The sequence below is a fragment of the Bacillus salacetis genome, assembly GCF_003581585.1.
Classification (GTDB): Bacteria; Bacillota; Bacilli; order Bacillales; family Bacillaceae_B; genus Rossellomorea; species Rossellomorea salacetis.
In genome coordinates this window covers 1-56,190 of sequence record NZ_QXIR01000010.1, presented here as the reverse complement: position 1 = coordinate 56,190, position 56,190 = coordinate 1, and the positions used below count along the sequence as shown (strand labels likewise).

Annotated in this window: 61 protein-coding genes and 2 pseudogenes (1 of these 63 only partly in view); 23 read left to right on the top strand and 40 right to left on the bottom strand. The window is 41.9% G+C overall.

Going from position 1 to position 56,190, the window contains the following annotated elements; genetic code table 11:
- From D3H55_RS09165 to D3H55_RS09155, 4 genes are all read right to left on the bottom strand, one after another.
- Positions 1–184 carry the start of a cation diffusion facilitator family transporter gene (locus tag D3H55_RS09165; protein ID WP_119546610.1) on the bottom strand. The gene continues 686 nt to the left of window position 1, outside the view, so only the first 184 of its 870 coding nucleotides appear in the window; the start codon lies at positions 182–184; its stop codon lies off the left edge, out of view.
- A gap of 122 nt (positions 185–306) precedes the next feature.
- Positions 307–441, bottom strand: coding sequence for a hypothetical protein (locus D3H55_RS25210; protein ID WP_276310220.1), 135 nt, complete (start codon positions 439–441; stop codon positions 307–309).
- Positions 438–1,004, bottom strand: coding sequence for a P-loop nucleotide/nucleoside kinase family protein (locus D3H55_RS09160; protein WP_119546609.1), 567 nt, complete (start codon positions 1,002–1,004; stop codon positions 438–440). The genes D3H55_RS25210 and D3H55_RS09160 overlap by 4 nt, the downstream gene beginning before the upstream one ends.
- Before the next feature lie 36 nt (positions 1,005–1,040).
- A complete protein-coding gene (locus D3H55_RS09155) occupies positions 1,041–1,457 on the bottom strand; it encodes a hypothetical protein (protein ID WP_119546608.1) in 417 nt (138 codons plus the stop codon).
- A gap of 377 nt (positions 1,458–1,834) precedes the next feature.
- On the opposite strand from D3H55_RS09155, the gene D3H55_RS09150 reads away from it, so the two are divergent.
- The 3 genes and pseudogenes from D3H55_RS09150 to D3H55_RS09135 all read left to right on the top strand — a co-directional run bounded on the left by D3H55_RS09150 (position 1,835) and on the right by D3H55_RS09135 (position 5,498).
- Positions 1,835–3,304: a spore germination protein gene (locus tag D3H55_RS09150; RefSeq protein WP_119546607.1), complete on the top strand. Its 1,470-nt coding sequence runs from the start codon at positions 1,835–1,837 to the stop codon at positions 3,302–3,304.
- A pseudogene (locus D3H55_RS25485) lies at positions 3,234–4,402 on the top strand (GerAB/ArcD/ProY family transporter). The gene D3H55_RS09150 and the pseudogene D3H55_RS25485 overlap by 71 nt, the downstream one beginning before the upstream one ends.
- A complete protein-coding gene (locus D3H55_RS09135) occupies positions 4,386–5,498 on the top strand; it encodes a Ger(x)C family spore germination protein (protein WP_119546604.1) in 1,113 nt (370 codons plus the stop codon). Before D3H55_RS25485 ends, D3H55_RS09135 begins: the two are co-directional and overlap by 17 nt.
- 37 nt (positions 5,499–5,535) lie before the next feature.
- Here D3H55_RS09135 and D3H55_RS09130 read toward each other — a convergent pair whose 3' ends face one another.
- The 5 genes from D3H55_RS09130 to nagA form a co-directional block, all read right to left on the bottom strand.
- Positions 5,536–6,138 (bottom strand): histidine phosphatase family protein, encoded by a 603-nt coding sequence (locus tag D3H55_RS09130; RefSeq protein WP_119546603.1) that lies wholly within the window; start codon positions 6,136–6,138, stop codon positions 5,536–5,538.
- Between the two features lie 124 nt (positions 6,139–6,262).
- Positions 6,263–7,000, bottom strand: coding sequence for an SIS domain-containing protein (locus D3H55_RS09125; protein WP_119546602.1), 738 nt, complete (start codon positions 6,998–7,000; stop codon positions 6,263–6,265).
- A 17-nt stretch (positions 7,001–7,017) separates the two neighbouring features.
- Entirely contained in the window at positions 7,018–7,746 is a 729-nt protein-coding gene (locus tag D3H55_RS09120) for a GntR family transcriptional regulator (protein ID WP_119546601.1), read from the bottom strand.
- Between the two features lie 52 nt (positions 7,747–7,798).
- Positions 7,799–8,533 carry a glucosamine-6-phosphate deaminase gene (gene nagB / locus D3H55_RS09115; RefSeq protein ID WP_119546600.1) on the bottom strand — a complete coding sequence of 245 codons (735 nt, stop codon included), beginning with the start codon at positions 8,531–8,533 and terminating at the stop codon, positions 7,799–7,801.
- A gap of 4 nt (positions 8,534–8,537) precedes the next feature.
- Positions 8,538–9,731: an N-acetylglucosamine-6-phosphate deacetylase gene (gene nagA / locus D3H55_RS09110; RefSeq protein ID WP_119546599.1), complete on the bottom strand. Its 1,194-nt coding sequence runs from the start codon at positions 9,729–9,731 to the stop codon at positions 8,538–8,540.
- A 458-nt stretch (positions 9,732–10,189) separates the two neighbouring features.
- On the opposite strand from nagA, the pseudogene nagE reads away from it, so the two are divergent.
- Positions 10,190–11,553: pseudogene (gene nagE / locus D3H55_RS09105) on the top strand (N-acetylglucosamine-specific PTS transporter subunit IIBC); the annotation flags it as partial.
- Complete coding sequence (locus tag D3H55_RS24890; protein ID WP_240628534.1) at positions 11,542–12,075, top strand: PTS sugar transporter subunit IIA; 534 nt, start codon at positions 11,542–11,544, stop codon at positions 12,073–12,075. The pseudogene nagE and the gene D3H55_RS24890, both read left to right, overlap by 12 nt.
- A gap of 321 nt (positions 12,076–12,396) precedes the next feature.
- On the opposite strand, the gene D3H55_RS09100 is transcribed toward D3H55_RS24890, so the two are convergent.
- The 4 genes from D3H55_RS09100 to D3H55_RS09085 all read right to left on the bottom strand — a co-directional run bounded on the left by D3H55_RS09100 (position 12,397) and on the right by D3H55_RS09085 (position 16,549).
- Positions 12,397–12,849: a GyrI-like domain-containing protein gene (locus D3H55_RS09100; protein ID WP_240628533.1), complete on the bottom strand. Its 453-nt coding sequence runs from the start codon at positions 12,847–12,849 to the stop codon at positions 12,397–12,399.
- A 48-nt stretch (positions 12,850–12,897) separates the two neighbouring features.
- Entirely contained in the window at positions 12,898–13,422 is a 525-nt protein-coding gene (locus tag D3H55_RS09095; RefSeq protein ID WP_119546597.1) for a cysteine hydrolase family protein, read from the bottom strand.
- A gap of 124 nt (positions 13,423–13,546) precedes the next feature.
- Entirely contained in the window at positions 13,547–14,803 is a 1,257-nt protein-coding gene (locus tag D3H55_RS09090) for a YeeE/YedE family protein (protein ID WP_119546596.1), read from the bottom strand.
- A gap of 609 nt (positions 14,804–15,412) precedes the next feature.
- Positions 15,413–16,549 carry an alpha-hydroxy acid oxidase gene (locus D3H55_RS09085; protein ID WP_240628529.1) on the bottom strand — a complete coding sequence of 379 codons (1,137 nt, stop codon included), beginning with the start codon at positions 16,547–16,549 and terminating at the stop codon, positions 15,413–15,415.
- Positions 16,550–16,844: 295 nt separating this feature from the next.
- Between D3H55_RS09085 and D3H55_RS09080 the strand changes: the two genes are divergently transcribed.
- Positions 16,845–17,507, top strand: a complete 663-nt coding sequence (locus tag D3H55_RS09080; RefSeq protein WP_119546594.1) for a hypothetical protein — start codon at positions 16,845–16,847, stop codon at positions 17,505–17,507.
- Between the two features lie 314 nt (positions 17,508–17,821).
- Positions 17,822–18,580 (top strand): DUF3891 family protein, encoded by a 759-nt coding sequence (locus D3H55_RS09075; protein ID WP_119546593.1) that lies wholly within the window; start codon positions 17,822–17,824, stop codon positions 18,578–18,580.
- 11 nt (positions 18,581–18,591) lie between these two features.
- Here the strand turns inward: D3H55_RS09075 and D3H55_RS09070 are convergent, their stop codons facing one another.
- The 3 genes from D3H55_RS09070 to D3H55_RS09050 all read right to left on the bottom strand — a co-directional run bounded on the left by D3H55_RS09070 (position 18,592) and on the right by D3H55_RS09050 (position 22,333).
- On the bottom strand, positions 18,592–19,353 hold the full coding sequence (locus D3H55_RS09070; RefSeq protein WP_119546592.1) for a class I SAM-dependent methyltransferase: 762 nt from the start codon (positions 19,351–19,353) through the stop codon (positions 18,592–18,594).
- A gap of 1,734 nt (positions 19,354–21,087) precedes the next feature.
- Positions 21,088–21,570, bottom strand: coding sequence for a DUF2975 domain-containing protein (locus D3H55_RS09055; RefSeq protein ID WP_205685448.1), 483 nt, complete (start codon positions 21,568–21,570; stop codon positions 21,088–21,090).
- A 118-nt stretch (positions 21,571–21,688) separates the two neighbouring features.
- The gene (locus D3H55_RS09050) at positions 21,689–22,333 is read right to left on the bottom strand and encodes a 2OG-Fe(II) oxygenase (protein ID WP_119546588.1); all 645 of its coding nucleotides are present in this window, start codon (positions 22,331–22,333) and stop codon (positions 21,689–21,691) included.
- Between the two features lie 237 nt (positions 22,334–22,570).
- Here D3H55_RS09050 and D3H55_RS25205 point away from each other — a divergent pair, with 237 nt between their 5' ends.
- Positions 22,571–22,696, top strand: a complete 126-nt coding sequence (locus D3H55_RS25205; RefSeq protein ID WP_276310219.1) for a hypothetical protein — start codon at positions 22,571–22,573, stop codon at positions 22,694–22,696.
- Between the two features lie 137 nt (positions 22,697–22,833).
- Here the strand turns inward: D3H55_RS25205 and D3H55_RS09045 are convergent, their stop codons facing one another.
- Positions 22,834–23,397: a hypothetical protein gene (locus D3H55_RS09045; RefSeq protein ID WP_119546587.1), complete on the bottom strand. Its 564-nt coding sequence runs from the start codon at positions 23,395–23,397 to the stop codon at positions 22,834–22,836.
- A gap of 176 nt (positions 23,398–23,573) precedes the next feature.
- Here D3H55_RS09045 and D3H55_RS09040 point away from each other — a divergent pair, with 176 nt between their 5' ends.
- Positions 23,574–23,840, top strand: a complete 267-nt coding sequence (locus D3H55_RS09040) for a hypothetical protein (RefSeq protein ID WP_119546586.1) — start codon at positions 23,574–23,576, stop codon at positions 23,838–23,840.
- A gap of 376 nt (positions 23,841–24,216) precedes the next feature.
- Here the strand turns inward: D3H55_RS09040 and D3H55_RS09035 are convergent, their stop codons facing one another.
- Genes D3H55_RS09035 through D3H55_RS09025 form a run of 3 tightly spaced genes read right to left on the bottom strand, consistent with a single transcriptional unit; the run spans position 24,217 to position 26,528 of the window.
- Positions 24,217–24,981, bottom strand: a complete 765-nt coding sequence (locus tag D3H55_RS09035) for a class I SAM-dependent methyltransferase (protein ID WP_420808738.1) — start codon at positions 24,979–24,981, stop codon at positions 24,217–24,219.
- A gap of 11 nt (positions 24,982–24,992) precedes the next feature.
- Complete coding sequence (locus D3H55_RS09030) at positions 24,993–25,364, bottom strand: nuclear transport factor 2 family protein (RefSeq protein ID WP_119546584.1); 372 nt, start codon at positions 25,362–25,364, stop codon at positions 24,993–24,995.
- A gap of 18 nt (positions 25,365–25,382) precedes the next feature.
- On the bottom strand, positions 25,383–26,528 hold the full coding sequence (locus D3H55_RS09025) for a DUF1835 domain-containing protein (RefSeq protein ID WP_136035664.1): 1,146 nt from the start codon (positions 26,526–26,528) through the stop codon (positions 25,383–25,385).
- 244 nt (positions 26,529–26,772) lie between these two features.
- On the opposite strand from D3H55_RS09025, the gene D3H55_RS09020 reads away from it, so the two are divergent.
- Positions 26,773–27,048 carry a hypothetical protein gene (locus D3H55_RS09020; RefSeq protein ID WP_119546582.1) on the top strand — a complete coding sequence of 92 codons (276 nt, stop codon included), beginning with the start codon at positions 26,773–26,775 and terminating at the stop codon, positions 27,046–27,048.
- Between the two features lie 79 nt (positions 27,049–27,127).
- Here the strand turns inward: D3H55_RS09020 and D3H55_RS09015 are convergent, their stop codons facing one another.
- A complete protein-coding gene (locus D3H55_RS09015) occupies positions 27,128–28,054 on the bottom strand; it encodes a GNAT family N-acetyltransferase (protein ID WP_119546581.1) in 927 nt (308 codons plus the stop codon).
- A gap of 157 nt (positions 28,055–28,211) precedes the next feature.
- Between D3H55_RS09015 and D3H55_RS09010 the strand changes: the two genes are divergently transcribed.
- Positions 28,212–28,793 (top strand): cupin domain-containing protein, encoded by a 582-nt coding sequence (locus D3H55_RS09010; protein WP_119546580.1) that lies wholly within the window; start codon positions 28,212–28,214, stop codon positions 28,791–28,793.
- 248 nt (positions 28,794–29,041) lie between these two features.
- Here D3H55_RS09010 and D3H55_RS09005 read toward each other — a convergent pair whose 3' ends face one another.
- The 4 genes from D3H55_RS09005 to D3H55_RS08990 form a co-directional block, all read right to left on the bottom strand.
- Entirely contained in the window at positions 29,042–29,353 is a 312-nt protein-coding gene (locus tag D3H55_RS09005) for a hypothetical protein (protein WP_240628527.1), read from the bottom strand.
- A gap of 481 nt (positions 29,354–29,834) precedes the next feature.
- Positions 29,835–30,839 (bottom strand): LLM class flavin-dependent oxidoreductase, encoded by a 1,005-nt coding sequence (locus D3H55_RS09000; protein WP_119546578.1) that lies wholly within the window; start codon positions 30,837–30,839, stop codon positions 29,835–29,837.
- A gap of 207 nt (positions 30,840–31,046) precedes the next feature.
- Positions 31,047–31,613 (bottom strand): sugar O-acetyltransferase, encoded by a 567-nt coding sequence (locus D3H55_RS08995; protein WP_119546577.1) that lies wholly within the window; start codon positions 31,611–31,613, stop codon positions 31,047–31,049.
- A 133-nt stretch (positions 31,614–31,746) separates the two neighbouring features.
- A complete protein-coding gene (locus D3H55_RS08990; RefSeq protein ID WP_119546576.1) occupies positions 31,747–32,121 on the bottom strand; it encodes a nucleotide excision repair endonuclease in 375 nt (124 codons plus the stop codon).
- A gap of 177 nt (positions 32,122–32,298) precedes the next feature.
- On the opposite strand from D3H55_RS08990, the gene D3H55_RS08985 reads away from it, so the two are divergent.
- Positions 32,299–32,595, top strand: coding sequence for a hypothetical protein (locus D3H55_RS08985; RefSeq protein ID WP_119546575.1), 297 nt, complete (start codon positions 32,299–32,301; stop codon positions 32,593–32,595).
- A 165-nt stretch (positions 32,596–32,760) separates the two neighbouring features.
- On the opposite strand, the gene D3H55_RS08980 is transcribed toward D3H55_RS08985, so the two are convergent.
- From D3H55_RS08980 to D3H55_RS08960, 5 genes are all read right to left on the bottom strand, one after another.
- Complete coding sequence (locus D3H55_RS08980; RefSeq protein WP_119546574.1) at positions 32,761–32,940, bottom strand: SE1832 family protein; 180 nt, start codon at positions 32,938–32,940, stop codon at positions 32,761–32,763.
- Between the two features lie 436 nt (positions 32,941–33,376).
- Positions 33,377–33,634: a hypothetical protein gene (locus D3H55_RS08975; RefSeq protein WP_119546573.1), complete on the bottom strand. Its 258-nt coding sequence runs from the start codon at positions 33,632–33,634 to the stop codon at positions 33,377–33,379.
- 32 nt (positions 33,635–33,666) lie between these two features.
- On the bottom strand, positions 33,667–33,966 hold the full coding sequence (locus tag D3H55_RS08970; RefSeq protein ID WP_119546572.1) for a hypothetical protein: 300 nt from the start codon (positions 33,964–33,966) through the stop codon (positions 33,667–33,669).
- A gap of 191 nt (positions 33,967–34,157) precedes the next feature.
- On the bottom strand, positions 34,158–34,487 hold the full coding sequence (locus D3H55_RS08965; RefSeq protein ID WP_168413015.1) for a hypothetical protein: 330 nt from the start codon (positions 34,485–34,487) through the stop codon (positions 34,158–34,160).
- Positions 34,488–34,674: 187 nt separating this feature from the next.
- Positions 34,675–35,424 carry a GTP pyrophosphokinase gene (locus tag D3H55_RS08960; RefSeq protein ID WP_119546570.1) on the bottom strand — a complete coding sequence of 250 codons (750 nt, stop codon included), beginning with the start codon at positions 35,422–35,424 and terminating at the stop codon, positions 34,675–34,677.
- Positions 35,425–35,629: 205 nt separating this feature from the next.
- Between D3H55_RS08960 and D3H55_RS08955 the strand changes: the two genes are divergently transcribed.
- The 4 genes from D3H55_RS08955 (at position 35,630) to D3H55_RS24150 (ending at position 38,412) form a co-directional block, all read left to right on the top strand.
- Entirely contained in the window at positions 35,630–36,742 is a 1,113-nt protein-coding gene (locus D3H55_RS08955) for an AI-2E family transporter (RefSeq protein WP_119546569.1), read from the top strand.
- Between the two features lie 190 nt (positions 36,743–36,932).
- Positions 36,933–37,127 (top strand): Fur-regulated basic protein FbpA, encoded by a 195-nt coding sequence (locus D3H55_RS08950; RefSeq protein WP_119546568.1) that lies wholly within the window; start codon positions 36,933–36,935, stop codon positions 37,125–37,127.
- A gap of 160 nt (positions 37,128–37,287) precedes the next feature.
- Positions 37,288–38,049: an SDR family oxidoreductase gene (locus D3H55_RS08945; RefSeq protein WP_119546567.1), complete on the top strand. Its 762-nt coding sequence runs from the start codon at positions 37,288–37,290 to the stop codon at positions 38,047–38,049.
- 162 nt (positions 38,050–38,211) lie between these two features.
- Positions 38,212–38,412 carry a hypothetical protein gene (locus tag D3H55_RS24150; protein ID WP_119546566.1) on the top strand — a complete coding sequence of 67 codons (201 nt, stop codon included), beginning with the start codon at positions 38,212–38,214 and terminating at the stop codon, positions 38,410–38,412.
- Between the two features lie 203 nt (positions 38,413–38,615).
- On the opposite strand, the gene D3H55_RS08935 is transcribed toward D3H55_RS24150, so the two are convergent.
- The 4 genes from D3H55_RS08935 to D3H55_RS08920 form a co-directional block, all read right to left on the bottom strand.
- On the bottom strand, positions 38,616–39,098 hold the full coding sequence (locus D3H55_RS08935) for a methylated-DNA--[protein]-cysteine S-methyltransferase (protein ID WP_119546565.1): 483 nt from the start codon (positions 39,096–39,098) through the stop codon (positions 38,616–38,618).
- Complete coding sequence (locus D3H55_RS08930; protein WP_119546564.1) at positions 39,091–39,999, bottom strand: DNA-3-methyladenine glycosylase family protein; 909 nt, start codon at positions 39,997–39,999, stop codon at positions 39,091–39,093. The genes D3H55_RS08935 and D3H55_RS08930 overlap by 8 nt, the downstream gene beginning before the upstream one ends.
- Complete coding sequence (locus D3H55_RS08925) at positions 39,996–40,571, bottom strand: bifunctional transcriptional activator/DNA repair enzyme AdaA (protein ID WP_119546563.1); 576 nt, start codon at positions 40,569–40,571, stop codon at positions 39,996–39,998. The genes D3H55_RS08930 and D3H55_RS08925 overlap by 4 nt, the downstream gene beginning before the upstream one ends.
- A gap of 354 nt (positions 40,572–40,925) precedes the next feature.
- Positions 40,926–42,176 (bottom strand): MDR family MFS transporter, encoded by a 1,251-nt coding sequence (locus tag D3H55_RS08920; RefSeq protein WP_119546562.1) that lies wholly within the window; start codon positions 42,174–42,176, stop codon positions 40,926–40,928.
- Between the two features lie 102 nt (positions 42,177–42,278).
- Between D3H55_RS08920 and D3H55_RS08915 the strand changes: the two genes are divergently transcribed.
- Positions 42,279–43,949 (top strand): ABC transporter substrate-binding protein, encoded by a 1,671-nt coding sequence (locus D3H55_RS08915; protein ID WP_119546561.1) that lies wholly within the window; start codon positions 42,279–42,281, stop codon positions 43,947–43,949.
- Between the two features lie 129 nt (positions 43,950–44,078).
- Here D3H55_RS08915 and D3H55_RS08910 read toward each other — a convergent pair whose 3' ends face one another.
- Together D3H55_RS08910 and D3H55_RS25200 are read right to left on the bottom strand one after the other, a co-directional pair.
- Positions 44,079–44,993, bottom strand: coding sequence for a GNAT family N-acetyltransferase (locus D3H55_RS08910; protein WP_119546560.1), 915 nt, complete (start codon positions 44,991–44,993; stop codon positions 44,079–44,081).
- 129 nt (positions 44,994–45,122) lie between these two features.
- Entirely contained in the window at positions 45,123–45,257 is a 135-nt protein-coding gene (locus D3H55_RS25200) for a hypothetical protein (protein WP_276310218.1), read from the bottom strand.
- Between the two features lie 370 nt (positions 45,258–45,627).
- Between D3H55_RS25200 and D3H55_RS08900 the strand changes: the two genes are divergently transcribed.
- Positions 45,628–46,113, top strand: a complete 486-nt coding sequence (locus tag D3H55_RS08900) for a DUF4825 domain-containing protein (protein WP_119546558.1) — start codon at positions 45,628–45,630, stop codon at positions 46,111–46,113.
- A 171-nt stretch (positions 46,114–46,284) separates the two neighbouring features.
- Here D3H55_RS08900 and D3H55_RS08895 read toward each other — a convergent pair whose 3' ends face one another.
- Complete coding sequence (locus D3H55_RS08895; protein WP_119546557.1) at positions 46,285–49,347, bottom strand: efflux RND transporter permease subunit; 3,063 nt, start codon at positions 49,345–49,347, stop codon at positions 46,285–46,287.
- A 288-nt stretch (positions 49,348–49,635) separates the two neighbouring features.
- Here D3H55_RS08895 and D3H55_RS08890 point away from each other — a divergent pair, with 288 nt between their 5' ends.
- The 4 genes from D3H55_RS08890 to D3H55_RS08880 all read left to right on the top strand — a co-directional run bounded on the left by D3H55_RS08890 (position 49,636) and on the right by D3H55_RS08880 (position 53,651).
- The gene (locus tag D3H55_RS08890) at positions 49,636–50,508 is read left to right on the top strand and encodes a TetR/AcrR family transcriptional regulator (RefSeq protein ID WP_119546556.1); all 873 of its coding nucleotides are present in this window, start codon (positions 49,636–49,638) and stop codon (positions 50,506–50,508) included.
- Positions 50,509–50,930: 422 nt separating this feature from the next.
- Positions 50,931–51,080, top strand: coding sequence for a hypothetical protein (locus D3H55_RS24145; RefSeq protein WP_168413014.1), 150 nt, complete (start codon positions 50,931–50,933; stop codon positions 51,078–51,080).
- Positions 51,081–51,781: 701 nt separating this feature from the next.
- Positions 51,782–53,158, top strand: coding sequence for a PepSY-associated TM helix domain-containing protein (locus tag D3H55_RS08885; protein WP_119546555.1), 1,377 nt, complete (start codon positions 51,782–51,784; stop codon positions 53,156–53,158).
- A 22-nt stretch (positions 53,159–53,180) separates the two neighbouring features.
- A complete protein-coding gene (locus tag D3H55_RS08880) occupies positions 53,181–53,651 on the top strand; it encodes a FixH family protein (RefSeq protein ID WP_119546688.1) in 471 nt (156 codons plus the stop codon).
- 29 nt (positions 53,652–53,680) lie between these two features.
- Here D3H55_RS08880 and D3H55_RS08875 read toward each other — a convergent pair whose 3' ends face one another.
- Both D3H55_RS08875 and D3H55_RS08870 read right to left on the bottom strand, forming a co-directional pair.
- Entirely contained in the window at positions 53,681–54,145 is a 465-nt protein-coding gene (locus tag D3H55_RS08875) for a hypothetical protein (RefSeq protein WP_119546687.1), read from the bottom strand.
- 2 nt (positions 54,146–54,147) lie between these two features.
- Positions 54,148–54,936 (bottom strand): hypothetical protein, encoded by a 789-nt coding sequence (locus D3H55_RS08870; RefSeq protein WP_119546554.1) that lies wholly within the window; start codon positions 54,934–54,936, stop codon positions 54,148–54,150.
- Between the two features lie 157 nt (positions 54,937–55,093).
- Between D3H55_RS08870 and D3H55_RS08865 the strand changes: the two genes are divergently transcribed.
- Positions 55,094–55,387 carry a hypothetical protein gene (locus tag D3H55_RS08865; protein ID WP_119546553.1) on the top strand — a complete coding sequence of 98 codons (294 nt, stop codon included), beginning with the start codon at positions 55,094–55,096 and terminating at the stop codon, positions 55,385–55,387.
- A gap of 44 nt (positions 55,388–55,431) precedes the next feature.
- Here D3H55_RS08865 and D3H55_RS08860 read toward each other — a convergent pair whose 3' ends face one another.
- Positions 55,432–55,626 carry a hypothetical protein gene (locus D3H55_RS08860; protein ID WP_119546552.1) on the bottom strand — a complete coding sequence of 65 codons (195 nt, stop codon included), beginning with the start codon at positions 55,624–55,626 and terminating at the stop codon, positions 55,432–55,434.
- Positions 55,627–56,190: the final 564 nt, after the last annotated feature.

Here is a 56,190-nt window from a genome sequence, read left to right as displayed (position 1 = left end):
CGATCAAAACAGCAGCGGAAGCAATGATATCTGTGGTATTGTTCAAGCCATCCGCTTTAAGTGCTTCGGAATTTGCTGTATATCCAATGAATAGCTTAATGATCGATAATATAATATAGGCGATGATGCTGACAATTGCCGCTCTCTCTCCTATTTTCAGGTCTGCATATTTTTGTTTTTCCATTTGAGCTTTCCTCCACTTCAGTAACCACTATTTATACTACCAAGCCTTTACTGAGTGGGTCTATAGCAACGTTCTTTCCTTTTCCTTACTTAATCGGGAGAACGAAACAAAGTTTCGCTGTGTCAACTTTTCATGTTTCTGCGATCCGGCTTTTCATTATTTTTTTCATAATCCTCAGCGGCTTTGGACCAATAACCGATGGCTAACCAGGAAATGATCGTCAAAATAGGGATCGACAAAATAGCAGCAAGCTTCATCTCCTGTCCATTCCTCCCCCTCTTTCATGTATTTGAAGAATTTCATTTATCACCTGTTCCGTGTCTTGAGGTTCACTGATGACAAAGAAATGATCCGCTTCTTCCCTGCCCGGCTTTTCTACCGAATCCTCATTTTGGCGTTTCAGAACCTCAGCAAAAGTGGAGGCACTTCTGAAAATCCTTGTATTCCGATTGCTTTGTTCTATACGCTTTAAGAGGGTTTCATCGGGAATCTCGAAGTTTACAAGGATTGAGGTGAATCCCCGCTGGTGAAAATAATCGAGCATTCTACTACGACCCCGAGGATGCCGGTTGGAATTACAAAGTATCATATGATAGTCTGTCCGGTCTGCAGCAAAGTCGAGTATGGTCTGTGAGATTTCATACTTAAAGGTGTTTGGTCCTTCAGGGGGAAGCAATTTTGGATAAAAAGTATTAATGAATTCAGCTTGATGATCCTGATCGATGACCACGGAATGATCAAGCTTTTCCTCCAGCTTTCTCGCAAAAGTGGATTTTCCGCTGTGTGTTTTACCTGCTGTCAGGATGATCAGTCTTTCCATAACTGCACCCCTTCCTGTGATATTGGAATTGAATTATTATGATCCTGCACCGATTGATTCAAAATGCGTTTCTTTTTCATTTTTGATAACGTTCAGATACTCATATTTTCTGTCCAATTGAATGAGGTATACTCTTCCGATGGTTCCTGGCTGTGAATCCTTCAAAGGTTTATCACTGAGTAAAATAGTTAACTGATCACCTTCTCCTTTAACCTCTGCTGCTCCAAAACCTCTTCCTTCACCAAGGAATTCTTCGCTGAGAAAAAGATATTTTCTGTTCTTTTGTTCGAAGATATAAATCCCGCTTCCAGTCCCCTCTTCAGCGACAGCCACTTCTTCCATAAAGCTTTCCACTTGTGCAGGTACCTCCTCGAGATCCAATTCAGAAATGGAAAGGTCTCTAGTAAAGGTTCCGCGGCATCCCATAAGAAAAATTAATAATAAGATAAACACTGATATTCTCCTCACAGTTCCACCCCTTCGTTTAGAAATTTGAAGCTTAAATTACAGACGAATAGAACATGGATAAAGTTTCAAAATGTGCATCTCTTTCAGGGATTACCATTAATCGTATTTCGCGATTCCGAGTTCTGCTGAATCGGTCTCAGCAGGAATGAGTCCTCTTAATATTGCCTGACAGGACAATTGCTTAAGGTTTTTAGAGAGAATTGTAAAGCCTATTTTCGGTTTGGCTTCCTCAATCCGGCCATTGTTCAATTCTTACTATGTTTTTCCCTGGAGGTACAATTTCCCTACTATATTAAATATTATTAATAAATCCTGCTTTTTTGGAAAAATAAGTAACAAACACTAAAAGGGTGATCATCCACGTGAAAAAGCAGAAGAAAGAGTTTATGAACCCTGCCCTGACCGATATGATTCAAGTCATTGAGCAAAGTGATGATTTCAGGACCTTCGAAACAAAGGTATGTGACCAATCAGCCACTATCCTCTACCTGGAAACCCTAGTGGACCGAAGCGCTCTATTTCATCATATTCTTGATGTATTTAATCAATCCCCTAAATCAATCGAGGAACTCTTGGAAACATTGGCACCTGATTTGCTTGCCACTCCCTCAGAATTGACCAACGCACTTTTGAAAGGCAGGTTCGGTATTTTCCTAAAAGATCTTGAAAAGATTTATGCCATCAATCTGCCCAATTCAGCCGACCAAAGCAGACCGGTTGGAGAACCAGATAATGAAGTCATCATCCGGGGGGCACACGACGGTTTTGTTGAAAATTTTGATGTCAATATTTCAATTTTGCGGCGCAGGATTCAATCAGAGGATTTGCGTGTTAAATATGTGGAACTTGGCAATGTTACCAAAACAAAAACAGCCATCATTTATTTGGAAGGACTTGCAAACCAGGATATTGTGAAGGAAATTGAGAGAAGATTGTCTTACATTGATATTGATATGGTAATAAGCCCTGGATATATTGAGGAATTCATTGAGGATAGTGCATTTTCCATTTTCCCGCAAATGTTGAATACTGAGCGTCCGGACAGGACAATGGCCGCTGTAAATGAAGGGAAAATAGCCTTGATGGCAGAAGCTTCTCCTACCTGCTTGATTTTGCCTTCTACATTTGTTTCCTTTTTTCAATCACCAGATGACTATAACAGCCGCTGGGTGCCAGCGACATTTATACGATTCATCCGTTTCTTCAGTGTCATAATCGCCCTGACACTTCCTTCTATTTATATCGCGGTCATAGGCTTTCATTTTGAAATCACTCCGCATGAACTGGTTTTGCCTCTGAAGGCATCTGTAGAAGGAATTCCCTTCCCTCCGCTCATGGAAGCGTTCATTATGGAGGTAACGTTTGAATTAGTCAGGGAAGCAGGGGTACGGCTGCCCAAGGCAATCGGACAAACCATCGGGATTGTAGGAGGACTTGTAATCGGCGATGCAGTAGTCAGTGCAGGATTGATTTCCAATATCATGATTGTCGTTGTTGCCATAACAGCAATTTCTTCATTTGTAGTACCAAATAATGAGATGCGTTCCACCATCAGGCTGCTCAGATTCCCATTGATGGTTATTTCATCACTTTTTGGTTTAGTCGGTTTGGTGTTTGGACTCATATTCATCCTGATTTCCCTTGTTAAGCTGGAGTCTTTCGGTGAACCATACTTTGCACCCTTTGCTCCATTCCGTGTCACTGAACTTAAAGATACCGTAATCCGCGTTCCCTTATGGATGATGAATAAACGACCGAAGAATGGGAGGCCGCTCAGGCTCAGAAGACAAGGGACCGTCAGAGGGTGGAAAAAGACTAATGAATTCAAATAAAGTTACCAAGGGCCAGCTGTTCATGCTGCTTCTTCAAACACAAATAGGCATTGGCATTCTTTCGCTTCCTTACGATGTATCCCAAAAAGCGGAATCAGATGGCTGGATTTCCATCCTCATTTCCGGAGCAGTGATTGAAATTCTGATGATCATGTACCTTTTTCTTTTCATTAAAGGGAAAGTGGACAGCTTCCATTCTCTTATTCAATCTTTGCTTGGCAAATGGATGGGCTCTCTCATTAACAGCCTATATTTTCTGTACTTCCTCACAATTGCAATGCTGATTTTGACTCTTTTCAATGAGATCATCGACATTTGGGTACTTCCCAGGACACCTAATTGGATCATCGCATTCATGTTTGTAATCCTGGGATTTTACTTGGGAAGAGAAACTCTTCAAATTCTTGCACGTTTTAATGTGTTGGCAGCACCTGTGCTGGTCATCATGTTCTTCCTGGTCAGTTATGCATTAAAAGATGCTGAATTCCTATACATGTTTCCTTTAGGTGCAGCAGGTATAAAAATATTGCAGCCGCCAGTAAAGAGGCACTTTTAGCAATGCTTGGATTTGAAATCCTGCTGATCATGCTGCCTTTAACCGATGCAAAAAACAGTGAAAAGTTTAAAATGTTCACCCTGTCAAATCTTGTACTGACACTGTTCTATTGTTATGTGGCGATAATCAATTTCATGTTCTACAGCCCTGAAGAATTGAAAATCGTTCCGCAGCCGATGATCTACATCCTGAAGTCATTCTCTTTTGAAATAATAGAACGGACCGATCTCATATTTGTCAGCATTTGGGTTGTGACGGTCTTTACTTCGTTTGTCAATTACTATTTTATGGCTGTTGTCACTGGCAAGAACCTGATCAAATCAGTAAAAATCAAAAAAAAGCTTCCGCTTATGATTACTATTTTAATAATGACAGTGAACCTTTTCATTAACGAAAGTGACAGTTACCTGGTCGATAAAATCAGTATGTACATCACTGCTTCAAGTTTCGTATTTATCATAGGGATTCCTGTCATGTTGTTATTCGTTGCATTAGCCAGGAATTTCTTAGGAATGAGGAAAACAAATGAAGAAAGTCGTTGAATTATTCGTGATTTTCTGTACCCTCTTTCTATTAACCGGATGCTGGGACCAGATCCTTTTGAAGAATACCCGATTGATACTCGCTGCAAGTTTTGATAAATCCAGTGGAGGAAGAGTTGTTGATGGTGTGACGACGCCGATTATCTCTTCTGCAGGACCTGAAAACCGAAAAGAATCGGTTGAATTATTGGTAGCTGAAGGCCTCTCTCCGAGGGATGCCAGGTTGGAGATAGACAACAAGACATCTCAAAAACTAGATGCATCCAAACTTCTGGTCCTGCTGATAGGATCGGAAATGGCCAGTGAAGATATTTATTCCGTTATGGATGTTTTCTACAGGGATCCCAAAAGTGCGTTGAGTGCAAAAGTTGCAATAGTGGACGGAAAAGGTCTGGATGTACTGGAAAGCACCACGCAATCAAGCCAGCGACCTGGTAATGTCCTGACAGATCTTATTAACAGTGCTGAGAGTATTTCATCAGTATCTAAGGAAGATATACAAAGTATATGTGCTGAGATGTTTGATACAGGTGTGGATTTTTTGGTTCCCTACCTCAAAATATTACCCGGTGAGGAAGTGAAGGTCGATGGGATGGCAATGTTCCATAATAAGTCCTTCTCCGGGATGGTCCTTACTCCGGAAGAATCCAGGTTGTTTCTCCTATTGAAAAACAAAACCGGAAAATCCATCCCTTTCACATACAAGCTGGAATATAAAGGGAAGGAAACCTTTGTTTCGTTTAAAGTAAAATCTTACAAATCAAAGGTAAAAGTGATTGCTTCAGATAATAAGATTAAAGTTCCTCTCCGTTTGGAGGTTGATGTGAAAATAGATGAATTCCCTGAGGATGCACTTTTGGAGACAGCAACAGTCAAGGAATTGACCAAGTTGATTACAGACCACTTCAATGAAGATGTCACAAGGGTGATCAAGAAATTACAGGAAGCTAATTGTGACGGGCTGGGAATCGAAAATCGGCTTCAGGCTTTCCACCCGGATGTATGGAAAAAGGCAGATTGGAATAAAGAATATAAGAACGTCTCATTCCAACCTGAAATAAAAGTGAAAGTAGTCCAGCATGGAGTCATAGATTAAGAATCTTTAACACACTAAAGCGGTGAGGGACAGTCCCTCACCGCTTTAAAGTGCTGAAGGAGTCAGGGCATTCCATTTCAATCCACCCTGTTTCTTTAAGGAAATCGTCTCTTGTAAAGGTGGTCCCGCTTAATAACTGCCTGTATGAGGTGATTGTGCCATCATGTGAGACAATGAAAACCCGTTTCTTCCCCTGGTCTCTGCACCACTCCATGAATCCAATCGCCAATTTTCGGAACTCCTCCTCTTCCATTGTATTAATCCCTTCTTCCCACAATTCATTGGACTGTTCCATATCGAAGCTGAATGAAGGAAAGTCGTCCCGAATCTGACATTTTGTCAGTAGTGTATCACAGGGGAGGGTGTTCCATTCTGGTTTCTGCGGAAACATCCTCGGTGAAACAAGAGGGCTGGCCACCTTGCTGCACCTTACTTCATTACTAAAGATTGATGCGGTCTCAAGAGTACGTCTTACCGGACTGGCGATTATTATATCCTCTTCCGTTACGTTAAATTTCTTTCGTAATTCAGCTGCCTGTGACTGCCCGTGAAGTGTCAATCCAGGGTCATTAAGCTGCAGGCTGCCGGGTAAGTCCAATGTATGCTCACCCTGCCCATGCCTTATAAAAATCAATTTCATCTAACGTCCTCCCGTTTCATCAGTTATATCTTTAGTTTAACGCAAAATGAACGGAAAAACCTTCTGTCAAGAAACCAAAAAGGCACCCTCTATATAACAAGGATACCCTTTGATTTATTCGGTATTACAGGACCAGCATCGGAATCCTGTCTTTGTACTGCTCAATCAATAATCGGTTATGTTCTTCAGCTCCATCAACATTCCCGCTCTTGAATATAGGAGGCCGGAAACCACTCTTGATCATCTCATCCACCGCTTCGGCCATCATCCCATTGGCAATGGCCGTGCCGATGACCGTAGAGCCCGTCCCAAAAGGAGTCTCGAGTTCATCAGCTTTCATGAGTGCATCTCCGACCTCCACATGGTTGTCTATTACAAGATCAACAGAATCAGATAAAAAATGGCCGGAATGATGCCGGGATGACTGAGTCTTTGAATAGCGCAGGGAAGTAATCCCGATTACGAATGCGCCACCCGACTTTGCCATTTCCGCTACATCTATCGGGACAGGATTTCTTCCGGATGTTGAGACAACAATGACTACATCATTTGAACGTATATCGACGTGTGACATGATTTTCTCAGCAAATTGCTCATCTTTCTCCAACTGGGAAGAACGGACAGCTCCTTTATGAAGCATTACATCTTCTACTAAAATAGGGCTTATCGGGACCAGTCCACCCGCCCGATAAAATAATTCTTCTCCGATTATATGTGAATGTCCGCATCCGAACACGTGGACAATCCCGTTTCCCTGAATACATCCTGCAATTTTGCAGGCAGCCTTCTTTATGGATTCTTTTTCGTTTTCTTCCACTTTATTCAATAAAGCCTTAAGTTCACGGAAGTATGAATGTAACAACCAACGTCCTCCTTCCTTTACCTGCTCATTTGTATCTTGAATTTATAACGGTCCGCACGATAAGAAGATTTTACATATTCAACAGGGGTTCCATCAGCAAGATAAGTGTTTCGCTGGATTCGCATGACCGGAGATCCCTCCTGCACCCCGAGGAAGGCTGCTTCCATTTCATCAGCCGCCGAAGATTCAATCACTTGGGATGCATGGTTGATTTTAAGGTTCAGTGTTTCCTCAATATATGCATATAAAGATTGATTGACGATTTTCTCTGTCAATCCTTTTATAAAGTTGGCGGAAATATAGTTCGTTTCTACAGCCATCGGCATTTCATCTGCCAAACGTATCCTTTGTATTTCATATACAGGTGCATACTCTTGTAAGCCAAGTTCGCCAGCAATCTCCATTGCTGCAGGTTTGATCTCGAAGCTCACTAATTCACTGCCTGGTTTCATGCCCCTTGATTCCATATCTTCGGTAAAACTTGTCAATCCCTGCAGTGCTTGTTCAATCTTTGGCTTCCTTTCAGCAACAAACGTCCCTCTGCCCTGTACACGATATAGGTATCCATCATTAACAAGTTGTGTGAAAGCCTGTCTAACTGTCATCCTGCTGATTTCAAATTTCTCTGCATACTCTCTCTCGGCTGGGAGAGAATCACCCGCTTTAAGCTCACCTTTATCGATAAGCTCCTTTATTAGTTCTCCAAGCTGGTAATAGATCGGGATGGGGGAATTTTTCTTGACCATCTTCCGTTACCCTTCCTTTCTGCCTGGCGGTTCCAGTCACGTTAAATGTTTGCTAATTTCGTACCTTTTCAGGAATCGCAGCTTCATCTGCAATAATTGTAACACATGGATGATTCTTCAAGACAGATGCAGGAAAACGTTCATCGACTTCCCCCTCAAAAAGCTTAACCAATGCCTCCTGTTTTCTTTCACCGGAAACCAATAGCAGGATTTCTTTGCTTTTTAATATAGTAGAGATCCCCATGGTGATTGCTTTAGAAGGAACTTCCTCCTGGCTGGCGAAATATCTTGCATTAGCTTCTCTAGTGGAAGGTGCGAGATCGACGATATGCGTACCGGTATTAAATGAAGTACCCGGTTCATTGAAACCGATATGTCCGTTGCTTCCAATCCCCAGAACTTGAAGGTCGATTCCGCCGTGCCTTTCAATTTCCTGTTCATAAAAAATACATTCTTTTTCCAAGTCTTCAGCATTCCCTTGAGGGATGTGAGTATGTGAAGCGTCAATATCGATATGGTTAAACAGGTTCTCATTCATATAATAGCGGTAGCTGTTCGGGTTTTTCCCGGAAAGGCCGACATACTCATCAAGATTGAAAGTTGTTACATTTTTATAAGAAGTAAGGTTCTTCTTGTGGTCTTCAACCAAACATTGATACGTCCCTACTGGTGTTCCACCTGTGGCGAGACCGAGATTAATAGCGTGTGCATTGCGGACTTTTTCAATAATGAACTCCGCGGCCCTTCTGCTCATTTCCTGATAGTCTTTTACTTCTATTAATTTCATGGGTCTATTCCTCCTTCTTATATGCGAGCCTTCCTCTGCAAAACGTCATGACCACTTCCATTTCTTCATCCAGGATGACAATATCTGCATCTTTTCCATTGTGTATGCTGCCTTTGCGGTCAAACAGGTTCAATTGCTTTGCCGGATTGGCGGAGGCCATTTGGATAACGTCATGTAGTGAACAGCCTGTATAATCCATCATATTCTTAACAGCACTCCCCAATCTTAAAATGCTCCCTGCAAGGGTTCCATCTTCAAGGACTGCTCTGCCGTCTTTTACCGTGACAGACTGCCCTCCCAAATCATATTCCCCATTTTTCAAGCATTTGGCACGCATGGAATCGGTAATCAGAATGACCCCTTCACTGCCCTTTTGATTGTATGCCAGCTTGATAACCTCGGGGCGGACATGGACACCGTCTGCAATCAGTTCCGTCTTTAATTCTTCATATAAAAAAGCTGCTCCCACTACACCGGGTTCGCGATGATGCAGTCCACTCATTTGATTGAATAAATGAGTTACATGGGCAGCGCCTGCCAGAACAGCTTCCCTTGTTTGTTCAAAGGTTGCATCAGAATGACCGATCGATGGAATGATTCCATTTTCTTTTAAATGACGAATCAGTTCCAGACCCCCAGGTTGTTCGGGTGCCAGTGTCACAAGTTTAATCGTATGATTGGAAACCGTCTGCCATTTAGAAAATAATTCAGCATTCGGTTCAGTGATATGTTCGGATGGCTGGGCACCCGCACGTTTAGGATTGACAAAAGGTCCTTCTAAATGAATTCCGACTGCTTCTGATTTTCCTGCGCGCTCTTGGTTCTTGATATAGTCACCGGCATTCTTCAATGCTTTTTCAATTTCATTGCTGCTTTGTGTAATGGTTGTTGCCAGAAAGCTTGTTGTCCCCTCACCAGGGAGAGAATCAGCAATTTTTTCCAAAGCCTCAGGAGTGGCATCCATGACATCGGCTCCATTTACACCATGAATATGGACATCAATAAAGCCCGGGATGGCTTTACAGCCTGAAGGGAATTCGACCGATTTCTCCTGTCCATCTTCTATAAGATCTTTTATATCTCCGTATTCGATGATACCTTTGCCCTCTATTTTTATATATCCTTTGTCCACTACCCCATTTTCGGAATAGATTTGAAGGCCCTTAAGCAAAATAACATCAGTATCTTTTGGACTCATATTCATTCATCCTTTCAGTTGGGTGGTGGCCGGTTCAATTATGCATCTATATCTTATCATCACCAAAATATAGTTGTCTATACCAATTTAAGTGGATTTTTAAAAAAAACGGTTGGTATTCACGGTTACTAGTTATTACAAGGTGTTACTGTTTTATTATTTTAAAATAATGGTATAGACAACTGTATTTCATGGTGGTAAGATATCCATTGTTAGAAAAACGCTTTCAAAAAGGCTCTTTTCGTTAACTTTGTTGCTATTCAATATAAATTTCAATAAATACCGTGGTATATCGTCGTAAATACCCCTGTGAGAAGGAAAGAAAAGAGCTGCTCGTTTTTTTTCGAGAGTAAAACCTTTATATACAGGGGGAAAATCCGGTACCTGGGATTTTTCCGTAAGCAACAATATATGCGAAAACAGCCTTCAAAAAAAGCAAAGTAAAAGGAGAGTGTATCATGTTAGGTTTTCTACAACGCATTGGTAAATCGCTGATGCTCCCAATCGCTGTTCTGCCGGCTGCAGGACTGCTCCTTCGGTTCGGACAGCCTGATTTACTGGATATCCCGTTCATTGCGAATGCGGGCGACGCGATATTTGCCAATCTTGCACTTATATTTGCTATCGGTGTCGCAATGGGCTTTGCGAAAGACAATAATGGTGCCGCTGCATTGTCCGGTGCCATCGGGTACCTCGTTTTGACCAATGGAGCTGAAGCACTGGATGAGACGATCAATATGGGCGTCCTTGGCGGGATTATTACAGGTATCATTGCCGGTCTTCTATACAATCGATTTCATGATGTCAAGCTTCCTGAGTGGCTTGGATTCTTCAGCGGCAGGCGGTTTGTGCCGATTATAACATCAGTGGCAATGGTTCTTGTTGCCGGCCTTGCAGGGTTGGTCTGGCCGCCGATCCAGGCAGGCATTGACGGCCTTGGCAATTGGATCATAGACATGGGTGCAATCGGGTCAGGAATATTCGGTGTCTTAAACCGCTTGTTGATTCCATTAGGCCTACACCATGTTCTGAACAGCTTATTCTGGTTTGAATTTGGTGAGTATGCCGGCAAGTCAGGCGACATCGCCCGTTTCTTTGCCGGGGATCCGACTGCCGGCGGGTATATGACCGGATTCTTCCCTGTGATGATGTTCGGTCTTCCTGCAGCAGCTTTTGCCATCATTGCAGCAGCAAAACCTGAAAAAAGAAAAGCTGTTTCGGGAATGTTCATCGGTCTCGCCCTCACTTCTTCCTTACAGGAATCACGGAACCGATTGAATTTTCGTTCATGTTCGTTGCTCCATTGCTATATGGGGTACATGCTCTTTTAACAGGGATTTCCATGTGGTTGACCTCCATGCTCGGAATCAGGGACGGATTCACTTTCTCAGCTGGGGGTATTGATTACCTTTTGAACTTCAATATTGCTGAAAAACCACTTCTGCTTTTATTAATTGGTGTCATATATGCGGTCATTTACTTTGTGGTATTCTACGGATTGATTAAAGCCTTCAATCTGAAAACACCGGGCCGTGAGGATGATACCGAAGAAGCAGCGGATGTTTCAGCACCTGAGACGGGAACTGACAAATACGAACAGATGGCAAAACTCTTCATTACGGATATCGGCGGTAAAGAGAATATCACCGCGATTGACAACTGTGCAACCCGCCTGAGATTGAATGTAAAGGATATGACTCAAGTAAAAGATGCAGCTTTGAAAAAACATGGTGCAAAAGGAGTCATGAAACTGAATAAAACCAATTTGCAAATCATTGTCGGAACAGAAGTCGAATTTGTAGCTGACGCCATGAAAAGACTGGATGGCATTCCAGCAGGATCGGCGCCTGCTGAGGAACCAGCCTCTCCTGTTGAACAAAAAGGTTTGGCTCCATTAACAGATAAAGACTTTGTCGTACCGGTAGAAGGAACAATCATACCGATCACAGAAGTGGAAGATGCGGTCTTCTCACAAAAAATGATGGGTGATGGATTTGCAATAGTGCCATCGAAAGGCTCGGTCGTTTCTCCAGTAGATGGGGAAATCATCAATATCTTCCCTACCAAGCACGCCATCGGCATCAGATCTGTTCAGGGTTATGAAATTCTAATTCATGTAGGACTGGATACTGTTCAACTGAATGGTGAAGGGTTCAACCTGATGGTGGAGGAAGGACAGCAAGTATCCAAAGGGACAAAACTTCTTACGTTTGACCTGGACTTCATTGCAGGTAAAGCATCATCCACAGTTACACCGGTCATCTTCACAGACCTGCCTAAATTGAATGTCAAGAAGCTTGAGCAAGTAAAACAAGGAGAGAGCGGCATCATCTCTATAGATTAATGGAAAATAAGCAGTGTCCAATTGTTGGGACACTGCTTTTTCTATTTAGTTCCGTACCATGCCATAGTCTGTCTGTCCTGTGGATTACGATATTTTCTTCTGTCATCAATGAAATGGTTCCATTTTTTCACGGTTGGCAAAATGAATAAGACAGCGTATTTGGTCCTCTGCACAGCTGTCTGTTCATACTCCAAGCCTGGGAGTCAAAAAGTTTCGCATCCGTCATAATTGATGACTTCTTCCAGTGAATACATAGGAAGCTGATACACTACCTTATCAGCTTATTGCAGCCTATGTCAGGAACTGACTGGAATTTTGCCTTCACCCTTCCAGTGGTATTAAAATTTCTACTACCTCTTCCTCTTCTTTCTCGGTCAAATAGTAAATTTCGATTGGGAACGAGGATGAAAACCTTTTCTGGTTAAATCCTTTTTCTTTGATCCAGTCAAAAACAACTGTATAGGCATTATTGATCGTTCTGTTTGTGCATGTGACCCTGGCATATTTGGTAACGGGAATCTTGAATCCGCACATACCGGCAGGAATCGTATCCAAGGAAGTTACCTCAAGACATGCAAAATAGGTGGTCATGATCTCATTACTCATATAGGGACTGATTAAGACATTCTTATCGACAGCATTGGTCACCTGCTCTCGCTTTTCTTCGAAATCCTGCTGCACCCGGATGGCAGCTTCCGGAAATGAATCGGGAAAGTTTGCCGTTGTACTATTTCCAATAACAAGAAATTCTTTTTCAATCAAGTCACACGCCATAGTTTCCAAATACTTCCCCCCCATATTCTTTTTTTTGAATTATAAAAGTTATTGATGAAAATCAATTTCTTTGGAAGGCGCAACATCCGCAAACCATCCTAAGACACTATTGTGATGGTTAATAATATGTTGAGCTGAAATGTCTTTCGAATCCCATGTACTGTGAGCATCAGATATTACTGTTGCTTTGTATCCAAGGCTGAAAGCTCTGCGGCATGTGGTATCTACACAGACTTCTGTTTGGATGCCTGTAAGAAGTAAATGACTTATGTTTCTAAGAGCGAGTTCCTCATGCAAATTTGTATTTAAAAAGGAGTCCGGGGTTGTTTTTTGGATGACAATGTCTTCAGGTCCGGGTGTTATATCGCAATGTATCTCCCAGCCTTCTTTACCGGATTCCAATGTCTTTCCTTCAGGTGCGTTATGCTGAATATAGAAAATAGGCGTATTGGCATTGCGGGCATTTTCAATCAATATTTTCAGTTTCTTAAGGAGGTCCACTCCGTTATGTACTTCTTCTCCTTCTTTAAACATTCCTTTTTGAACATCTATAATGACTAAGGCTTCTCCCATGTCAATCTCCTTAAAAGTAATTGTTTTTTTTTCCTACACCTCCATTATAGAACAAATGTTCTGTATATTCAATCAAAAATATGCAGTTCTGCCAAGAGTTTTCCTCTTAACAGAACTGCATATTTTAACAGAATGTATCTTTAGGTTTTGGAACTGACAGACCAAACAATGGTCTCAGATATAAAGCAACAAACGTACCGGCCATCGCAAGGATACCCCAAATATAACCGTGCAGGCTGAATGATGCAATCCCACCGAAGTAGGCACCGATATTACAGCCGAATGCAAGCCGTGCTCCATATCCCATCAGCAGTCCGCCGATGACTGAAGCAGCTGCATTTTTTCCTGTGACTCTTGAAAATTTGAACAGCCCGCCTGCAGCTGACGCAAGGAAAGCCCCAAGAATGACACCGAAGTTCAATACAGTAGTTGAATCAGCAAATATCGAAGACTGCAGTGCAGCTGCATTGGCTCCCTGCCAGTAGCCCCAGCCAGCAACATCCATACCAAAGAACTGGGCAGCTTTCGAACCCCAAAGAGCAAAGGCGGAAGTAATCCCCCAAGGAGCCCCGCGGGTCATAAGTGTCAAGGCATTCAAAACTGCTAATGCGATTGCTGCGGCGAATAATGGCCAAGAACCGCGGAAGATCCGTTTCCATCCTGTAGTAGAAGGAACCGGAGCCATTTTTGGTGATTTTCTCTTTTTCTCTATTACAAGAGATACCCAAGCAATCAAGGCAAACAGTGCAATGGAGAGGATCCATGCCCCCCCATAACCTAAACCTGTTGAAGTTGCCAATGAAATGGGTTCAAATGAAGGAAGGTCTTCTGTCCAGAACGGCAGATGGGCAGCACCGACTGTAGCACCCATGAAGAACAGAAGTGTAATGAACATTACCGAGCGGCCGCCGCCAACTGCATAAAGCGTTCCTGAAGCACAACCTCCGCCAAGCTGCATCCCGATACCGAACATAAAAGCTCCAACAACCAGGCTGACACCAACAGGAGAAACATATCCATTAACTGGTCCATAGAAGAATGATATCCCAAAAGCAAGAATCGGCGCAAATAGTGTAACGGCGATTCCAAGCATCAGCATATGCGACCGTAAAGCCTGGCCATTTCCGACTGACATGAAGCGGCGGAAAGCTGACGTGAAACCAAAGCGTGCATGAAATAACGTGTAACCCAATCCTAACCCCAGCACCAGTAATAAAGGCTGTGCTGGAGCTTGGGTGTTCAATAAGTATATCAATAGAATTGCCCCGGCAATCAAACCGCCATAAATCAATGGCATTTGCGGGCTGTTTAAATCTGTATCTGAACGAGGAACAGGATCCTTCGCATCGTTGACAGGCTGAACTCTTGTACTTGCCATCATCAAACACCCTTTCCTGATAGTTTTACTCGGAATTACTTTACACATCATACAAGGGTTTACGGATCCTGTCAAAGAAAGAATCTTGGATTATTGAAAAGCCTGTGTTGTCCTGAAGGGTATGTTGTAACATATAAAGATTGTATATAGTTTTGTTAATTAAAACATCCTTTTGGGAGATGGTACTCATTTATCTCCTGGTCATGAAGTGTGAATTATTGTGTGTTAAAGAAGGTGTTGGCCAATACCAAATACCCAATTATGGTGAAGCTGTTTGACTATAACAAGGGGATTATGCGGGGATTACCCTTGTTTTGGAAAAGATTTCTGCCTATGACCGGGTGTATATCAAGAAACCCTGGAGTTTTGAGCATCCAACCATCCATAACCAACCAAGTGATTACATAAAGAACTTCCAGTTATCAAGCGTTTTATTTTATAACAATTTGGTGATGTCATAACTCCATTTATTCGGGATCGAATCACAAGCTGAATAAAAAAGCCCTCCTATCAAAGACGAAATCGACGTCTATAATAGGGAGCTCTTTGTACATATTCCGATTGTCATCGTCCTATTACTTGTTTAATATTCACATCCTTATTACTTGCAGATTATTTGTTTGGTTTTTTTGGAACAAGGTAAGTTTTATTTATTTCACTGATAGTCGAAGTACCAGCCAATGCCATTGTAACTTCGAACTCATTCTGTATTTGCTCCATTACTTTCATGACGCCGTCTTCCCCTCCAAGTGCGAGACCATACATAAACGGGCGGCCGATCAACACTGCACAAGCACCCAGTGCCAGTGCTTTAAAGACATCGCTGCCGCGGCGGACCCCGCTGTCCAGCAACACAGGCAGCTCTCCTTTCACGACGTCGCAAATGCCTTCCAATACATCAAGTGTTGCAACACCATGGTCCAACTGCCTGCCTCCATGATTGGATACAATCAATCCATCCACCTTGTAATCCAGTGCCAATTTGGCATCTTCCGGGTGAACAATACCCTTTAAGAGAATCGGAAGGTCAGTATATTGGCGAATTCTATGAATGGCCTCCCAGGTTACTGAGGGATTTTCAAAAAGTTCTTTCTGCTTTTTTAAGGCCATCTCTCTATCTTCCATGATTGGTTTCTCTAACAGGTTTTGGAAAATGGGATCGGTAAAATAATTCCCGCTACCGCTTCCCTCACCAATCGGTGAATAATTATTGATATGATCGCTCTCCCTGAACCCCATAATCGGCGTATCTACTGTAAGGACAATAGCTGAGTATCCTGATGATTCAGCTCTTTTGATCATACTCTCGGCAACCAATTCATTTCCTGAATAATAGAGCTGAAACCATCTGGAAGATTCTTTCATTTGCCCGGCAACCTCTTCCATCGAGTATGAGGAAACCGTACTTAACACAAATGGGAGATTCATTGAAGCTGCAGCCCGTGATGACGCCAGTTCACCTTGCGGGTGAGCGATCGTCTGGACACCGATTGGTGCAAATAGCATTGGAGATGAAATGGTTTGTCCAAACAAAGTCATGCCTGTATCGATTTTGGAAACATCACGCAAGACCCGATGAGAGATCTGATAATCTGAAAAGGCCGCTCTATTAGAGTGTAAAGTCGATTCTTCGCCTGAACCCCTTGCTATGTAATCAAAGGCTTTTTTGGAAATGATGCCTTTCGCTTCATTCTCCCATTCATTGATGGAAAGGTGCCTGTCACCGCTTTTCTTCTCCACCGCTTTCACGATATATCACCCCAGTATTCATAAGTATTATTATTATGGCACAGAGGTTTTCAATATTCAAATTTATCTAAAAACTAATAATCTTCCTTTTTAAAAAAGGATGTTTTCATATAATAATTTCTTTCAGGAAATAAGAATATCTCTTTTCATTCCATCTTACAGACGTGCTCTGGAAAATCTTCTTTTTCAGATCATATTGGATAGCTTACAAATTTATGGAGAATTAATGCAGATTTTATGTAAATAAATGTATTATTTTGGTAGAATATAAGAAGTAAATCTTAAGGAGGAAAAGATGGCTACCCCTGTACAGAAGAATTTTAAGAGAGAAATGACCTTACTTAATAAGGAAGGGCACTCATGGTACGATTCGAAATATAATAGCTTTAATGGTAAAAAGAAAAAAAGGTCTTTTGGAAAGGTGATTTTTATCTTAGCAGCACTTATGGCAAGCGGTTTGATTACAAAGGTTTACAATGAATTTCAAATAGCGCATGACCAAAAGATTAGAAATTACCTTCAGGAACGTGATCAATACTTTATTGCAGCTGATATGGGGTTGAAACAAATGATTCATCAGTTCAATAGAAACCAGGACAGCAGCCTGGCTCCCCTGCTGCCTAAAATTATAGAAACCCATACCAACATTCAAAACAATTACGATTTATTGAGAGATATAGACCCACCAAGGGAGTTCAGGGCTTTTCATGAGTCCACTATGGATACAATCACTTTGCACAAGGTTTCTGTAGAATATTTACTAACAGCTGCTCAAACTAATACATACCGTCAAGATATCATCACCGCCTATATAAATGAAAGCAACCTTGAACTTAGTAAATTGAGATCTAACCTGATAGCTGGACTACAGAAAGCAGATATCAAATATCAAGTAAATGAAGATGGCAGCCTTACATACTGGGTTCAGGAACATGGTTATGAGAGTGTCTTTAACTAATAAACTGAAAACGACCTCACAGTGTGAGAGTCGTTTTTCCTCTTAATTAACCTAAAAAGCGTATGCTATACTTAGCAATCTTATCTCATCAAATGACTTTTTCGGCGTCCATTAAATTATGCCCTGCGAAACCCTGGTTCATTTTCTGCCTTGATTTAGTTAAATTTGCTGTACCCCGAATATCTGATTTAGAAAGCTGCTTACAACTCATCCACTACCTTTCTGGACAAACTTCATTATCATAAAAATTCTCTGTAACTTTTGAATATGATACAATTTTTAAAAAGAAACCATTGAAGAAGAGGTGGCAAGCCATGATCATACGTGAAACAACTGAGTCCTATATAATGATTAAACAGCATGACCACGCTCATATATCAGGTGAAATAATAAAACACTTCAATACAGGATTAATAACTTCTGGGGAGTCAATTGAGGATGTCATTTATGCAGCATATCAACATGACCGCAGCTGGATTGGCTTGGATGATACTCCGATTTGGAATGACCGTTCGGATATCCCTTTTGCTTTCTCTGATTATCCACTCCTTCCTAAACTGGCCTTTTATAAGATCGGTCTGGATGAGATTGAGGAATGTAATGCTTATGCTGCCCTTCTTTGCAGCATGCACTTTTGTTCCTTTTTTTCGCAGTCAACTGACAAAGATTGTATTCAGTTCTTAAAGGAAGAAACGAAAAGACAGTCAAAGATTAGAAAACAGTTTCCGGCTATTGATGTGACGTTGCTTCAGCAGCATTTCCGCTTACTTCAATACTCTGACAATCTATCACTCTATCTGTGCCTGAATGAACCGGGAGCCAAAAAGGATAAGGAACATCCCTGGTTTAAAAATGGTTTCAAGAACACTGAGATGTTTCATGGTAAGGGTTACCAACTCAATGCCCGATGGCTGAGTTCTGATGAGGTAACGGTGGAGCCTTCACCCTTTACCAGCCCATTCCATGCGGGGCTTCTATATAAAAAGGTAAAAAAGACAGATGTTGATGCAATGGGAATAGCAGAGGCATATAAACATAGTGAAGAAAGGGAGCAAATCATCTTAATTAAGTGACCGGCTGCCTTTCACTTTTCAGCGATCAATGTATATTCCCATGGGATATTTTCACCATTCCATCCCGGGTGTTCTTCGAATTGTCTAATTGTAAGCCCAGATTGAATGACGGCATTCAAAATTTCACTTAGTGTGTGCGGCTTCACTAAAACCTCCGGAAAATCCTCTGATTGGGAGGGGGCAAAGAATTTTTTAAAGGCAACTTCACCAGTGTGAAGGGGCTGGTCAAAATAAGCGGGTTCCATTCGATAGTGAGTTTCTCCCGGAATTTCAGTCAAACATCTTTTAATGGGATGAAAGTCACTAAGGACCAATGTTCCGCCAGGGATCAATAGATCACTAAGAATCGACGTCAGTTTATTAATATCTGAAAAATAATGCAGAATCCCCCCTTCAAGGTACAATATCTCGAAAGAATTGCTGTATAATTGCCGGTCAATTTCCAGCACATCAGTTACTATATAATCAATCGAGACACCTGCAAAATCAGCCAATTCCAAAGCATACATTTTATTTTCATTGGAAATATCGAAAACAGAGACTTTTGCTCCCATCAGGGCTAATGGAACAGCCTTTCTGCCGTTCGAACCGCAGATGTTTGCGATACTTTTTCCTTCCACTTGCCTAAAATGGGCTTGATGCTTTTTTAAATATGCAGAGGGATTTTTACTGATTGCTTCAGCAAGCTTTGATGGCTCTCCGTATTTTTTTACCCAAAAATCATAGGCATTGTGTTCCCATGCTTTTTTATTTTGTATGCTTTGCTTCGTCATCTAAAATCCTCCTTCAGCAGGAATGATCATTCCTTGATTACTTGGTACAGCAATATTCCGGCAAAAATAAAAGTGATAATGCCAATGAGTACTCTCCTCATTGACACACCAGTAATAATAGTATCATCGTTTCTTTGACTTACTTCCATAACAGACCACCACTCGCTCCGGAAGAGAAATAGACGGCAAAGAACAGCCAGATGAGGAAACCGAACATCATGATCAGGAAAACACCTATTTTTCTATTCATTGAATTCCCCTTTATTGTATTGCAATCCCTAACTGTCTGAAACAAGATGAACATGGCCGGGATCTCTTTGCAATCGGGATCTCCCTGGCCCAATAACCCCGTAAATGGGCCAGTATCTCCTTATAACCGGAATCTCATTGGCCTAATAACCCCGTAAATGGCGGGATTTCGTCGTAAACGGAATCTCATTGGCCCATTAACCATTTTAAATGGGCCAGTATCTCTTTGAAATTGGGATCTCCCTGGCCCAATAACCCGCTAAATTGGCCGGGGTGCCGTCCCAACCGGAATCTCCTTGGCCCATTAACCTTGTAAATGGGCCAGTATCTCTTCGCAATCGGAATCTCCTTGGCCCATTAACCACTTAAATGGGCCGGGGTGCCGTCGCAACCGGAATCCCCTTGGCCCAATAACACCTTAAATGGTCCGGGATCTCTTTGCAACCGGGATCTCCCTGGCCCAATAACCCGCTAAATGGGCCAGTATCTCTTCGCAAACGGAATCTCCATGGCCCATTAACCACTTAAATGGGCCGGGGTGCCGTCGCAACCGGAATCCCCTTGGCCCAATAACACCTTAAATGGTCCGGGATCTCTTTGCAACCGGAATCTCCTTGGCCCAATAACCCGCTAAATGGGCCGGGATCTCTTTGCAACCGGAATTTCATTGGCCCATTAACCTTGTAAATGGGCCAGTATCTCTTCGCAACCGGAATCTCCTTGGCCCATTAACCTTGTAAATGGGCCAGCATCTCTTCGCAACCGGAATCTCCTTGGCCCAATAACCCCGTAAATGGGCCGGCATCTCTTTGCAACCGGAATCTCCTTGGCCCATTAACCCCTTAAATGGTCCGGGATGCCGTCGCAACCGGAATCCCCTTGCCCAATAACCCGCTAAATGGGCCGGGATCTCGTCGTAACCGGAATCTCCTTGGCCCAATACCCCCGTAAATGAGCCGGGATTTCTTCGCAACCGGAATCTCATTGGCCCAATAACCACTTAAATGGTCCGGGATCTCGTCGCAACCGGAATCTCCTTGGCCCATTAACCCCTTAAATGGTCCGGGATGCCGTCGCAACCGGAATCCCCTGGCCCAATAACCCGCTAAATGGTCCGGGATCTCGTTGTAAACGGAATCTCCTTGGCCCATTAACCCCTTAAATGGTCCGGGATGCCGTCGCAACCGGAATCTCATTGGCCCAATAACCCCGTAAATGGGCCGGCGTCTCCTCGTAAATGGAATCTCCCTGTCCAAATAAACCGGTAAATGCGCTGGTATCCCAACAAAAATTGAATCCCTCCGGCCCAATGAATCCCAAATAGGCCGATATACCAGCACAAATCGAATCGCCCAGTCCTATAATCCCGAAAACGGACCGGCACCCGCTCAATAAAGCAGCCTTAACTGCTTGAATAATCTTGGTTGAAGTAAACCGGTTACCGGCTAATTCAATAGGAATATCACTCTTAAATACCTATTAAAGTCAAATGATGGAATCATTATCCGCTTTCATTACGATGGCAGATTTTAATAACTTTTGCAGTACTGCTGAAAACACGGCAATAACTGATGAAGAAAATATTATGATCAGTCCCAACAGGAGAATACCCGGATGTCCTGCGCTTTGGGAAATCAGATAAATGATACCTGCCAAAAACAGCAGCACAATCAGCAGGGCGCAGTTCAGTATGTAGTTTAATGCTTTAATGGATGCACCAGTGAACGTTTGGTTCTTTTCAATCAAATTCAAAAGGACATACGTTTGGCAGAGGGCAAAGAAGAATGGCGCAGCAGACAAGTAGATACCAAACAAGACCGGAAATTGTAAATGCGAGAACTCCGGTGCTATTTCTGCAAAGTAAACTGCCTGCTGTGGAAGCCAGAAAATACATAAGGCCAGCACAGTCAATCCAATAAGTCCCAATGCGGATTTAAGAAAAAGTGTGGTACTGTGTTGCAATGACATCACCTCATAGATTAATGTTTAACTTAATAATAAAATATTATTTATTGATAATCAATAAATATTTATTACTCTTCGGTAACGAAAGGGTTTAAAAAACACCAGCAGAGACTGCTGGCGTTCATTTAATACGTTTCCTTCTCATCCATTGGGTAGCAGCCCATTTGTCGCCGATAATTACGGGGGCTCCTCCATGCAAGGTCAAGTCATTCAGTTCCTGATTATCATAAAAATACTCAAAGTACACAGCCATCCCTTTTTGGGGGGAAACAGAAAACTTTAATTTTGGGAAGTATGTTTCACCTCCAAGTTCTACATCATTCAAGTACATAACCAGGGTGCTGATACGAGGGTTATCCGCTTTTTTGAAAAAATCAAAATGCGCTTTGTACTCCTGGCCGATTTTGTAGTTAAGCATCTGCAGCCCTTCACCATGTTCATATGGAATATTCATGATTTGAGAGATCCGCTTCTCGACCCTTGTGACAACCTCACTTTCGTTTTCTTCCATAAAAGTACTGCTGCTGGTGCGTAATTCATTTTCATCCCTTGTGTTCCCAATTTTCGACCGCTTCATCTTATCCTTCGATAATTTTATCAAGGCGTCACATTCTTCATCGCTCAATACATTTCCCAAGACAACAATTAGTGGTTCTTCCATTTTTGCAATAATATTAATCTCTCTATCTTCCGTTTTGATTTTATTCCCTGTATGATGAAAAATACTTTGTTCCGAAACGGCTGTTGTTTGATTTTCCATTGTCATCTTTCATCAACCTCTTTTCTTTTATTATTTCAGAATACTTAGAAAACTTTTAATAAACGAATCGTATTTAATATAGATCTTTTTATTCCGTGTGAAAAAGGCAACTGAAATTTAAATACATTTTACACTGTCCCTTTACGTTTGACTATCCTTTTTTCCTTGTAAATAAGTCTTTTTCTTGTCGGATAATTTTTTGTTGATTGTACATAATATCCTTGTTCGTCAGGAGGTGTGGAAATGCCGGATTTAAATGATAATAAGTTCAGGAAGATTCAATCTGAAGCTGCAAAACAAGGAAAGTCACAGGAAGAATATGCGGCGGAGCTGGAAAATAACAAGCTGAAGGCACAAAAAAGAAAATAACAAATTGGCAGGTGAAATCAGCCTGCCTTTAACAGAAAGTAAATCAATTAATACTAATGTCCCGGTGATTGCAAACAAGCGGACAGTTTTGTGCGTTTATCGCCATTCAGTGTATACTAAACTGTCTTGACTAAACTCTAGTGCTTTTTCATCTTTCTTTCAACCACTACCAATCCGGCGACTGCTGCTGCTCCACAGACACCCCAAAGCAATAAGGTGCGAATGTTTTTCTCTTGCAGGTCCACCACATTTTCAGGCGGACTTCCCTCCCCTAACAATTCCATGTCTTCAACTGCTTCAGTTAATTTCGCGGTCCTGTCACACATTATGGTAACTAGATCGCCAGAGCCTCCATACATATCCGATTGTCTGGCATACACCAAATAGTCTTCTCCTTCCCGGAACTCTATTCCACAATCTCCACCTCCAGAACCGGTGGTTATCAGGATTTGTGAATCGGAAGCTCCTTTCCAAGTCTCGTGTACTTCAAATATGATTCTCTTCAAACCACTCTTTCGGAAACCAGCTTCTTTATCCGTCACTTTGACTGCTTTACCTGAAAAGACAGCCTCAGAACGAGCCAATTCATCCTCAACTGAAAGAGGTTCAATGCAGGAACAGGCATTTGCAGGGTTCGGGTTGATTGTAAAACATATGAAGATTGATGAAACAAGGACAAGCACATTCAATAAATATTTCATATTGTCCCCCTTTTTACCCATTAGACGAAAGATGTAGTTGAATGTTACAGTTAAGGGTGAAATTTCCATCTAAAATATATTATTTATCCAATAAAAAATATTTATTAAAGCTATATGGCGAAGGTTCAAGGGTAAACCGAAGAAAAAGATGCCCCGTTATATGGTGAAAAAAGACATTGTTTGTGTTAGCAGGCTGCCGAATTGAAATGACAATGCTTGAGAAAGAAAAAAAGACTTTTGGTGGGGCTGCCGTTGTTGAGGCAATGATGAAAGATATCAAAAAGGTAAGCGAAGAAATGACAGTTCCCGATGGTAGTATCAATACGAAGATCGAAGTTTTCGGTGAATTAAGAGGAGACAGGAAGTTGAAAGGTGTTGGTGACTCCAATCTTCCTGAAGGGGCTGTCCTGACAGTTATGTATGATGACCCCGAGCTGACCTAAACAAAGGCGGAGAACCATCCAGATTAATAATGTATCAGTAGGATATTGCCGTAAAAATGGAACGATAATGCAGTACATCATTCATCCATAGGGACAGCATGCTCTTAGGCAGATTATTTGTCAGCTACTTTCCCGAACGCCAGCCTGCTGAGAGGAAGAAAGTGTATGGAATATATGGGGAAGACACCAAGAATGGGAAATAAAAAAATGGCTTAACAGAATACAAAATGGACGGTGCTGAATATAAAGGCTGCCTAGTATATACGCCTTCAGGGTATATGGTACGTTTGCGTTTCTAAGATTATACTGCCTTTAAGTCACCTTATTAAACTACTGAAGAAAAACGGAATGTCCTTTTGTTTTTCTTCAGTTAATATCAGGCGTTTGGTTTCCTCGCTTTAATGATCAAGGTAGTCGGGAATTTCCTGGCTTTGTATAAGGAATAATACCGGTCTGACACTTCCGTCTTCATTGAATTTGAAGTAGCAGGTACATTACTTTCAATAACCGCTTCAATGATGAATCCGGTATTGATCAATTCATTGATATAGGTGCTCGTTTTTCTCTGTGGAATAGTTACCGGCGCGTTTTCGCCCTTAAAGTTTGGATAATGAGTCATGCCTTCTTCCTGATAAGAACCAGCAAGCTTGATTATGCCATTTTCACTTTCCAAATGGGGATACAATGGATGATCCCAGCTAAAAATGAAATATCCCCCGGGTTTTAAATAAGAATGAATCAGCTGCAGAGTTTCAGGAAGCAAAGAGGTCCACCCAATTGCATAAATAGAATACACCACATCGAAATAGGACTTGGGGATGCTAATGTCCTTTTCCATTGGCGCACAGAATAATTTTGGGGAAAGGCCGGTTAAAGTTGCTTTTGCCGTGGCAATCTGGTTTTCTGATAAGTCCACTCCCCACAACTCGCCTGCCCCTTTTCCTGCCATATACTTCATTGAATGTCCGCTGCCGCAGCCGATGTCCAAGACTGTTTTCCGATCGAGTTCTTCAAAGAGTCTCAATTCATCCTCGGTCTGTGCAAACGGCCCGTAACTTGGCAGGGAGTCCTTTCCGTTGAAATGATGTGCTACCTTGTCCCAGCTGTCTTTGTTTTGTGCTAGAATATTCAGTCTCATCAATTTCCTCCTTGCTAGAATATACCGTTTTTGTTGGGAGAGTTTTCAGGTATTCCCTGTCCAATATCCCAAAGTTCCACAATCCTGCCATGTTCAAACCGGAAGATATGGATGACCGCTGCTCCCGGATCGTGCGGATGCTGCTTCACATGAGAGTGGACGGCAATTTTCTGTTCCTCTTCAATTGTCTGTTTTACTTCAAAGGTCTTGTCGGGATTTTGTTCTGCATTTGCATCCATTGCAGAAATCAGCGATTCAGCATCACCGCTAAAGAATGGATTGTGGTGTATAAAGCCTTCTGCAATATAGAGCTGAAAAGCTTCACGGGCTTTTCCTGAAGCTGCCATTTGTAAGAACGATTCGGCTGTTTCTTTATTACTACTCATTTTCCTCCCCCTTTCAAATTAATCAGGCTGCCTGGTTCTGATGCTATAAAATCTCATTCCTTTAGGAATTCCTTTTATATCGAAAATTCCGTCCAGGACCAGTTTCCTTACCCGGTATTCGATGAATCCATCACCAACATAGTCTTCAAGGTGCCCAATGATTTCACCGATGAGCCTTGCAGACTTCATAAATCCTTTTTTCTTGTCTTGAATCCTTTTTGCGCAGTCGATGATATAGTCATCGTAATATCCTTCTTCTACACTTTTGACGGAATTCCCTTCCCAAACCCTCAAAAGATCAGTGGAAGCACCCAATGCTTTCCAGCCCTCTATGTATGTTTCCTTCTCCTGCACGGAAGAAGGCTGCAATTCCTTTGATTTCTTATAAAGCTTCGTCCATTTATCAATCGAGATTTCCCCAGTATGCAGCAGCTGATATGAGTACTCTTTTGTATCAAACAGTTTTTTATATAAAGAAGTAGTATTAATAATCAAAATCTCGTTCTCTTTATCCTTCAGTAAAAACATAACAAACCGCAGCAGGGTTTGTTCATGGACATTATCCCCAGTCCAAATAGTGATTGGCCACTCCGGGGGTACCGATGCAACCTGCTCAAGGACGTCCTTGAATTCATTCAAATAGATCTCTGAATCTTCGTATTCATAATCTCCATTAATATGGTTGCGAAGCCATTCATGTCGATTTCGCTGACCGCTTTCTTCGTGAAGATTGGTAAGCGGACCATAAGTAAATATATCGGAAAAAGCTATAATTTTGTCCGTTTTTTCTGCGCTGATCTCTTCCAACGCCAATTTGAATCCGCCCGCCGATGATGGCCCGGAAAGGATATGGGCAGCCTTAAAATCCTTGTCTGGCTGTTTACTTTGTTTTTCCTTGTATTCAACAAAGTTCCTGTAAGTTTTTTTAAGGTTCTGCACCAGCTCTTTCTCTGTATAGGAATCTGCTTCTTCCTGCATATTGATATGAAGCATAAAGTTAAGCAGGAGCGTTTTTGCTTCTTCTTCAGAAGACCGCTGTACAAGCCGTTTTAAGTCATTTATCAAATCTTCAGCCCCTTTTTTCATAATTCTATCATAAATGGCGCTTAAGCTGGAAAGCAGATTCATTGAATCGTTTTGAACCTGCAGCCGTAATTTTGGCACCTGAAATCCAGGGATTCATGAATGGAACGACTCTATCACATACGAAATAAGGTGGTCTTCATAAAGAAGCGTATGCCGGCCGGTTCAGCAATCTATCCTATCAAAACACTGGCGGGCCGCTATGTTAAACTGAATAAAACCTAACATACCTTCCCACGCTATTATCAGTTTCATCCCGGAATAAGCTGGTAAACAGAATAAGTGGGAGTTCCAGCCCCTTAAACCCAAGAAAGAACATGATCTCATGATAGACACTTTAAAACATGTTAAATCTGAACTTGAACAGGCATTGGCAAATCCCTCTGATCACAATCTCGACCACTGCGTAAATGAATTGCTAAAAGCAAAGACGAATGACGGTGAACACAAGAAGATGATGGATGACATCGTTAACTCGGTCACTCACGTGATGCATGCCCAGCCGAGGTTAAGAGAATACGGGACAAATATTTCTTCCAACAATGCCTTCAAGGAAGCTTACAATGCAGTCGATCAGGCAATTGATACTTTATCACATTGAAATTGCCGATTTAATAGTTTAAGACGAAAAACTGACTCAATACAAACAAGGCTCGCCGCGGACGAGCCTTGTTTGCTTTTTAAATATCCAAGCCAAATTCCAGCATGACTGCCAGCATCCGGTAGCCAAGCGATTCATACAAGGAAATGGCTTTTCCGTTATCACCGAACACACCCAATGTTGCCTCAGTCTTTCCTTTGGCTTTAAGAAATTTTAATGCCTCAGTAATTACAGCTTTGGCAATTCCTTTCCTTCTCCACTCAGGCAGGACAAAAATATTTTCGGTGGCACTTCTTCCCTCTCCCAATCCCCATGTCATCACACTTCCTGCAACGTCATTTCCATTGAAGACAGTGAAGGTATTCCACTCTTCGCCATTTTTAGTCCAACGTAAATAGTTTAAACTCCAGGAAACACCAAATAAATCACCTTTGGCTTCGGCAGCCAGGTATTGTTCTTCTTCAGCCTGGGTTTCCATTCCCCATCTTTTGACAATCAGACCTTCGGGAAGCGGAAAATCAGGAATTTCCTTTGTTAAATCTCTCTTCATGACTAGATGGGTACGATGGGTATCGAATCCTTTTGAAATATAGAAGTCCATTTCCTTCTTATCGACAGCTGGAATTGTATGGGAAATCCTTACGCACTTCCCGCGGTGCCTGGCTCTTAAATCTTTCGCCCTGCTTAAAAGGTGGTCGTATAAATCATGGGGCAAGCTTTCTGGAACTGAAATTTCTTCGTTCAGGAAAATGTCGAGCTTCAGCTTGTAGACAAAGTCATCTGATTTCCCGCCAGCTTCGATGGCCAGCCAAGCAGGATCGGGAACAATATGACCCACACCAAGAATAGTACCCTCACTATCAACTGCACAAAAAATATTCCTTGGTTCGTAATCTCCGTTATAACGGTAAGCAAGCATTGTTATGAAGTCAATGTTGGATATTTGATCGGCATCAGGATCCCTGTAATTTCTGATGATATAGGTACCGGCGATAGAATTCGGCATATGCGTCACTTCCTCTCTTTATGTTTTCGGCATCTTGATAATTATTCTGGAAGCAAAAAGAAATTCCCTTTATTTAGAAAAATTTTCTATATGGTTATCACTCTGTAAGGGAAGGACGCATAGCATGCCTATATGTCTGGATACCGAGGTGAAAATAATGAAAAACAATGTTGATTATACATCCACTCAAACTCAATTTAAATTCGACTTGAATAATAGTCCCCTTTTTATAAAAAATCAGCATAACTATATAAATATTTTGGGGATCAAACAATTGAATTCCCTTGAAAATGTATCCCTGCTCGATATATTCCTAAGCAAGAATAATGTTGTGGAACATCATTATCATCAAAATGCGGCAGAACTGGTTTACTGTATATCCGGAACCGCCACGGTTTCAATCCTGAATCCCTATACTAAACAAATTCAGAATTACAACATCACTCCAGGGCAAGTAGCGAATGTCCCTCAAGGCTGGTGGCACTATGAGGTGGCTTTGGCGGATAAAACACACCTTTTGGCAATCTTTGATGCTCCGACACCCGATGTGATTCTGGGATCAGATATCTTAAAGTTCACTCCACCGAACATTATGGCACATACCTATTGTCTGGATGAAACACAATGGAAACAAACGACAGCCTCTGTGAAGCCATCAACCTATATAGGCCCTTATGAAGAATGTGAAAGGACGGCCTGTTCATATCCCGGTTCTTATTATCCTACTTGGTATTATTAAGCAAAAAAAATCCTGTTTATGATCACAGGACTTTTAGTACATCTATTTCTAGTAGGCTCTTTTCGTAAACTTTGTTGCTATTCATTATAAATTTCAACTAATATCCTGGTATATCGCCGTAAAAACCCCTGTGAGCAGGAAAGAAAAGAGCTGCTCGTTCTTTTTCGAGAGTAAAAACTTTGAAAACAGGGGAAAGATCCGGTACCTGGGATTTTTCCGAAAGCAACAATTTATGAGAAAACAGCCTTCTAGTAAAAGGTTATGATCATCATAATGAAACTGATAACCGTGAACAGCAGGACACCATAAAAGACAAAGCCAACGTTTGCCTTCAGGTCGTTATCTTTTTGGATTTTCCAGCCTGCTGTGCTCGCGTTCAAAGTTGCTGCCTTCGATAAAGCACCGCCGCTGCTGTTAAAGAAAAACAAAATGACAGAAACGGCCAAGCCTATGAAGAAGCTCCACTCTATATAAGAGAAAGATAAGATCTGACTTGCTGCCCAAACCAGCAAACCGAATACCGCTGCCGAAACCAATGTGCCAATAATCTTCTTTTTCATCTGCATCACCCTCGAATACGTTATTGTGTTAATTGTTTTCCTCCGAGCTCCCCCAGTCATAGCCTGATTTCCCCCAATAGTACAGAAATAATGCTGATGACAGGATTCCCAAAGAGAGATAGATAAAACCCACAGTTACGCCCCCTCTCTATCCAGAATAATTCGTTGTTATATATACGGGCAAAGAGAAGAAAAGTTTCAGAATTAATGAATTTTTCGCGTTTTTTATCCTATTACTTGAAACAGTACATATCTTCAATATCTGATAAGACCTGTCAGTGCTTCTATATTTTCGAGCAGTACCATTGGGTGTCCTGTCTACTTAAGAATACTGCTTCGGCCTTAGTTTCTCACCGTTTCATCCAATTTCTTGGGCTTTTTCACCACGTTCATCTGTTCTTCAGTCAGGTTTCAGGCGGCATTTAAATTATTCAATATAAAAAGCAGTCCTTCCAAACTGAAAGGACTGCTTTGAATGAGGTTATTTTCCATCGACAATTTCCTTGAAAATTTCATAGGAACGTTCTTGTTTCTTTGGATCAAAAATATAGGAAACGGCCATGATTTCATCAACATTGTATTTTTCCTGGAAACGGGTCAATTGCTGCTTGACCGTTTCCTTACTGCCCATCAAGGAAACGCTGGTCATTGATTCTGCCATCTGTTTTTCCTGGAAGGTCCAAATTTCGTCCATGTCTTCCACCGGCGGGCTCATTGGTTTTTGGGTGCCGCGTACAACATTCAGGAAAAATTGCTGCATTGTGGTTGATTCTCGCACTGCCTCTTCATCTGTTTCTGCGGCGATGACATTCAGGCAGATGATTGCATATGGTTTGTCCAGATACTCTGAAGGCTGGAACCTGCTGCGGTAAATGGATAATGCTTCTTCCATATGCCTTGGTGCAAAATGGGAGGCAAACGCATACGGCAAGCCGAGTTTTGCTGCCAAATAGGCGGAGTCAGTTGACGAGCCGAGAACGTAAATAGGGATATTGGTATCCACACCTGGATGTGCTTTGACATAACCCTGTCCTTCTGCCGGACCAAAATACGTCAGCAGCTGCTGGACATCATCAGGAAAGGTGTAGACGTTTTCCTGAGTGGACGTCCTTCTCAAAGCGCTGGCCGTCATCATATCTGTCCCAGGTGCACGGCCAAGCCCCAAATCGACCCGGTCCGGATAAATGGTTGCCATCGTGCCAAATTGTTCCGCCACTACCAGCGGTGAATGGTTCGGCAGCATCACTCCGCCGGAACCTACACGAATGGTATCTGTATTATCCAGCGTATGTTTGATCAAAATGGAAGTCGCAGAGCTGACAAGAGTGGCCGTATTATGGTGTTCCGCAATCCAATAGCGGGTATATCCCATCTTTTCAGCTGCCTTCGCCAGATCCACCATAGCATCAATCGCGTCTTTAGAATCCTGGCCTTCGCGGATTGGAGCCAAATTCAAGACGGAAACAGGAATATTAATGTTTGTCATCAATCAACAAGTCCTTTCTCTGAAAAATTGTTTATAATTCACTAGTTTTTCACTTCATCCTTATCTAAAAATGTAAATGAAGAAGTTACAGTTTGAAGTATTAAAAAAGCTTAAACAACGTCTAAGCTTTTTTTTGAATTACGATACTGTAATAATATTATTTACAGTTTAAGAAGTCAATTAATTGAACTGCCTTCCTGATATCTATTAACCGTTGAAATCGAGATATTTGATGACTTTCGCTGGATTTCCTCCAACGACCACATTATCCTGCACATCTTTTGTGACTACCGCACCGGAAGCAATTACCACATTATCCCCTACAGTAACACCTGGATTGACTACGGAGCTGCCCCCAATCCAGACATTTTTACCGAATTGTACAGGCTTTGCATACTCCCTCCCTGAATTCCGTTCACTTGGATCTAAGGGATGAGTCGCTGTATAAATATGGACGCCAGGCCCCAGCATGCAGTTATCCCCAAATCTGACTTCACATACATCAAGGATGGTGCAGTCAAAGTTGGCGAAAAAGTTTTCTCCTACATGTGTATTATATCCGTAATCAAAACGGATATTTGGCTCCATATAAACCGTTTCACCTGTTGAGCCAAGCAGCTCCTTCAAAAGATTGGCCCGCTTATTCCCTTCAGTTTCAGAAGTCTGGTTAAAGAGTCTCACCAATTTTCTCGCTTCTTCTCTTTCTTTACTTAAAACTGGGTCAGCAGGGTCATACATTTCGCCTGCAAGCATCAGTTCTTTTTCAGATTTCATCTCTTGCAACACTCCTTTGGAATTTCTATAGGTGAATCATACCAAATTAATGAGGAGTGCGGGAATGGAAGTCTGATTTTTGGCCAAAAAAAAGATGGAGCCATGTCCGGGCTGCCATCCTGATATCTTCATCTTACTTAAAGAATACCTTGTCAATATTGTACTTCGCCTGCAAAGTATTGATGAGGTAGGTTTCATATATCTCGCGTTCCATGGCATCCTCTACAAAAATGACATCGATACGATAGACTTCCTCTCTGTGCGGCTTTAAAGGTGAAACGTTATCTTCCAAGTGCTTTTTAACACGCTGTCTTAATTTTCTGGCCTTCCCGACAAACAGGAGGTCGTCATTAATGTTATAAAACAGAATCATGCCGCCCTTGTCTCTTGGAATTTGGTGAAGATCGATAAAACCTTCAACCGATTTAATAACAGGTTCATTTAGACCAGGCGCTTGGTTTCGTTCTGTAATCGAAACATCCACCTTTGGAATTTCTATAGTTATCATGAGTTCACGTCCTTTTTCTTTAAAGGTAAATGGTAACATACATACAATAAGAAAGCTATGATATTTAGGTTTAGCGTTTTGCGAAATTATTTCTCAGGCAAAAATTCCCTGTATAAAAAGAGATAATAAGTGAAAAAATGGGTATCTAATAGTAATCGGTGATTATGGAGGGATTTTATGAACAAGATGATAAGAAATGTACTCATGGGTTCACTGGTATCAGCAGGCAGTGCGGCACTGGCAACGACAATTTATAAAAGAAGAAAAGGAAATTTCCCAGTAGATGAAGACATAGATACTAAACATGATCTGAAAGCAGATTTTGAGGAAAGTCCGAATGCCGATTATGAAGAGGAAGAGATCGGTCTGACCAAGCTCGATTCTGCTTACCGATCAGAATGGCAGGCTAATGGATTTCCGATGACACATGCGGAAATGGAAAGGCTGGAACAAGAATCAAGACAGGACTCTTAATCACAATCAAAAACTGCCGTGCAGTACGGCAGTTTTTCATTTAGTCTCTTTTCGTAAACTTTGCTGGTGTTCTATAAAAATTACTCCGGTAACCAAGAAAGAAAAGACCGGCAAACGGAATTTTCCGACAGCATCAGGATTTGATAAAACAGCCTTCAAACAAGATCAGGAAATTTCAGCCAGCTGCTTGTTCAACTTGGCTAACTCGATTTCCAGTTCCTCCAGCCTCTTTTCGGATTTTTCCGTGCTGCGTCCTACGGATTCCAATTTCTCAAGGTCTCCCTGAATACGGATATAATCCGATTTGACCTCACTGATTTTATATTCCAATTCGGATTTGGTCATATATTTACATCACCTTTCTTCTTTTCTCCCTTACATTATAACAATCTCAGAAGATTTTCTTGAATCATATGTTTATAAAGGTTCTTTTCGTAACCTGCGTTTGCTATTCAAGATGAATTTCAAATATCCTGGTAATTCGCCGCAAAAACCCTGGTATGCCGGAAAGAAAAGTGCTGCTCTTTCTTTATCGAGAGTAAAACCTCGGAATACAGGGGGAAAATCAGGCACTTGTGATTTTTCCAAAAGCAGCAATATATGAGAAAATTGCCTTTTTAAAATTCATTTCCAGTCAGTCGTGTCCTTTAATTTCCAGGAACGGCCGGATATGAACGTTTCCTATAAAGTCGAGATGGCGGAAGCTGCTTCCTTTTAATTGAAAGTGTTCTGGATATATTGAAGCCTGAGGAACTATCCCGCTGCCGCCTTCAGCTTGCTTTTAGATATACAGCCAAAAAGATAGAATAATGAGTGTCAGCAAACCAGCAATGGATTGAATCCAAATAACGTTCTTGTTTATGCCGGCTTTTCTTTCCAGCTGAAAGATGTACCCGTTTGTAAACGCGTATCCAATCAGGGATAAGGCATAACCTTGCGAGTCATAAAGCAGGGTGAAATATCTTATTATTCCGAGGCCGATCATTACCATTCCGATCGTCCCAATGACCAATTGTGTATATAAGCCTTTATCCTTCATATCTTCGTCAACACCTCTCCGTACTGACCTTACTATCTATCCAATCTGCTTGACTCCTTGATGAGCGAAACGAAATACTCCCTCTCGCGTTCGTTCTCTTTCAGCCTCTCAACGATATTTTCCTGAAGTAAAAACTCTCTTGTTTCTGGATTATGGTAGATCTTTTCAAAGTAATATCCGTTATCACTCAGCTGCTTGAACCAGTTTTCTTTCTTTAGCCTTCTGATGGTTTTGCCAAACCGATAATCATCAGGTCCATATGCACTGCCTATGAAAAGCAAGCCCAGGAGCAATCCAATACCAGTTTCAAGTATTGATTGAATACGTTTCACTGCCTCACCCCTTAGTTATGCATTGATAGTCTTATAACTTAAATACGTTTATCCATCCATGGAAGTTTCACCTAACCTGAAAAATGCTGGCACTCCTTGCGTAACACGCAGATAGTGTATCTTTTTTTATTTCTTAAAAACCCCAAATTACATTGGTAAGATTTTCAACCTGATCAACGCAGCACCTTCCGCTAATTTCCGTCCTTCTTAATAAACACAGCAATCATTAAAGTCACAAGCATCCCGACTGCTAAAAACAAAGAATAATAGATGCCTGATACAGCTGCTCCAAAACCTTCTTCCATTACACCTATTGAAGAGGCAATGAAGGGTCCCGCTAAGGCAGATAGTGCGATTACAGCAAGCACTGCGGTGGGGATAAACCTTTTCTTGTACATAATTTTTAAAGTCCAGTACGAAAAAAGCACGATGATTAACACTGGAATAACCAAAGCAAACAAAAAATTCATCACATTCCCTCCATTCCACATTAGACGCAACAGATTCAATAATTGTTTCATAATTAATGGGCATAAAGGCTGTCTTTTTAGATACTGCTGCTTTTAGAAAAATACCTGGAGCCGGACTTTCCTTGTATTCCTTCTCATTACTAGCAGCAAAATCCCATAATGATTAAATGAAAAAAGCAGTCCATTCCAACTGCGGCACGGTAGTTGCCAGTTGATATGCACTGCTTCTCTGCCTGTGCTATTCAGGCAGTCCTTTTATATTTAAGCCATATCTTTCAAAAATGGAATGTAAAATGGAATCCGGGTCGCCTTCATTGAGCAATTCAAGGTTAAGACTGTCCTGGTTCTTCAACTCCTTGACCTCTTTATGGATATTCTCCATTTTTCTGTCAAGTTCGGCTGCGGAATCTGCTGCTGCTTTCAACTCCCCGGAAAGCCTTTCAGGTATTCCCTTGTCGTACTTGTAGTAGATTTTATGCTCAAGGCTTGCCCAGAAATCCATCGCGATCGTCCTGATTTGCACCTCTACATAGACTCTTTCTTCCCGATCGGATAGAAAGACAGGGACTTTCACTATCAGGTGAAGACTTTGATAGCCATTAGGTTTTGGGTTCCTGATATAATCCTTTTTTTCTATTACCTCGATATCTTTTTGGCGCTCCAGCATGCTGCTCAGAGTATAGATGTCTGAAATGAACGGGCATGTGACCCTGATACCCGCAATATCTTTGATGTTTTCCCTGATGGCCTCAAGTGAAAAATCGAGGTCTTTCCTCAGTACTTTTTTTAATATGCTTTCCGGTGCTTTCAACCGTGAGTTGGTATGTTCAATTGGATTATAATCATGGATGTATTGAAATTCTTCTTTCAGTATATTTATTTTTGTAGTCATCTCATCCAGTGCAAACTTGTAAACTGCCGAGAACCTGGCAAGCTCTGTCTTGAAATTTTTCAAGTGAAGTAAATGAGTCTGTGAAAATGGCTGCATTCTGTCAATCCCCTTCAAAGTAAATGATTGCTTGTTAAATAGTTCACAAACTAGCTCGTTATGAATGTTCTTCATTTGCAGTTTACTCCCCCAGCCCTATTTCGTCAATAACGTAAAATTCAGTCAATCTTCTGCCAAACATTGTTAAAATACCCGCTTCCTGATATAATCAAGCCATTACATAAAGGAATAAAGAGGTATAGCCGTGTCGAAGAAAAATTTGCAATTCTGGTTGATACAAATCCTTTTGATCGTCCTGATCGTATTTGTATCTACAAAAATCTCATTTTTGTTTCATCCAATCACCATTTTTATCACAACACTGTTTTTCCCGATTTTAATCACCTTATTTTTGTATTTCCTGCTGAACCCGGTAGTCAATTATCTTCAGCGCTTCAAGGTACCAAGGATTGTAGCCATCCTGATTATTTACTTGTTGATCATCGGCCTGCTGGTCCTGGCAATCGGCAATATCGTACCGATCATCACCAAACAGTTCACAGCCCTTGCAAATGAACTTCCCAAGTATGCTTCGGAAACAGTCCGATACTTTGAAAATCTGTCCCAGTCTGCAGAATTCAAAGAGTTCATGAATGAGCAGCAAGATCTACTGGATTCAGCACAAGAAAGATTGGTCGCATTTGCAAACGACCTGCCTACGCTTATTACAGGAAGCTTCCAAAACATCTTAGGGCTGGTTGCCAATATTGCGATCATCCTGGTGACCGTTCCTCTCCTTCTCTTCTACATGTTCAAGGATGGCCATAGATTCCCTGTAGCCGTGTCAAAGTTCCTGCCGGCAGCGTACAGGAAAGAGGCCATGACCATAATGAAGGAAACAGGAACTACACTGGCAGCCTATATTCAAGGCCAGGTCACAGTCGGATTGTTTGTCGGGATCCTTTCCCTCATCGGCTACCTGATTATTGATTTGCGCTTTGCCCTTGTCTTGGCGATCACAGTGTCTGTTACCAACATCATACCTTATGTCGGGCCGTTGATTGGCGGAGCTCCTGCGGTCATTGTCGGATTATTCGAATCGCCTGGCAAAGCGGCGCTGGTCCTTCTCATCCTTGTGATTGCCCAGCAGGTGGAAGGAAATATCCTTGCCCCTCTGATATTGGGGAAAACTCTGGATACCCATCCGGCAACAATCATTATACTGTTGCTGGCAGCCGGTAATCTGGCTGGTGTTCTGGGCATGATCCTTGCTGTCCCAACATATGCGGTAATCAAAACCATCATCATCAATTTGGTAAAATTTTTAAGGGCAAAAAAAGAAGCGAAACTGAGGGTTGTACCAGAAACTGAAGGCTGATGCAGAATCCCCCATTAACAGAAATGTTATGGGGGATGATTTTTATAAAGAAAATTGTTTACATAATATAATTATGATAAAGTATTTTTATATACTATTTGACAGGTCGGAATAGTAAGTTTAAACTATTGATTATTAGAAGAGTTGCTGCCCCATGAGAGTATGGATTAATTTTTAGGAGGAACTTGTAATGGGAGAAGTAAAAGAAGCAGTCGAAAGCAGACGAAACGAGTTAATCAGTAAACTAATTAAAATGGAAAAATATAAAACAAATGAAACGAACCTTTTTGAACTATCGTTATCCGATCTGGAATATACCTTTTACAAAAACCAGCTCAATGGCCATCCTCATGGCGGGATGGATTCCATTAGATGGAGAAAATAAGGTCCTAAAGACATATGACTTCGTTCATCTGTCTTTTTTATTTTAAAATAAGACTCCTTCCAATCTTGCTGTTAGATTTAAGAATGTTAGATGTATTAGAATGGCATTAATCGTTTACTTGCAAAATCAGGAATCAGGCAAGCATGAAAGGAGAATAATTATGAAACTATCAGGAAATACAATCCTTATCACAGGCGGAAGTTCCGGGATCGGCTTGGCTTTTGCTGAACGTTTTTTAAATACCGGCAATACAGTGATTATTTGCGGCCGCCGCGAGGAAGTTTTGGAAAAGGCAAAAGAAAAGAATCCGGAACTGATCACGCGTGTGAGTGATGTTTCTGTTGAGGCAGACCGAATAGCTCTGTTTCAATGGGTAATGGAAAACCATCCGGAAGTGAACGTGCTCGTCAATAATGCAGGGATCCAGCAGCGGTTTAATGTCTTAAAAGCCGATGCAAAGAATGACTGGGACTATTATAAAAATGAAATCACCACCAATATTGAAGCTCCCTTCCATCTTTCTATGCTGTTTGCACCTGTATTTGCCAAACAAAAAGATGCTGCATTCATTAACATTACTTCCGGACTGGCATATACACCAATGGTGATTGCCCCTATCTACTCGGCTGCAAAGGCAGCGTTCCATTCATTTACGATGAGTCTAAGACACCAACTTTCGGATACATCAGTGGAAGTCATTGAAGTCGCCCCGCCCGCTGTCAATACCGATTTAGGCGGCGCCGGGCTGCATACCCAGGGAGAGCCATTGAATGAGTTTGCAGATGGTATCTTTGCAGGATTAAAAGAAGGAAAAAAAGAGATAGGCTATGGCTCTTCCACAGACCGTTTACGCATGTCACGGGATGATATTGATGAATACACAAAGAAAATGTATGATGCCATGAAACACAGTATTGAATGAAAGACGAAAAGGAAAATCCGTGATGGATTTTCCTTTTTTATATTGGTCGAGGTTGTTGATGGAATTGCGGGCTCATTCGGTCTTAAAATCATCAAATAGAGAATATAGTGAGGGAATCCCGCACTTATTCCATCGTCAAATCTTCAAAAAGTGTAAATGATGATGGAATCCCGCACTTATTCCATCATCAAATCCTCAAAAAATAAAAATGATGATGGAATTCCGCCCTTATTTCATCATCAAGTCCATCAAAAAGTGAAAATGATGATGGAATTCCGCCCTTATTTCATCATCAAATCCTCAAAAAATGAAAATGATGATGGAATTCCGCCATTATTCCATCATCAAATCCTCAAAAAGTGAAAATGATGATGGAATCCCACCCTTATTCCATCACCAAATCCTCAAAAAGTAAAAATGATGATGGAATTCCGCTCTTATTCCATCACCAAATCCTCAAAAAGTGAAAATGATGATGGAATCCCGCTCTTATTCCATCACAAACCACCAAAAAATACCAATAGTGATGGGATCACCCCTCACTGAGCCCCGCTCTAAAAAACAAATTAAAGATAGCAGTTCCTTTCATGCTGAAGAAGCCATTCCTTCCTCTCGATTCCACCAGCATATCCGGTGAGTTTCCCATTCGACCCAATGATTCGGTGGCACGGCACCACAATGCTTAATTTATTTCTTCCATTGGCGCTCCCCACCGCTCTGATTGCTTTTTCATTCCCTATGGAAGCTGCAATATCCTTATAGGAAGCAGTCTCGGCATATGAAATTTTTGTCAGGGCATCCCAAACGGATAACTGAAAGCCAGTTCCACTTTGGGTGTACGGGAACGTAAATTCAAACCGTCTGCCTTTAAAATATTCATCCAGCTCTTTCAGACAGCGTTTAAGGACTTCGGGGATTTCATCAGAATCGAGATGTATTTTCTCGGTGCGTTCTGTAAATTCTATTGATCTAATTAATTCGTGGCAGCTTGAAATTTCAATCAGGCCAATTGGTGATTTGTATTCAGCATGGTAAAGTGTATCATTCATATAATGACCTCCATAGATAAAAAACGGCGTATGCTTCCCAGCCTTTCCAATTTTCAGCCATATCTTCAATCTCTCTGATGGTTGGTTTGCGTTCCATTCCTTTTTGCAGCTTGATGGCATTATGCAGGCCGACGTCAGCTATCGGAAAAGACCTGGGATGCTTTAAGCATTTCATCATGACATAATCAGCGGTCCATCCGCCGATCCCTCTTATTTTCATTAATGTCTCTTTGAGCTGCGGATAATCTTCAGCCTGCAACAGCTCTTTTTTAGCAAGAAGACCTGCCTTCATCGATTTGGCGATACCGATGATATATTCTGCTTTCCTGTTAGTGAACTGAAGTTTCCGCAGATCTTCCACCTCTAATTCCGCTATAATATCCGGCTCGGGATATAACCAATACACAATGCCTTCGTAGTCCAGGCATTCTCCATAGTGTTCAACAAATCGTTTCTTAAGGGTGTAAGCAAAAGTAAGATTGATTTGCTGCCCAATCACCGCCCATGTCAGAGCTTCAAATAAGTCGGGAATTCCGATTATCCTTAAACCGAAATGATTTGCGCAGACTGCCTGAAGGATTTCGTCACTGGCCGCCATTTGGTAAAAACCTTTTAACTCCCGGTCCATATCGAACCATTCCAATAAATAGTCCGCGGCTTTTTCTCGAATATTTTGATTCGGCTCGCTGATTGGAAACTCTACTTTTATGGAATGAGGTGCTGCCCCGATTTTTAATAAAATCTGCTGGTCGTCTGCCTTGATCAATTTATAAAGATATCCCTCGCTGATTCTATGCAGAATTTCTTGATGGGATCTTCCCAGAAAGATCAGGCACTCCTGAAAGCTGAAGTCTGCCGGAGGGAATATTTCAATGAAAGAACCTTGATCCTTCCATTTCATAGAGGCTCTCCTCTTTTCATGGCTTTACGATATTCGGTCGGCGAGCATCCCTTCCATCGGCGGAACACCTTATAAAAGTTGGAAGTGCTTTGGAATCCTGTTTCGTAACAGATTTCCAGATTCGTCCTGGAAGAGTTTTCAAACAAATTCACTGCTTTATCCACCCGGATTTTTTCTAAATAACTGCGTGGAGTTTCAGAAGTTTCTTTTTTGAAAAGCCGCTCCAGATAGTAGACACTGACACCTGCGTGTTCTGCTATATCCTGTAATTCCAGTCTTTTTTTATGATTCAGAACTAAGAAAGTGATGACTTTCCTGACAAGTTCCGTACGGGGAGAAAGGGCCGCTTTGGGCTGGCATCTTTTACATGCGCGGTATCCCGCCCTTTCTGCTTGCTCAATGGTACTGTAAAATTCAACATTTATTTTCTTGGGTTTCCTTGATCGGCAGGAAGGGCGGCAGAATATTTTTGTTGTTTTTACCGCGGTAAAAAACAGGCCGTCATACTTGCTGTCGCAGGCAAGGATTTTTTCCCACATTTCCTCGAAGGAAAGATCCAGGGTTTCAGCCATTCTTTTCATCCCCCTTTCATGTTTTGATGTGCTTTGTTTCCTTTATTCTATCAAAGACGGTATGTACATTCGTCCTCATTCTTGCTCTTATGGTCTTACTTAATGGCTTTTTCGTAAACTTTGTTGCTATTTAACTAAGTTCAAAGAAATATCCTGGTCATTCATCGAAAAAACCCCTGTAAGCAAAAAAGAAAAGAGCTACTCACCCTTTATTGAGTGAAAGATCTTGGAATCCAGGGTTTCCGAAAGCAACAATTCATGCAAAAATAGTCTGCATAATAGAAAAAGAGAAATCGCAATGATTTCCCTTCCACAACTCATTTAGTTTGAATGACCTGTAAGAGTCTTCTCCACCTATACCGATTTTTCAGCAATAATTTTACCAACCGCATATTTCCGAACAAATAACCCTGTATAAATCAGGAAGGTACCCAGCATAACAATGACTCCTATATATACAGACATCATGGTTGGCACCAGGAACGCGCCAATGATGATGCTGCTTCTGGCAATAAGGTCCGCGCCGCTGAAGGACAGATTCGAAAAGGCGGAGTAAGATCCCCTTTGGTCGCTGGGGATCATGTTTGCCTGCTCCGCATTGCGGATAGGAGAGTAAATCAATTCCCCCATTGTGGCAATCAGGTTGAACGCGACCAGCATGTACCAGGTATTTGCGGAAGTGACGGTCACATATCCAATTCCGTATAAAATAAGGCCGATTAATAACGCATTCTTTTTATTCAGCTTATCGGTAAATCGATTAACAATAAAGGTGAAACAAACAACAAGCAGCATATTCTCGATATTAAGGATACTCAACATCCTGACACCGACGATTTCGAAACTTCCGATGTTCACCGCTTCGAATGTTTCCGCCAGCCGGATTCCTATATAACTATTGAGTGAGAATTCCGCTGCGAAAATGAAGGTGGAACCAGCTACTACTTTGACGAACGCTGAATCCCTTAATGCTACCCGGTAGTTGTTTATGAGGTCAATGAATACATTCTGGTGCTTTTTCTGCAGTTTATCCTTGAACTTGTCCTGCAGCCAGATTCCATAAGCGATTGGTATTGTTGTGGAGGTGAACGTCAGCATAATGAAAAGTTCCTTCTGATGATTCAAATACAATAGACCGCCAAGTGCTGCACCGATGGCCATTGACAAATTGATGAGCCAGTAATCCAAAGCATAAACAGCTTTTCTGTTATCTGGTGTTGTCGAGTCAATGATGATGGCATGCATCGCCGGCCTTCCAAGACTGCTTGTGATAATGAATCCTATGTATGCACCTGCAAACAGCCAAATCAACTTATCATGTGGAAACAAGCTGATGGTCATGACCAGGAAAAACAAGGCATTCAACCATGAAGTGCTTAAAAGGACCTTTTTTCTGGGAAAACGGTCAGATATATACCCGCCTACCAGGTTGATGACGAACCCAATGATCACAGTGATAATCAGAAAGGCGCCAGCCCATATCTTGTTCATTTCCTGTGCAAAAAATAAAGCCATGAATGGCATAACGGCTGATGAAACAGCACGGTTGAAAAATGAAGTAATCATTCTAACTTTGATATTCCTCGGTAATTCCTTCCATTTCATATTGTTACCCTCCCTTTATTTACTGTATATTAAACTAGACGGAATTATTTAAAAATAGACAAATGAACGTTTGATGTCCACTTTTATGGAGGGGTTTTTGAAATGGATGATAAATTACTTACACTTTGGAGGTACTACCCATCGGGCAGCATCAGAATTGAAGAGATTTCAGAAACCCTTCAATTAAGCCATAAGCAGACATCCCGGTATCTGAAGAAATGGGATGAAGAAGGATGGATTGCTTTTTCTCCGGGCCGGGGGCGCGGGAAGACCTCGGTTTTACACTGGAAGATGGAAGTGGAAAATATTTTTGAAAGAGAAGCGATGGCTAGAATCGATAAGGAACCTGTCGAGCGGAGCAGCAAGTACCTTCTCTACAATTGGTCGACAGACAGCAAAATGAGATTGATGACAAAGTTTCAATCAAAGCTCGGTTTCAAACAGGAATCAAAAGATAAGTTGATCGTTCCAAAAAGATATCCGTTTTTCTCAGTTCATCCTGTTGAAGCAGCTGATGTTTTCAGTGCCCATTTGGTGGCAAATGTATTTAACCGCCTGGTCTCGTTGACAGAAGATGGAACAATCACCCCTGAGCTCGCCCACAGCTGGGATATCTCTTCTTCTAAACTGAGGCTCTATCTTAGAAAAGATATTAAGTTCCATGATGGTTCACTTCTCACTGCCAAAGATGCTGCACAGTGTCTTGAAAGATTGAGAGGACATAAGCATTATAGAGAATTATGGGCACCGGTTACGAATATTGAAGTGAAGGCTTCCTTGATTCTTGATATTCACCATCCTGGGGGGTGCAGCTACATTTTGCCGCTCCTCAGTATGATGTGTGCCAGTGTTTATAGGGAAACTAAGGAACGTATCCTTGGAACAGGCTGTTTTTCCCTCGAGGAAAACAGCGGGGAGAAAACCACTCTTTCTGCTTTTTCAGACCACTTCCAAGAACGCCCGCTCTTAGACTCAGTCGAGTTTGTCAAGGTGCCTGCGGATTTTAAAGGAATCTATCATTCTCAAAACGAGGAAGCTGGAAACTCATCGGTGGAAGTCGAAAGTGATTCGGGCTTCGGCATCATTGTGATGAACAGCACCCGGGACTCATCGATTAAACGAAAAGAAGTCCGGGATTATATCCATTGGGTGATTTCCAAGTACAGAGACTCCATCATGGAATGCAGTCCCCGCCTCGTTCCCAATAGCAAGAGTGTCATGATCGGGAAAGATCACGGCATATCGATTCTAGAGGCAGAACGACCTGAATTCACTGAACCGCTCATCATTCGTGGAGCCGGCCACACGGTCAAGACGACAGAGTGGCTCGAGAACGTCCTCAGAATAGAAGGAATCCCAGTCGAAATCAAGTGGTTTTCTTTCGCTGATACCCTGACCAAACAGCCCGATACATTGGATGTAGACTTATTCGTCCATGGAGAAATTTTTGAATCCAATCAGGACTTCTCTTTCTATTATTTTATGAAAAATGGATTCTCTCCCCTTTCACAGGTGCTGAAGATGAATAAGGAATTGAACAGGCTGCTTGATAAGTATCTTCATACTCCTTTGGGGGATTGGTCCGCCCTGAATTCTACAGTTGAACACAAGCTCATTGAGGAGAGCATCATGATTCCCCTTTATTATGAGAAGAGATTCATCCCCTTCTCAACAGATATCATGAACATAGAGTTCAAGCATTTTGGTTATGTTGATTTTTCAAAGTTGTGGGTGCGTCCGAATGTTTTGCAGCATGAAAGGGCCATCCTGTAGCTAAAAGACGGAGGAAAAAATATGCGGCAGCAGCGATCTATTTTGAAGAAAGGCTAGAAAACAAAAGAATTTTACATAAATGATGAATACAAGCTGTGGTGATACCAGCTTGTATTCATCAAATGGTCATTACTTCATGTACATTTCCACAATTCCTTTATTTCTCACGGATCCCAGGTCTTCATAAAGCTTGATGGCTGAATTATTTTTCAAAACAGCCAGACGGGTGGCCGGGTATACCCTGCTGGCTGTATTGATGGAATGGATTAGTAAGAAACGGCCGAGGCCTCTATGTTGATGTTCGGGGGCTACAGCCAGGCTCATGATAAGAGGATACTCTTCAAATTCCATATGAAGACACACACCAACAGGTCTGTCAGTGCTTCTTTCTACGATCACACGGGAACTTTCATCCATTATTTCATTGCTTTTAAATACTTCAACGAACTCCTTTACATGGTTCGCATAATCCTCTTTAGTGCCGATATGTGCATATGCCGGATTGGCTTTATAGGCATTCCTTATCAACATTGACAAGTACTCAATATCTTCATACTCAACCGATTTTGCCATGTATGATTCCGGCAGCTCTGCCTTTAATGGCTCAGCAGGACGTATCATCCAGTAATTCACTTCCTGGACAGTGAAGCCCTGAGATTCGTAGACAGGGACATGTTCTTCTACAACATCCCTAAGGATGATTTTTTCTTCCCCCCTTGAAATTTTCTTTAAAAGGGGTATGAGCTTCTGAGCCAACCCTTCATAGTCCTTGTAGGGCGGTACAACAAACAAGTCTGCCATGAAATTGGGTTTCAGAAACACCCCTCCGATGATGCTTTCATCTTTTCTAATAAGATATCCGCAGTCATAAACGGAGACGATTTCCTTCATGGCCTCCAATGACCTTCTGAAAAAATAATCTGAATATTTTTGTCCATAATAAATGGAATAGCAGGATAGAAACTTATCAGGTTCCGGGTAAAGCAATGAAATACCGTCCCCAAGTACCATCCCGTTCAACACAACTTGTCGCTTCTCTCTCATCGCGGACCCTTCCCTTTCTTACTGATGTTCAGGACCTATCTCCTGATATCCCCTTTTAATCTATATTTTACCATAAACTTCTTCCACGAAATCCTATCCCTCAATCATATAACTGTAACATATGATGTTTCAGTCCACGGTTGCAAGCAAAATTCTTTCTGCGTCATCTTCTGTTCCTTCGCTCGCTTTATAAAGTTCAGTCCCAACAGGAAGCATAGTCGAGGTTCCGTCTTCAAACCATTTATAATCCATCGTTTGCTTCATTATTATTCCTTCTCTTTTGCCTTTCCTGGTTTCGTGGTTGATTTCCCGGGTTTTCCTCATATATACCACACCATTCCATTGGAAAATGTCCGGGTTCTCATAAGCTGACAAATAATCCTTTGCAGTGAGCTCAGAAGATTGCACCGTTTTGCCAGAAAAATTACTAGAACATCCGATTGTCAGTAGAATCATTGAAAGGGATATCACAAGCTTATAAGATTTCAGTGGTCCCTGCCTCCCCTTCTTTGAATCGTTTATGTATAAGACGTTACGTATGCGATAAAGTTTCACAAAAGTCACCCCAGAATGAAACTATCTACGTGTTAATATCGTATTAATAAATAGAAAATTGTTATGAAGGCGGGTAAAAATGAAAAAACTGATCATTGGTTTAATAGCTGCAGGATTCTTATCAGGCTGTGCCTCAACACCACCAAACCTTACAGAGGATCTATTTCAATATAAAGATTCCTATGTAGGAGACAGTGGTGCGGTGGGCAATATAACGAGGACATTGACAAAACCTGATGCAGAGCAGCTGGATGGATTGGAACTGAAGACAACAGAAGAACCTTACGGAATTCAATTAAATTATGCCCCTTTAGAAATCAATGAAGGAAGTGTAACGGATTATGAAGAGCTTTCACTTTATAATGCCGGGATCATACTTGCTTTGATTGATAATGCGGATTGGGTTCAGTTCAAGTATGTTGAAGAAGATATTAAGATAACAAGAGATGAATTGGAAAAATGGTATGGAAAAGAGTTGCGGAAGTTCGAAAACGAAGAAGAGCTAAGGACCTTTCTGCAGGAACATCTTGCGGATGAAGAGAAAGTCAGCAAGTTCTTTGAGTAGAAGATTAAAAGCATGCAGCTTCTCGGCGAGTGCTTTTTTTGTGCGTTTGGAATGGTCTATCCACGAACGGTGCCAGGACAATCCTCGACTCTATCTATTTGCCTCAGGCTTACCAGGTTCATTCCAAGCCATCAAAAAAAGAGAAGGCCAAAAGCCTTCTCTCAATCAAACTTATGAAAATGCCTTATCCTTCTTCTTCCTTCTAAAGCGATTAAACACCAGGTAGAGCATTGGGACAAGCAGCAGTGTCAAAATCGCTGAGAACAGAATTCCGGATATGATGGTTACGGCAAGTGGTGTAAACAGGGCATCACCGCTGACAGCAACCGGAAGCAATGCGACAATGGAGGTCAGTGCTGTCAAAAGAATCGGACGCAGTCTCGTTCTGCCCGCTTCCACTACAGCTTGTTTAACATCCATATCATCTTTCCGCTGCTCGATGAACTCTATGAGGACAATCGAGTTCCGGACGACAATCCCTGTCAGTGAAACCATACCCATGACGCCAAGGAAGCTGATAGGCGTCTGTGTCACAAACAGACCCAGGATGGCTCCTGCTATGGCAAGATATACAGCAACCAATACCAGGAATGGCAAGGATAATGAGTTAAACTGCAGTGCAATCAAAAGATACACAAGGAAATTCACGATGGTAAACAAGATTATGATTTCCGAGAAGAAGCTGTCCTGTGCTTCATTCTCTCCACCGAGTGTTATGCTGTAGTCTTTATCCAACCCATCTTTTACATCATCGACGATTTCTTGTACGTTTGCTTCATAACCTTCTTCATTATCAGGGAACGCCCTGATTGTGATGGCACGTTCGCCGTCTTTATGAGGAATCTGCTGGATCTCTTCTTGTTCTTCAACATCCACCAGCTCATCCAATGAAACCAGCTGCGGCGCTCCCTGAGGGTTGGCACTCGCTGCCGGAAGCTCTAATGCGGATAGGTCGACATCTCCTTCGTTCCCCTCCAGCACAAGTTTCATATCCCTCTTCGTCACGCCATTGTCAAAGGATTTCATCGGGATACCTTCCGTGGCGAGACTGATTTGTTCACTGATCTGTTTGACAGTGATCCCGTTCTCTTCCAAAGTCCCTCGGTCAGGAATATATTCAATGGTCGGAGCCATTTCTCCCACATTATCTACAACAAGATTAGTTTCCAATTCATTCATTTCACCTTTTAAAGTGTTTCTCAGTTCCAAAAGCTTTTCCATTTCCGGCCCTGACACAGTCACTGTCACCGGTGCACCTGCAGGAGGCCCCTGCTGGATCGTTTCCATGAACAGTTCCGCATCAGGGAACTCCCCGCGCAGTTTTTCTGTCCAGTCTTCAATCAACCCTTGAGCCGTCTGGTTTTCCCTATCGACTCTTGCGACGATCTGTCCGGTGTTAGAGCCTGAATTGGATAAGGAACTGTTGAACAAATTAGGAAGCCCTGTCCCTGCGAATACGCTCGTTTCATGGACACCTTCATCTGTTTTCAGCATCTCTTCCATCTCACCAAGCGTATCTGCCGTTTCTTCGAGTGGTGTTCCAATTGGAAGTGTGACATCAATTGTCACTTCTTCACGGTCGGCTGACGGGAAGAACTCAAATGGAGTCAGTACCACAAGACCAAAAATGGCTGTGGTGAATACCAATCCGATAATCGATGTGATCAAAGGTCTTTTTGAAAATTTCTTCAAAACCGTCTCAGCATAAAAATCAGCCAGTTTATCAAAAGGTTTACCCAGGAATCCTGGAGAATCCGAGATTTTTTTGCTTGTTTTACTATATAGAAGGTAGCGCATAACCGGTACGAAGATCAATGCTACCAAGGTGGAAGCAATAATAGTGGTGATCAGAACGGTCGGCAATGCACGAATGAACGCACCGTTTCCTCCTGACAGGAAAATCAGCGGCAGGAATGTGAATACAATCGCGAAGGAAGAAGTCACGATGGAAACCCATATCTCCTTAACCCCCGTGATGGCTCCGGCCAAGGCTCCGTCTCCAAGTTTATATCTTCTTTGGATATTATCATTCACAACGATCGAGTCATCGACCAGGATACCCAGTGCGATGATGGCTCCAATGACGGATATTTGATTTAAATCAACCTCTGCGTAAGGCAGCGGTATCAGTCCCATCAGCACAGAAATCGGTACTGCAAGCGCCACAACCAATGCCCCGGAACCAGTCAATCCAAGTGAAGTAGTGATGACGACCGCCACTACTGAAATGGCCAGCGACATGAACAAGCCATCGAATATATCATTAACAAGGTTCGCCTGAGAGTAATAAGGAACAAGTTCAATTTCACCAGGAAGCCCTTCTGCAAGTTCCTCCACCTTTTCACTCACTCTTTCATCCACAGAAGGAATGTCCTCGCCCGATTGGACAAAAGCAGTAAATGAAATGGCAGGTTTTCCTTCAAAGGTAATCAGGTCTTTCACCTCTTTAGGAGCGACTTCTATGTTGGCGACATCGCCAAGAAAAATCGAATCTCCTTGAGGGTTTTTCCCGACAAATACTTCATTCATATCTTCGATCGTACCATAATGGTTTACCGATAATTGTACAATTTCATTGTCAATCTCCTGCTTACCAAGCGGCGCAGGGTAGAATTCATCGTTAATCGCAGTCATCACGCTGCCGACATTCAAGCCTGCTTCTTTAAGCGCTTCCGGCTCCAGCTTGATGAGGATTTCCTCTTCAGGAAGACCTTTTACCGTTACCCCTTCAACACCGGACAATTCTTTTACTTCTTCAGTCCAACGGTCCATTTCGTTTCTGAGGTTCTCGAGGTCTTCACGGCTATCGCTTGTAAGCTGATAGGAAACAATCGGCATTTTTACTGTTGATTCATTGATTTCCGTATCAAATACCTCTTCAGGGAAAGAAGTGGAAGTATCCGACACTGCCTGGCGCACATTGCTGAACACTTCTTTTTTGTCAGCGCCGTCTTCAACCTCTACAATGATAGTGGAGAAACCAGCAGCTGAAGAAGAGCTCAGCTCACTGATGCCATCAATGGACTGAAGGGAATCTTCAATCGGATTGGTGACAGTCCTCTCGACCGTTTCAACGGTTGCTCCGGGGTATACTGTCGACACAGTGCCAATGTTAACCTCCGTTTCAGGGATTTCCCGCTGTGGAAGCTGTAAAAATGTAAAAATTCCAATAATCACGAATAACAGTACAAAGATCAGAGTGATTTTGGATCTCTTAAGTATGGCTTTTAACATTGATATTACCTCCTCTTCCATTATTCGACCCATCGGTCAAAATGATTTTATTTAGGTTAGATAACCCTTTACGCACAAGGGTTTTATTCGTTGACTCAATAGTCATTTTACATGGATAATGGATATAGTCAAGGAATAATGTGCCGGGTTTGCAAATCAGCCACAATTTGCCGTGAAGGGTCCTTACCATGGGCTTATACTGAAAATGATAGCTGAATCCTTGTGGTATAATAGGGTGATTCGGTGAGCCTCAGTGGTGTTAAATATGAATGAAAGAAGGTGAAATTGATGAATAAACGGAAAGCAATCCTTGAAGCTGCTGTAGAACTTTTTGCTGAACACGGCTATACACAGACTTCCATGCAGCAGATAGCCGACAGTATCGGTATTTCCAAAGGTTCGTTGTATTCATTCTTTCACTCCAAAGAAGATTTAATCATTTCAATCTACGAGCATTATCAGCAGCTTGTTTTCGAGCGTGCTTACGTTGTGGGGCTTGATGCGGAAATGCCTGGTGAAGAGCGGCTTGCAAAGCAGTTCCAAGTTCAGTTCGAGGGGATCCTGGAGTATAAATCATATATGAAAATGCATATGAGGGGAGATTCTGCCAGAAACAGCGATAAACTCTCGGCGATGGAGCACCGTATGAGAGGACGTTTATTCAGCTGGCTGGAGCATAACCTGCTGCATTTGTACGGCGATGATATCATCCCTTACAAATGGGATTTGATGTGGATGACTCAATCCATATATACCTCTTATATGATGCTTCTCATCTCGACGGAAAGCGGCCTTTCCCCTAATGAGCTTGGAAGGCATATCGTCAGGCAGATTTCCATTCTCGCTGATGATTTCTTCAAGGGAAACAGCAGTCCTCTCCTGACGGATGAAATCATGAAGCCTTTTTCAGTGAACATGGACCGGGAAGGTGCCTTTATCTCGTTTGAAAAACGCGAACAAGCCTGGAAGAATCTTTATGAAAAGATTCACTCCTCAGTGAAAAACTCTGGTGAATATATTAGGATAGCCGATCGCATTTCAGAGGAATGCAGAAAATCGAAGCCGGATGAACTGGTGATCAAAGGTATGTTCAGGCTTTTGGCAGATGTAGTTGAACTCGAAACTGAAGCATCTGAATTAGAGAAGCAACTGTTCTCTTGAAGCCCGGCAGACAATACACATCTGCTGAGAGGCCGTCTGGAATAATTCATCCAAAAAGGAAGCATTGTTCACCTCAATGAATAATGCCTCCTTTTTATATTGGTTAATGGGATACGCTCCTGCACCAGAGCAGCAATTTCAAAGGTTGCTTTTTTATTTAGGCTGTTTTTGCATATATTGTTGCTTTCGGAAAAATCCCAGGTGCCGGATTTTTCCCTTGTAGTCAAAGGTTTTACTCTCGAAAAAAAAGAGCAGCTCTTTTCTTTCCTTATCACTGGGGTTTTTACGACGATATTACAGGAGATTAGTTGAAATTTATATTGAATAGCAACAAAGTTTACGAAAAGAGCCTTTATTTATTCATGGGATATCGATGATCCGATCATCACATACTAATTAAAAATGCAATGGAAGGTGATCGAATGAAACATATCCAGCAAGCTGACAGCTCTGTCATGAAGCCGGAACTTTCGGGAACAGATCCCCAAAAAGTAAAACAGGAAATACAAAAAGATGTCAACCGCGGCCAAGGGGATATCACTTCCAGGGAAGCCGGAGCCTACCGGGATTGAAAACCACTTCGTGTGGTTTTTTTGTTTGGCTCCCCTTCTAATCAGCCTGCAATCCCCAAAGCAGACAACAAACCCAAATATTAATCCAAACAATAGCTGTATTATATAATGTTTGCAGTTTCTTGACTGTCTTTAAAAAAGGATAGTCAGGCAGAAGTAAAAAACGTGTCTTACACCTTCCAGCTTCATTCACCCTGTCCTATTTTTCTTCAAGTGGTCCCCTCACAGGCTTCAAAGGATGTAAGGTTATTATGCTCTCCATACCCCACAATTCCCCTTTTCAGTTTTGAATAGCCGTATTGTATTTTTTAAGGTGTACCCTTCAATGCTTTCTTTGAACAGGTTAATAGGCTTTCGAGGTTGAGTGAAGGCCATCACGGAATTCATCTTAAGAATACAGATATGATTATTTTGAGATGGTATTGAAGATACATCCCATCTGAGAAAGGCCGTTTCCCTTGTTATGAAATGGAATGCAGGATGTATTCCATTTAAGAAAATCCGTGTTATTTGTTTTGAGATGGAATGCAGCGGCAATTCCTTCTATAGAAGCATTCTTCATTATTCAATGGCGGAACGGAATAATGGAGGATTGATAATGTTTTGTAAAAGGATAAATTTTTTTCAATTTCATACTTCCCTCACATTTGACTGCTATAATCAACGAGTCTTATATCTTTCCCCCTAAAGGAGAACTATCTATGGAACTTGAAAAGCAGGTAAATGTTTCAACTACAATGAAAAAACAAACAGATTCCACTCTATACAGAACGGTTTGGAGATGGCACTTCTATGCCGGAATCATTTTTGCCCCCTTCCTTGTGATTCTGGCCATCACTGGTTCGGTCTATTTATTCAAGCCGCAGATTGAACAAGTGATCTATCAGGAATATTTTGAAGTGACCCCAGGTGAGAATAGAGTCTCAGCTGAAAAGCAGCTTCAGGAAGTAAAGCGTCTCTATCCTGATGCCATCATTTCGAAATACCGTCCTGGAGAAGACAGAGCCCGTTCAAGTGAAGTGGGCATCATAAATAATGATGAATCCCTGACTGTTTTCATGGACCCTTATACAGGAAAGAGCATCGGCTCACTTAATAATGAAGATCGGATCATGAATAAGATTGAAGAGTTTCACGGTGAGCTGATGGCCGGCACAACAGGTGATCGGGTAGTTGAATTAGCAGCCTGTTGGGCAGTGGTTTTAATCGTGACCGGAGCGATCTTGTGGTTTCCCCGTAAAAAGGAGAAAATCTTCGGTGTGTTCATTCCCCGATTCACGAAAGGAAAAAGGGTTTTCTTAAGAGATTTGCATGCGGTCCCTGCATTCTGGATTTCTGCCGGGATGTTGTTTTTGATCATGACAGGCCTTCCCTGGTCAGGATTCTGGGGAGCTAATTTCCAAACAATTGCAACCAATTCCGGAGCCGGCTATCCTCCGTCTATTTGGGCGGGCAGTGCACCAGCGTCCACTATACAGACCAAAGATATTGCAGATGTTCCTTGGGCAGCGGAGACGCTGGACGTCCCCAAATCGGACATCGAAGGTTTTGTCCCTGTCTCAATCGATGAAACCATGAGCACCGCAAACCGGGAAGGTATAGACCCCGGCTACACCATCAGTATCCCTGGTGATAAGGAAGGCGTCTACACCATTTCAGCCTACCCTCCCAAGGCACAAGACGAAATCACTATGCATGTGGATCAATATTCAGGTGCAGTCCTAACGGATTATCGTTATGATCACTATGGGTTTGTTGGAAAGATGGTTGCTTTGGGCATTACACTTCATAAAGGAACTCAGTTCGGCTTCCTCAATCAGTTGTTCAGTCTCTTCATCTGCTTGGGAATCATCCTGGTGGCAGTCAGCGGTTTCATATTATGGTTAAAACGGAAGCCTTCTGACCATATGGGTGCACCAAAAGGCCCTGGAATCGTTAAAAAGAAATCATTTCTCGTAGTTACGCTGGCATTGGGAATTGTATTTCCGCTGGTCGGGCTGTCATTGATCGCCGTGCTGGTAATTGACCTGTTTGTTATTCGGCGGATACCGGCTGCCAGGAAATTCTTGAACGTATAACTTGAAAAGGGAGTAAATTATGATGAAAAAAACACCTTTATTAATCAGCCTCATGCTGGTGGGTTTCTTGTTAAATGCCTGCTCTCTCAGGGACGATGCAGCAGAGCTTTATCATTTGGAGCAACCGCTGAAAGCTGAAATTAATATTCCTTCCGAATTTTCAGCCTCAGAAGAAGAAAGCATTGAAGCAGTACTGACACAGAATGGGAAAAAGGTAGAAAACCCTGACTTTGTCCACTTTGAAATTTGGAAGCAGGATGGTTCGCTTCATTACCCGATGGAAGAAGCTGAAGTTCTTGGTAATGGGATTTATAGAGTATCAAAGGAATTCAATCAGGACGGCTTATACTTTGTCAAAGTACATGCTTCCAGTGAAGACTCGCTCATCATCCCTCAGAAACAGTTCATTGTCGGTGAATTGACTGAAAGTGAACTTGAATTCCTGCAGGAGGGTACACGACCCGATACTCCTGCTGAAGAACATCATCATTAACCAAATTAAAACGTGTAATTCACTGCGGATTACACGTTTTTTATTTTGGCAACACCGAGAGCATAGTGATTAAATAAAATGTTCTCAACCAATTCGGCTTCTGATTCTTTACACTCTACAATCATGATGATTTCTGAATGATACCCTTTCAACAGCCTCCTTCTCTTCTTAATCACCTTTTCCGTGAAAAGCCTGATAGCAAATCCGAGTATAAATCCGCTGGCTGCACCGATTAGCCCCCAGTAAATCGGACCCCAGGCCAACTCAAACCCTATACTTGCCCCAATCACGGCAAATGCAGTGGCAAGAGCAGCACCAATGTCTATTAATGACGTTCCATCCGAACGGTGGATGGTATCAAACACCATCCGATCTTCTTTTCTATTATCAAGTGTAACAATAAACACCTTTTCCTTAGGGAACCCTTTCTTCTCTAAAGTGACAACAGCCATTTCAATAAAGCTGGTAAGTTCAAAAGTTGCAAACAGCTGCATGGTCATTCTATCTTCTGCCCCTTTCGAATCCTGAACGATGCCGACTGATAATTTTCCATAAAATACTTCCTTTGGACCTTTTCATATAATTTATTATTCTCGATGGTGTTAACATAAGAATCATATAAAGAAAACCCATAGATCGAAGGGAAAAATAGCAGCCACTCTGGACTGATAACATCGGTTGCTTTTTGAATTTCTCCTAAAAACAGCAGGGATATAGCCTCCATCCCTCTAGAATAATAGAAAAATACGACTGTCCAGATGTTAACGAAAAATGCTGTTACAATCCGGTGGATGTAAAGCTGACCAAGACCCGGTACTAAAAGAGACCAGAACACCGCCATGACCGGGTTTCGTTTATCCAGATAGTTAATCTCCAACGCCCCGATGCTGAATGTGTTAAATTGGTGCTCTTCCCGTTCAGCAAGCACATAAATTTTGTTCAAGTCCACTGTGGTCCGGTAGCTGTCCCAGATTCCAAATATGTATACAGGTACATATAGAAGCAGCCAGCGTGTATCCAATACCTCTTTTGCTCGTTCTATTTCCCCTTGAAAGGAGTAGATCATGGCCACATTCAATTTTGATTGAATATTGACAACCACCTCCCAGATGAATAACACAAATCCCCTGAGGTACTTAGACATCAATAAATGTCCGAACCCAGGAAAAGCAGCACTCCACCAGGCTATAATATAGGGATTGCGGAGATGGATTTGTGTTGTTCCCAAAATACTGACATGCGCACGATACCTTCTAGCAGTGTTGTCGTTAGTATAATTTTCCATTATTTCCCCTTTTTAAAGCGTTGTTTTCATAGCTTTCCTTAGACATTCAGTTTTATACCGCTGCTATGTCTGTACAAAACGATGTAATTTCAAGTTTGACCTTATTAGAGATTTGGGTACTAAAATAATAAGGAAAACTTTTAGGAGGTAATTATAAATGAATAAAAAGACTAAAAACATTTTGATCGGATCAGCAGTATCTGCAGGTGGTGCCGCATTGGCAACAGCAGTCTACAAAAAGAAAAAAAGCGACAAATTTGAAGTGGATGAGGATGTGAACCTTATGCAAAGTGAAAAGTATGATGACATGGAAAGCGTCGATGCCGACAAGTCAGAAGCCGAAAAAGGACTGTCGGAACTTGATCACACCTACCGCGAAGAATGGCAGGCTAACGGATTCCCGCAGACCCATGCAGAAATGGAAAAATTGAAAGAAGATGATGATAAGTAAGCCGCTGTCCCCCATATTCAGGGGGATTTTTTTTATGAACCGGCCTACACTTCCTTAGAGTCATCATAATCATAACGGAAGCCATCCTGCTGTGGTACGGCAGTGTTCGCTTCATGATTTTGCTGAAGCTTCTGAAGAACATTCTGAAATTGAAAAACCGCATGGTGATCGGTTGTATTGGCAGAAGCTGATTTCAAGGCTTTTTCAATGATTGACTGGTCTTCCTGATTGAGATTCATATAAGGTTTCCTCCCTATTTAAGTGCTTATATTACTTTTTGTTGTTTTGTTGGTGATTATTCTTTGGGAAGTGCTGATTTGTGAAGCCCGGAACGGATCAAAGAGTCAGGTTTGAATTGAGAAGTTCATTGTGGGGAATTGCGTTTCCGGCAGCGTGGCAGCTGCGTCACAGTGTTTATACTGAGAGGACGAGAAGAAGTAAATGCGAGGGATTACAACTTTTTTTCAATCCGAGGTTACCTGAAAAACCGAGTTAGAAATGGGTCCGTGCCCCTTTCCCTTTCAGATCACTGACTGGATACCCCCTTATACCTCAGAGACCGTTAAAATGGTAAACACCGAGCTGCAGGTTTTTTTAAATAAGCTGCTGCTTTTTATGAATTCCAATAGGTTTGATTTTTTTCTGTCTTCCAATGCAGTCCTCTTGGAAAAAGGAGAGCAGCTCTTTCCTTCCAAATATTTTAGATGAAATTTCGTGAAACTATTCGAATTGAATAATAAATAATAAAGTTTACGAAGAAGGAAAAACGAAAAGAGGCTGGGACAAAAGTAGAAAACTAATTA

What these genes read in the sequence shown, in the direction of transcription:
- D3H55_RS09135 (WP_119546604.1), top strand. Translation starts at nt 4,386, where the DNA reads ATGAAGAAAGTCGTTGAATTATTCGTGATTTTCTGTACCCTCTTTCTA.
- nagA (WP_119546599.1), bottom strand. Translation starts at nt 9,731, where the DNA reads ATGAGTCCAAAAGATACTGATGTTATTTTGCTTAAGGGCCTTCAAATC.
- D3H55_RS09020 (WP_119546582.1), top strand. Translation starts at nt 26,773, where the DNA reads ATGATAGACACTTTAAAACATGTTAAATCTGAACTTGAACAGGCATTG.
- D3H55_RS24145 (WP_168413014.1), top strand. Translation starts at nt 50,931, where the DNA reads ATGAAACATATCCAGCAAGCTGACAGCTCTGTCATGAAGCCGGAACTT.
- D3H55_RS24150 (WP_119546566.1), top strand. Translation starts at nt 38,212, where the DNA reads ATGGAATCCCGCACTTATTCCATCATCAAATCCTCAAAAAATAAAAAT.
- D3H55_RS09030 (WP_119546584.1), bottom strand. Translation starts at nt 25,364, where the DNA reads ATGAGTAGTAATAAAGAAACAGCCGAATCGTTCTTACAAATGGCAGCT.
- D3H55_RS09120 (WP_119546601.1), bottom strand. Translation starts at nt 7,746, where the DNA reads ATGGTCAAGAAAAATTCCCCCATCCCGATCTATTACCAGCTTGGAGAA.
- D3H55_RS24890 (WP_240628534.1), top strand. Translation starts at nt 11,542, where the DNA reads ATGAAAAGACTGGATGGCATTCCAGCAGGATCGGCGCCTGCTGAGGAA.
- D3H55_RS08960 (WP_119546570.1), bottom strand. Translation starts at nt 35,424, where the DNA reads ATGCAGCCATTTTCACAGACTCATTTACTTCACTTGAAAAATTTCAAG.
- D3H55_RS08890 (WP_119546556.1), top strand. Translation starts at nt 49,636, where the DNA reads ATGAATAAACGGAAAGCAATCCTTGAAGCTGCTGTAGAACTTTTTGCT.
- D3H55_RS08920 (WP_119546562.1), bottom strand. Translation starts at nt 42,176, where the DNA reads ATGAAATGGAAGGAATTACCGAGGAATATCAAAGTTAGAATGATTACT.
- D3H55_RS08870 (WP_119546554.1), bottom strand. Translation starts at nt 54,936, where the DNA reads ATGGAAAATTATACTAACGACAACACTGCTAGAAGGTATCGTGCGCAT.
- D3H55_RS25200 (WP_276310218.1), bottom strand. Translation starts at nt 45,257, where the DNA reads ATGAAGCAAACGATGGATTATAAATGGTTTGAAGACGGAACCTCGACT.
- D3H55_RS08935 (WP_119546565.1), bottom strand. Translation starts at nt 39,098, where the DNA reads ATGAATGATACACTTTACCATGCTGAATACAAATCACCAATTGGCCTG.
- D3H55_RS25210 (WP_276310220.1), bottom strand. Translation starts at nt 441, where the DNA reads ATGAAGCTTGCTGCTATTTTGTCGATCCCTATTTTGACGATCATTTCC.
- D3H55_RS09080 (WP_119546594.1), top strand. Translation starts at nt 16,845, where the DNA reads ATGGCTACCCCTGTACAGAAGAATTTTAAGAGAGAAATGACCTTACTT.
- D3H55_RS08985 (WP_119546575.1), top strand. Translation starts at nt 32,299, where the DNA reads ATGAACAAGATGATAAGAAATGTACTCATGGGTTCACTGGTATCAGCA.
- D3H55_RS09075 (WP_119546593.1), top strand. Translation starts at nt 17,822, where the DNA reads ATGATCATACGTGAAACAACTGAGTCCTATATAATGATTAAACAGCAT.
- D3H55_RS09005 (WP_240628527.1), bottom strand. Translation starts at nt 29,353, where the DNA reads ATGAAAAAGAAGATTATTGGCACATTGGTTTCGGCAGCGGTATTCGGT.
- D3H55_RS08880 (WP_119546688.1), top strand. Translation starts at nt 53,181, where the DNA reads ATGAAAAAAACACCTTTATTAATCAGCCTCATGCTGGTGGGTTTCTTG.
- D3H55_RS09015 (WP_119546581.1), bottom strand. Translation starts at nt 28,054, where the DNA reads ATGCCGAATTCTATCGCCGGTACCTATATCATCAGAAATTACAGGGAT.
- D3H55_RS08990 (WP_119546576.1), bottom strand. Translation starts at nt 32,121, where the DNA reads ATGATAACTATAGAAATTCCAAAGGTGGATGTTTCGATTACAGAACGA.
- D3H55_RS25205 (WP_276310219.1), top strand. Translation starts at nt 22,571, where the DNA reads ATGCCGGATTTAAATGATAATAAGTTCAGGAAGATTCAATCTGAAGCT.
- D3H55_RS09050 (WP_119546588.1), bottom strand. Translation starts at nt 22,333, where the DNA reads ATGACAATGGAAAATCAAACAACAGCCGTTTCGGAACAAAGTATTTTT.
- D3H55_RS08860 (WP_119546552.1), bottom strand. Translation starts at nt 55,626, where the DNA reads ATGAATCTCAATCAGGAAGACCAGTCAATCATTGAAAAAGCCTTGAAA.
- D3H55_RS08875 (WP_119546687.1), bottom strand. Translation starts at nt 54,145, where the DNA reads ATGCAGCTGTTTGCAACTTTTGAACTTACCAGCTTTATTGAAATGGCT.
- D3H55_RS09070 (WP_119546592.1), bottom strand. Translation starts at nt 19,353, where the DNA reads ATGACGAAGCAAAGCATACAAAATAAAAAAGCATGGGAACACAATGCC.
- D3H55_RS09130 (WP_119546603.1), bottom strand. Translation starts at nt 6,138, where the DNA reads ATGAAATTGATTTTTATAAGGCATGGGCAGGGTGAGCATACATTGGAC.
- D3H55_RS08950 (WP_119546568.1), top strand. Translation starts at nt 36,933, where the DNA reads ATGGGAGAAGTAAAAGAAGCAGTCGAAAGCAGACGAAACGAGTTAATC.
- nagB (WP_119546600.1), bottom strand. Translation starts at nt 8,533, where the DNA reads ATGAAATTAATAGAAGTAAAAGACTATCAGGAAATGAGCAGAAGGGCC.
- D3H55_RS09055 (WP_205685448.1), bottom strand. Translation starts at nt 21,570, where the DNA reads ATGTCATTGCAACACAGTACCACACTTTTTCTTAAATCCGCATTGGGA.
- D3H55_RS08915 (WP_119546561.1), top strand. Translation starts at nt 42,279, where the DNA reads ATGGATGATAAATTACTTACACTTTGGAGGTACTACCCATCGGGCAGC.
- D3H55_RS08900 (WP_119546558.1), top strand. Translation starts at nt 45,628, where the DNA reads ATGAAAAAACTGATCATTGGTTTAATAGCTGCAGGATTCTTATCAGGC.
- D3H55_RS08895 (WP_119546557.1), bottom strand. Translation starts at nt 49,347, where the DNA reads ATGTTAAAAGCCATACTTAAGAGATCCAAAATCACTCTGATCTTTGTA.
- D3H55_RS09000 (WP_119546578.1), bottom strand. Translation starts at nt 30,839, where the DNA reads ATGACAAACATTAATATTCCTGTTTCCGTCTTGAATTTGGCTCCAATC.
- D3H55_RS09095 (WP_119546597.1), bottom strand. Translation starts at nt 13,422, where the DNA reads ATGGGAGAAGCCTTAGTCATTATAGATGTTCAAAAAGGAATGTTTAAA.
- D3H55_RS09160 (WP_119546609.1), bottom strand. Translation starts at nt 1,004, where the DNA reads ATGGAAAGACTGATCATCCTGACAGCAGGTAAAACACACAGCGGAAAA.
- D3H55_RS08885 (WP_119546555.1), top strand. Translation starts at nt 51,782, where the DNA reads ATGGAACTTGAAAAGCAGGTAAATGTTTCAACTACAATGAAAAAACAA.
- D3H55_RS09045 (WP_119546587.1), bottom strand. Translation starts at nt 23,397, where the DNA reads ATGAAATATTTATTGAATGTGCTTGTCCTTGTTTCATCAATCTTCATA.
- D3H55_RS08975 (WP_119546573.1), bottom strand. Translation starts at nt 33,634, where the DNA reads ATGAAGGATAAAGGCTTATATACACAATTGGTCATTGGGACGATCGGA.
- D3H55_RS09010 (WP_119546580.1), top strand. Translation starts at nt 28,212, where the DNA reads ATGAAAAACAATGTTGATTATACATCCACTCAAACTCAATTTAAATTC.
- D3H55_RS09090 (WP_119546596.1), bottom strand. Translation starts at nt 14,803, where the DNA reads ATGATGGCAAGTACAAGAGTTCAGCCTGTCAACGATGCGAAGGATCCT.
- D3H55_RS08995 (WP_119546577.1), bottom strand. Translation starts at nt 31,613, where the DNA reads ATGAAATCTGAAAAAGAACTGATGCTTGCAGGCGAAATGTATGACCCT.
- D3H55_RS08930 (WP_119546564.1), bottom strand. Translation starts at nt 39,999, where the DNA reads ATGAAATGGAAGGATCAAGGTTCTTTCATTGAAATATTCCCTCCGGCA.
- D3H55_RS08865 (WP_119546553.1), top strand. Translation starts at nt 55,094, where the DNA reads ATGAATAAAAAGACTAAAAACATTTTGATCGGATCAGCAGTATCTGCA.
- D3H55_RS08980 (WP_119546574.1), bottom strand. Translation starts at nt 32,940, where the DNA reads ATGACCAAATCCGAATTGGAATATAAAATCAGTGAGGTCAAATCGGAT.
- D3H55_RS08945 (WP_119546567.1), top strand. Translation starts at nt 37,288, where the DNA reads ATGAAACTATCAGGAAATACAATCCTTATCACAGGCGGAAGTTCCGGG.
- D3H55_RS08965 (WP_168413015.1), bottom strand. Translation starts at nt 34,487, where the DNA reads ATGAAACAATTATTGAATCTGTTGCGTCTAATGTGGAATGGAGGGAAT.
- D3H55_RS09100 (WP_240628533.1), bottom strand. Translation starts at nt 12,849, where the DNA reads ATGGCGTGTGACTTGATTGAAAAAGAATTTCTTGTTATTGGAAATAGT.
- D3H55_RS08910 (WP_119546560.1), bottom strand. Translation starts at nt 44,993, where the DNA reads ATGAGAGAGAAGCGACAAGTTGTGTTGAACGGGATGGTACTTGGGGAC.
- D3H55_RS08925 (WP_119546563.1), bottom strand. Translation starts at nt 40,571, where the DNA reads ATGGCTGAAACCCTGGATCTTTCCTTCGAGGAAATGTGGGAAAAAATC.